Genomic DNA, 56,367 nt, shown 5'->3' with positions numbered 1-56,367 from the left:
CCGCCGATCCGCTGACCGTCAAGAAGGACGCCCCGGTCAACGCTATCCAGGACTTTGCCTACCAGGCCATGGAGAACCTGCGGTTCGAGACCCTGGAGGCCGGGGTCAACAGCACCGACCAGGGGCGGCTGGGCGTCCTCTTCCACATCAAGGGCGAACACGATCCCAAGGTGGCCGAAAAGGCCCGGATCGGCCTGATGGAGCTGCTGAACGGCAGCGCCTTCCAGCGCCGCATCCCCCTGCCCGCCAAGACGCCGGTCGACCTGACCCTGGATACGTCGCTAAACTTCGACGAGCTGATCGCGGCCTGGAAGCGCGGTTGGCAGGAGAGCGAGCCCGCTCCGACCCCTGCCCCCGCCGAAACGCCGCGTTCAGACGCGGTTCAGCCGTGACGTCCCACCTTTCCCCCGAACTGGAGACCCGCACATGAAGCGCGCCCTGATCCTTCCCCTCCTCGCGGTGGGCGCCCTGGCGGCGTGCACCCCGACGGTGCGGGTCAAGGTCGACCCGATCAACATCTACGCCAAGCTGGACGCCGACGTGCGCGTGCGACTGGACAAGGAAGTCCAGACGCTGATCCAGCAGAACCCCAACCTGTTCTAGAACCCTGGCCTGATTTCATCAGGCAAGAGTTCTAGGTCTTTGTTTTAACGCATTTTCTTCACGCGAACCGGTATCCACTTCGCTCGAAAATGCTTTGGAGAAGAACCGACATGATCCGCAAGACTATGACGGTCCTGGCCCTGGCCGCTTCGCTGGGCGCGGTGGCCATCGCCGTTCCCGCCTTCGCTCAATCGGCCGCCGCCAAGGCCGCCGTCGACGCCGGCAAGGCCGCCGGTACGGTGGGCGAGCAGGCCGACGGCTTCCTGGGCGTGGTTTCGGGCGGCGACGCGGCCACCCGCGCCGCCGTGGCCGAGATCAACACCGCGCGCGCCGCGCTCTACAAGGACACGGCCGCCAAGACCGGCGTCACCGTCGACGCGGCCGGCCAGGCCACCGCCAAGCAGCTCTATGCCCGCCTGGCGCCCGGCCAGTACTGGAAGCCGCTGGACGGCGGCTGGACGAAGAAATAGGGCCGAACCGGGGACACACGCATGCGTGTGTCCCCAACCCGCGCACCCTCTTGAACCCGCGTCCGTGCATCGCCACCTAGTTTGGAGTGGCGTAGGCCGGACGCCGATCCCGGGTCCGGTCCCGCGCACGAAGTCGCTTGAGCGAGGACTTCGCGATGACCCGGACGATCCTGTTCGACAGCCCCTTCCTGCTGGGCTTCGAGCACACCAGAGACCTGATCGAGCGCGCGGCCAAGGCCGCCGCCGAAAGCTATCCGCCCTACAATGTCGAGCAATCGGACAACGGCGGGGTGCGCATCACCCTGGCGGTCGCCGGCTTCGCGCCCGACCAGCTGCACGTGACCGTCGAAGGCGGCCAGCTGGTGGTGGCCGGACGGCGCGACAACGAAGGCAAGCCCGAGGCCGACAAGGCCTATCTGCATCGCGGCATCGCCGCCCGTGGGTTCCTGCGCACCTTCGTGCTGGCCGACGGGATGGAGGTCACGGCCGCCACCCTCGAGCATGGCCTGCTGCACGTGGATCTGGCCCGTCCCGAGCCCGAACGGCTGGTCAAGCGCATACCGATCCGCTCGGTCGGATAGCCGTTTCGCCCCATCCTGATCATTGCCCTGAACGATTTCCCTGGGCGCTCCTTATGGTCGCGGTCTGAACCGAGACGCGACACGGGGCGTTCCCTTCCCGAAGGAGGTGGTCTTATGACACCTAACCCCGCTACCCCGTTCTTCTCCGCCGAGGCCTTCGCGGCCCTGGGCGCTCCGGACCTGGTCTATGTGCGTCCGATCAAGGCGGCGGAAATCATGGCCGACGTGCCGGTGGGCGTGACCGACGAGGTCGACCTGTCGCCCGACCAGACCCTGTACGCGGTGTTCCGCGCCGACGGCGCGCGCCTGGCCGTGCTGACCGACAAGGACTCCGCCGTCGCCGCCGCCCTGGCGCACGAGCTGGCGCCGGTTTCGGTGCACTAGGGCTTTGATCGCCATCGGCCGTCTGCGCCGATGGCGACATTCCCCCACTCCCTCTCCACCGTCATTCCCGCCCTTGTGGCGGGAACCCCTCGTTCAGCTGACGGTGAGAAGCCTTGGCGCGCTGACGCGCCACACGTCTGCCCTTGCGACGGACAAAGGGGTTCCCGCCACAAGGGCGGGAATGACGGCGTGAAAATTATTGGAATGAAGGGCTGAAAGCCCTCAGGCCGCCGTCGACTTGTTGTCGTGGTCCTGCGTCAGCAGCACGTGCACGGCGTCGGCCGACCGCGCCTTGCGCAGCTGTTCGCGCAGTTCGGGCTGGCGCATCAGGCGCGAGACGCGGGCGAGAGCCCGCAGATGGCTGGTGTTGGCGTCGACAGGGGCGAACAGGGCCACCAGCAGATCGACGGGCTTGTCGTCCACCGATCCGAAGGCCACCGGCGTCTCCAGGCGCACGAAGACCGCGCGGACGCGGTCCAGGCCGGTCAGGCGCGCGTGCGGGATCGCCACGCCCTGGCCAACGCCGGTCGAGCCGGCGGCCTCGCGCTCGACCAGGCCTTCCAGCGCTTCATTGACGTCGACGCCGAAGGCGCGGCCGGCGACATCGGCGATCACGCCCAGCACCTGACGCTTGTTGGCGGCGCTGACCCGCAAGGTGACCGCGCCGGAATCCAGGAGATCGCCGATGGTCATGGTCGTGGAAGCTCGCTCGTTGTCGGTCGTCGCGTCTCGGATCTTCCGGAACGCGCCGACCGACAACGGGTTCGGTCAGCTCGCGGTCGATCCGTGCCCGTTGAGCACCGTGGTGCGCTCGGGGTCGATCCAGCCGATATTTCCGTCCGGCCGCCGGTAGACCACCGACAATCCGTCGTGGGCGGCGTTCCTAAACACGATTGCCTGGGACTCGGTCAAGTCCAGTTCCATGACCGCCATGGAAACGGTCATGATCTTCAGCGAGGCCTGGGTCTCGGCGACGATCATGGCGGCGGGGGCGCCGGCGGGGTGGGCGTCTTCCGTCGCCCAGTCGTCGTCGTCGATCTCGTCGCTGTCGGGGGCCCGCAGCACGTACATGGCCGCGTTCTCGGCCTGCTTGGCGGTGGCGGCGATGGAGTGGCTCTTAAGTCGTCGCTTGTAGCGGCGGATCCGCGTCTCGATCTTGGCCAGGGCGGCGTCGAAGGCCGCGTGCGCGTCTCCTCCCGACCCGTGGCTGAGCAGTTGCTGACCCGAAGCCAGCTTTACCGAACAATCGGCGCGGAAGGCGTAACCCTCCTTGCTGATCACGACGTCGGCGTTCCCGCCGCGGTCGAAATACTTGCCGATGCTCAGGGCGATTTCGTCGGAGACTCGCGCTCGCAGAGCCTCACCAACGTCGACATGCTTGCCGGAGACTTGGACTTGCATGACCTATCAACGCGCCTGTCCCGGCCCGGTGTCAAGCGTCGCCTAAACGACTTAAAACAGCCCCGGAATCATGTGCAGGAGCCGCTGGACCGCGGCCGCCACCACGCCGGCGCTGAGGGCCAGCAGGCCCACGCTGATCGCGGCCATCAGATAGCCCAGCAGGGCCAGCAGGCCGTCGCGCTGCAGCAGCGACAGGGCCAGCACCGCCACCGTCGCGCCGGGCGCCAGGTTGCCCAGAGGGATGGGTAGCACCAGCACCATGGCCAGCAGGGTGCAGACCACGCCGATGGCCCGCTCGCCGATGGGGCCGAACATCACCTCCAGGCGCGGGCGGGTGACCAGCTCCATGCGCCGCACCACCGGGGTCAGGCGGCGAAACAGCCCCCGCAGGTCGTCGCGCTTCAGGGGATGGTCGATCAGCTTGCGCGGCAGCCAGGGGATGTCGGCGCCCCAGGCGATCTGCGGGGCCAGGATCAGGATCGGCAGGGACAGGATCGTCGACGAGCCCGGGGGCAGGGGCAGGCAGTTGAGCAGGCCGAACACCAGCAGCATGGCCCCGAAGGCCCGGCTGTCGAACTGTTCCAGCATCTGGCCGACGGTCAGGACGGGGCGCGCGTCCTCGCCGAACCCCGCGATCACGTCGGACAGCTTCTCTATGGTCATGCTTCGCCTTCAGACACGCCGATCAGAACGCGGGCGCGGCCGTTTGGAAGCATGGGATCAAGCCGTTTCCTTGATCAAGCGGCGACGCTCGACGGAGGAGGGGATCCGCAGGGCTTCCCGATATTTCGCCACCGTGCGGCGGGCGATGTCGACGCCGGCTTCCTTGAGGATCTCCACGATCCGGTCGTCGGAATGGACGTCGGTCTCGGTCTTCTCGGCCTCGACCAGGCCCTTGATCTTGTGGCGCACGCTGGCGGCCGAGTGGGCCTCGCCGCCTTCCGACGACTGGATGGCCGAGGTGAAGAAGTACTTCAGCTCGAACACGCCGCGCGGGGTGGCGATGTACTTGTTGGAGGTCACGCGGCTGACGGTGGACTCGTGCATGCCGATGGCGTCGGCGACGGTCTTCAGGTTCAGCGGGCGCAGGTGCTCGACGCCATAGGCCAGGAAGCCGTCCTGCTGGCGGACGATCTCGCTGGAGACCTTGAGGATGGTCTTGGCCCGCTGGTCGAGGCTTTTGACCAGCCAGTTGGCGGTGGCGAAGCTGTCGGAGACGAAGGTCTTTTCCTGCTCGGTCCGCGCGCCCTTGCTGACGCGGGCGTGATAGCGCTGGTCGACCAGCACCTTGGGCAGGGTGTCGGTGTTCAGCTCCACGTGCCACAGGCCGCCGGGCGTCTCGCGCACGTGGACGTCGGGGGCCAGGGTCTGAGGCGGTTCGGCGTGGAAGGCCGCGCCGGGACGCGGGGTCAGGGCGCGGATCTCGGCGACCATCTCGCGCAGATCCTCGTCGTCGACGCCGCAGAGCTTGCGCAGGGCGTTCATGTCGCGACGGGCCAGCAGGTCCAGGTTGTCGAGCAGGGCGGCCATGCAGGGGTCGTAGCGGTTGACGTCCTTCAGCTGCAGCATCAGGCACTCGCGCACGTCGCGGGCGGCCACGCCGGCGGGCTCGAAGCCCTGGACGACGGTCAGGACCTCCTCGACGAAGGCCAGGGCGCAGCCCAGGCGCTGGGCGATCTCGGCGAGGTCGGCGCGCAGGTAGCCGCCCTCGTCGACCGCGTCGATCAGGATGCCGGCCACCACGTTCTGGGCCGGTGTCAGGCCGGCCACGGCCAGCTGGCCGGTCAGGTGCTCGACCAGGGTCGGGGCGCGGGTCAGGGCGCCTTCGTAATTGTCGTCGCTCTCGAAATTGCCGCCGCCGCCGGTGCGCGACCAGTCGATCTGGCCGCCGGCCTGTTCGGGGCCGTGCTCGGCGCCCTGATCGGCGCCGTCGCCGGTGGCGCGCTCGCCGGGCGAGACGTCGTCGTGCACGGCGTCCATCTGGCTGCTGGCGGCATGATCCGACACCGAGTCCAGGCCCAGGTTTTCGGTCGGGCGGTCGGCCTCGGCGGAAGACGCCTCGACCTCGGCCGGACCGTCGTCGCGCTGGAGCAGGGGATTGCGCTCGAGCTCGGCCTCGACGAAGGCGTCGAGTTCGAGGTTCGACAGCTGCAGGAGCTTGATCGCCTGCTGAAGCTGCGGCGTGATGACAAGGCCCTGGCCTTGCCGAAGCTCCAATCTGTGGCCGAGAGCCAATGCGCCCTCCTGGGCAAATCAACGCGGTTCGTTGATCCCCATTGAAAGGGCAGTCTGGTTAACGGGGCGCGAACGCCAGCAAAAAGCGGGCCAGTGCGACACTCCGTCCGGCAAGACCGGTGTTTTTCTCGCGGAGTCTCGTCAAGCCCTTGAAAAGACGCGGGATATTTCCAGGCGATGGAATCGAAAAGGCCGCGCGATCCGGAAGGCGGAGCGCGCGGCCTGTCAATTTCTGCCGCGACAAGCTGTCCGCGGATTAAAAAGTTCGCCTCAGCGCTCGTCGAAGCTGTCGCCCAGATAGACGCGGCGGACCTCGGGGTTGTCGATGATCTCCTGCGGGGCGCCTTCGAACAGCACCTCGCCGGCGTGGATGATCGAGGCCCGGTCCACCATCTGCAGCGTCTCGCGCACATTGTGGTCGGTGATCAGAATGCCGATGCCGCGACCCTTGAGGTAGCTGACCACCTCGCGGATGTCGGAAATGGCCAGGGGGTCGATGCCGGCGAACGGTTCGTCCAGCAGCATGAACGACGGCTCGCTGGCCAGGGCCCGGGCGATTTCCACCCGCCGTCGCTCGCCGCCCGACAGGGCCACGGCCGGCGACTTGCGGATGTGGGTGATGCGCAGCTCTTCCAGGATCTCGGTGACCGTCTCGCGGGCCTTGCGCTGGCTCTTCTGGCGCATCTCGACCACGGCCATGACGTTCTGCTCGACCGTCATGCCCCGGAAGATCGAGGCTTCCTGCGGCAGATAGCCCACGCCCATGCGGGCGCGCTGGAACATCGGCTGGCCGGTGATGTCCTCGCCGTCCAGATAGATCGAGCCGTAGTCGGCGGCGACCAGGCCGGTGATCATGTAGAAGCAGGTGGTCTTGCCGGCCCCGTTGGGGCCCAGCAGGCCCGCGACCTCGCCGCGCTTGAGGCGCAGGGAGACGCTCTTGACCACGGGACGGTCGCCGAACGACTTGCCGATCGCGTCGACGAACAGGCCCTCGGTGGTCGAGCCGTCGACGTGCAGGTGTTGCATAGTAAGCGCCATGAGATCCTACGGCTTAGCGGCGGCGGGCTTTTTGTCTTTGTCGGAGGGATAGAGCACCGCGCGCACCCGCGTCTTGCCGCGACCCGTGGCGTTGGATTCCATCTTCACGTCGTTGGTCTTGGTCTTGATGGTCATGCGGTCACCGCGCGCCACGTCCTGGCCCTGGACCGCCACCACGTCGCCGGTCACCACGATGGTGTCGGCGCCGTAGTCGTAGACGGCGTGGTTGCCGCGCACGGTCTGTTCGGGGGTGACGTAGAAGACGTTGCCGTCGGCCTCGACGCGGTCGACGTCGCCGCAGTCGTTGTTGCCGGTGGGCGAGGAGGTCTTACCCGGCGTCTTGCGGCGGTTGTAGACGGTCATGACGTTGGCGCGCATGCGGGCCTTGTCCTGCAACACCTCGACGGCGCCGCGGAAGATCGTCTTGCACTGGCTGTTGATGACTTCCTGCTCGTCGGCGGAGATGTCCACCGGCGCGCTGGAGTCGCTGCGGCCGCTGGACTGGGCCATAGCCGGGCCGCTCGTCAGAACCGCGCCGCTCAAGAGGCTGAGGGCGATCGCCGCCGGCGCCATCCATCGATTCATCAACCACGTCCTCATGTCTGTTCGCGATCGCCTCTATTGCACCGGGACCGACTGGCCGGTCTTGCGATCCAGCCGTGTCCTGACGCCGCCCCGGAAAATGATGCGGTCGCCCTTGTCATATACGGAGTAGGCGTTGGATTGCACCTGTCCAGTTGGACCTTCGCCTTGAAGCGAGGTTTCTCCGGTCGTGTTTCCGTTGCGAGTGTCGACCACGGCCTCGTTCGACGCGAAGCGGTAGCCGGCCCCGTCGTCCATCCGGACATTGCCGAACAGCTGCAGCATCATGGTGTCTTCGCGATAGACGCCGCGGTCGGCGGTCGAGCGCGTGGGGGCGGGGCTGCCGACGCCCAGGGTCAGGGTCGGGGCGTCCAGGAACACCCGCTTCATGTCGGCCTCGTCGCGCACCGCCGAGCGGGCGGTGATCATGAAGGGCCGGCCGTCGCTGGACTGGCCGTAGAAGCGCGGCGTGATCATGCGGATCTGGGCCTTGCTCTCCGACGCCCGGCGGTCGCCGCCGGTGACCGTGCGCCAGGCCACCTGGCCGCCGACCACCGCCAGCAGGGCGATCATGGCCGCGGGCAGCACGACGCGGGCCAGCTGGACGCGGCGCGAGCGCCTGCGCCAGCGGCGCAAGTCCCGCCGAAATCCGGCCCTATCCGCGTCGAGGGTGGTCAAGGATCGGGCCTCAGCTGTGGGCGAAGATGTCGACGTCTTCCCAGCCGGCCAGGTCGAGGGCGGCGCGGTGGGGCAGGTAGGCGAAGGCGGCGTCGGCCAGCTCCATGCGGCCCTCGCGCACCAGCATGGCGTTCAGCCGCTCGCGCAGGGCGTGGAGATGCAGCACGTCCGAGGCCGCATAGGCCACCTGGTCGGGCGACAGGGTGGCCTGGCCCCAGTCCGAGCTCTGCTGGACCTTGGACAGCTCGACCCCCACCAGTTCGCGCGTCACGTCCTTGAGGCCATGGCGGTCGGTATAGGTGCGGGCCAGCTTGCTGGCGATCTTGGTGCAGTACACCGGGGCGGTCATGACCCCCAGATGCAGCAGGAACATGGCGATATCGAAGCGGCCGAAGTGGAACAGCTTTACGATCGACGGATCGGTCAGCAGGCGCTTGAGGTTGGGGGCGTCGTAGGTCGAGCGGTCCAGGCGCACCACGTGGGCGTCGCCGTCGCCGGACGACAGCTGGACCACGCACAGCGGGTCGCGGCCCAGGCGCAGGCCCATGGTCTCGGAATCGATGGCGATGGCGGTCGCGCCGGCGAAGACGCCGTCGGGCAGATCGCCTTCATGCAGGAAGTTGGCCAAGTCTAACGTCTCCGCGCTTCAGGTCTCGTCGCGCGGACGCTGCGAATTCCCGATGCGCCTGAATGATGGGGCGCCGACCCTGTCGGCCGAATGAACAGGATATCTAACGCCTGGCCAACGTGACCGCCAGCCCATCCCGCGCGCGAGGCGTGACGCGCGACGGAAGCCGCGCCCCCGAAGGGACGAAACACCGTGTTGAATTTCGGGCTTCTTTTGGCTCCACCCCGACCTTCTTACGAAGGTTGGTAGGGGGTGGTGCCCAGGAGAGGACTCGAACCTCCACGACCTTTCGATCACTGGCACCTGAAGCCAGCGCGTCTACCAATTCCGCCACCTGGGCCTGCGAAGCGATCCGTGGACCGCCGCGAGGCCGGGACGTTTATGCAAAGGTTCTGGCCACGTCAATCGCTAATCGCGACCTTTTTTCCGGCTTCGATTGCGAAGGGGCTCGCGGTCGTCTAATCCCCGGCTCGAGACTTTAAGAGAGGTTTTCGCATGCAAGGTCTGGTCACGGTGTTCGGCGGCTCCGGCTTCGTCGGCGGCCAGGTCGTCCGGGCGCTCGCCAAGGCGGGCCATCGCGTGCGGGTGGCCGTGCGCAATCCCAACCTGGCCTACAGGATGCGGATGCTGGGCGACGTCGGCCAGATCGAGGTGGTGCAGGCCAATGTCCGCAACGCCCCGTCGGTGGCGCGCGCGGTCGAGGGCGCGGAAGCCGTGGTCAATCTGGTCGGCGTGCTCTGGGAGAGCGGCCGCCAGAAGTTCCAGACCCTGCACGTCATGGGCGCCAAGACCATCGCCGAACAGGCCAAGGCCGCCGGCGTGACCCGCTTCGTGCAGATCTCGGCCATCGGCGCCGACGCCAATTCCGCCTCCAAGTACCAGCGCACCAAGGCCGAGGGCGAAGCGGCCGTCCGCACCGTCTTCCCGGGCGCGGTGGTGATCCGTCCGTCGGTGGTGTTCGGCGCCGACGACAAGTTCTTCAACAAGTTCGGCCAGATGGCCGTGCTGGCGCCCGCCCTGCCGCTGATCGGCGGCGGCGAGACCAAGTTCCAGCCGGTGTTCGTGGGCGACGTGGCCGCGGTGGTGGCGAAAGCCGTCGCCAGCCCCGCCGCCGAGGGCCTGACCTATGAACTGGGCGGCCCGGCCGTCTACAGCTTCAAGGAAATCCTGGAGCTGATCCTGGTCGAGACCGGCCGCAATCGCTTCCTGGCCCCGCTGCCGTGGTTCGCCGCCGGCTTCCTGGGCAAGCTCTGCGACCTGTCGCCGATCGCCCCGCCGATCACCTCGGACCAGGTGGAGTCGCTGAAGACCGACAACGTGGCGGCCAACGGCCTGCCGGGCCTGGCCGAGGCCGGCGTCGTCCCGACCGCAGTCGAGGCGGTGGTCCCGTCCTACCTCTACCGCTACCGCAAGGGCGGCCAGTACGCCGAGGTCCCGGCGGGGGCGTTCTGATTATTTCCTTCTCCCCTTGCGGGAGAAGGTGTCGGCGAAGCCGACGGATGAGGGGTCGCACAGACGACAAAAGCCGCGACAGCTGAAAGGCTGGTCGCGGCTTTTTCGTTCTTCAACCCCTCACCCGACCCCACTCCGTGGGGCCACCCTCTCCCGCAAGGGGAGAGGGAAGCAGGATCACTTCGGCATGTAGATCAGGCCCAGGCCAACCACGCCCACCACGATCCGCCACCAGGCGAACGGGGCGAAGCCGCGCTTGCCGATGAAGGCGATCATGGTCTTGACCACCAGCAGGCCCGACAGGAACGACACGACAAAGCCGATGGCGATGGTGCCGGCGTGGCTGGGGTCGATGTCCTTGTAGCTCTTGAGCAGGTCCAGGGCGAAGGCGCCGACCATGATCGGGATGGCCATGAAGAAGCTGAACTCGGCGGCGGCCTTGCGGTCCACGCCGATCAGCATCGAGCCGACAATGGTGGAGCCCGAGCGCGACACGCCCGGCAGCAGCGACAGGCATTGGAAGAGGCCGATCAGGAGCGCCGTCTTCAGCGACAGGGTCATGCCGTCCATTTCCTTGGGGGCGGGGGCCTTCTTGTCGACGATCAGCAGCAGGATCCCGCCGATGATCAGCGACACGCAGATCACCTGCGGCAGGAACGGGTTCTCGAAGAAGTGCTTGATCACCCCGTGCAGGGCCAGGCCGGCGGCGAAGGCGGGAATGCAGCCGATGATAACACTGAGCGCGAAGCGGCGGGCTTCGGGCTTGGTGGGCAGGCCGACCACGACATTCCAGAGGCGCTGGAAATAGACGGCCACCACCGCCAGCACCGCGCCCAGCTGGATCAGCACGATGAAGGTGTCCCAGGTCGGATCGGTCAGGCCCAGGGCGATCTTGGTCAGCAGCAGGTGCCCCGTCGACGAGACGGGGATGAATTCGGTCAGGCCTTCCACCAGGCCCAGTACGATCGCGATCAGCCAATCCGGCATGGTCATTCCCTATCGGCGCGCACGCCCTCAAAAGCCCCGTCCGGGCGTGCGCCCGACACGGTAAACAAGTCGTTTATCCATAAAGTGGACTATCTTGGGCCATAACTGAGAGTCGCTCGCAATAACCCTGGCGTCATTACGGCTATATTTGTCCACCATTTTGACTGACGCATTCTTCTTGCCGCGAAGAGTCTGTAAGAGGCCCGCGCACGCAAATTTTTCCCCGGAAGCGGGGACGAGGGAAGTCGCATGGCCGAGCGCATGCTGAAATTCACGACCGTCGCCCGCACCACGCCCGAAAAGCGGGCGGCGGACGAGCGGAATGGCGACTTCCACGAGATCTACGCCGACTTCATCGATGCCAAGGCCACCGAGCAGGCCTCGCGTTGCTCGCAATGCGGCGTGCCGTTCTGCCAAACCCACTGCCCCCTGCACAACAACATCCCCGACTGGCTGCGGATGACCGCCGAAGGCCGTCTGGAAGAAGCCTACGCCCTATCGCAGGCGACCAATTCCATGCCGGAGGTCTGCGGTAGAATCTGCCCTCAGGACCGCCTCTGCGAAGGCAACTGCGTCATAGAGCAGTCGGGTCACGGCACCGTGACGATCGGCTCGGTCGAACGCTATCTGACCGACAAGGCCTGGGAGATGGGCTGGGTGAAGCCGCTCGTGGCCAAGGAAGGCCGCGGCCAGTCGATCGGCGTGATCGGCGCGGGCCCCGCGGGCCTGGCCGCCGCCGAGAAGCTGCGCGAGGAAGGCTACGCCGTCACCGTCTATGACCGCCACGACCGGGCCGGCGGCCTGCTGATCTACGGCATTCCCGGCTTCAAGCTGGAAAAGGACGTCGTCGAGCGCCGCACCCGGCGCCTGGCCGACGGCGGGGTCGAGTTCAAGCTCGGCTTCGAGGTCGGCAAGGACGCCACCCTGGAAGACCTGCGTGAAAAGCATGACGCGGTGCTGATCGCGGTGGGCGTCTATGCCGCGCGCGACCTGGTCGCTCCGGGTTCGGGCGCCGGCGGCGTGGTGCCCGCGCTGGACTATCTGATCGCCTCCAACAAGAAGACCCTGGGCGACGACGTCCCGGCCTATGACAGCGGCGAGCTGAACGCGGCCGGCAAGGACGTGGTGGTGGTCGGCGGCGGCGACACCGCCATGGACTGCGTGCGCACGGCCGTCCGCCAGGGCGCCACCTCGGTCACCTGCCTCTATCGCCGCGACAAGGCCAATATGCCCGGCTCCCTGCGCGAAGTGGCCAACGCCGAGGAAGAGGGCGTGACCTTCGAATGGCTGGCCGCGCCGCGCGCCCTGCAGGGCGACGCCGAGGCCGTCACGGGCGTGCGCGCCATCCGCATGCGCCTGGGGGCCCCGGACGCCTCGGGCCGCCAGACCCCCGAAGAGATCGACGGCGGCGACTTCGACCGTCCGGCCCAGCTGGTGGTCAAGGCCCTGGGCTTTGAGCCCGAGAACCTGCCCGAGCTGTGGTCGGCGCCGGACCTGAAGGTCACGCGCTGGGGCACGGTCAAGGCCGACGTCCGCCACCAGATGACCAATCTGGACGGCGTGTTCGCCGCCGGCGACATCGTGCGCGGCGCTTCCCTGGTGGTCTGGGCGATCAAGGACGGCCGCGACGCCGCCGACGCCATCCACAAGTACCTGCAGGCCAAGATCGGCGCGCCCGCGCTGATCGCGGCGGAATAAGAGAGAGGACCTGAGACCATGAACGAGATGGACCTCTATCTGAAGAACCGCCAGGCCCTGATCGACGGCCACGCCTATGATCCCTCCACCGAGCGCGACGCGTGCGGCGTGGGCCTGGTCTGCGCCATCGACGGCCAGCCGCGCCGCGAAGTCGTCGAGCTGGCGATCAAGGCCCTGAAGGCCCTGTGGCACCGGGGTGCGGTCGACGCCGACGGCAAGACCGGCGACGGCGCCGGCGTGCTGGTCAGCGTTCCGCAGGACTTCTTCATCGACCAGGTGCGGCGCACTGGCCACGCCCTGCGCCAGGGTCCCATCGCCGTGGGCCAGATCTTCCTGCCGCGCACGGATCTGGGCGCCCAGGAGGCCTGCCGCACGATCGTGGAAGCGGAAGCCCTGCGCTTCGGCTTCTACATTTACGGCTGGCGCCAGGTGCCGGTGAACACCGCCGTGATCGGCGAGAAGGCCAACGCCACCCGTCCGGAAATCGAGCAGATCATGCTGGCCGCCCCGGCCGGCCTGGAAGGCGAGGCCCTGGAGCGGGCCCTGTTCCTGTGCCGCAAGCGCATCGAAAAGCGCGTCCACGGCCAGAACATCTCTGACTTCTACATCTGCTCGTTCTCGGCCAAGTCCTTGATCTACAAGGGCATGTTCCTGGCCGAGCATATCGACGAGTTCTATCCGGACCTGAAGGACGAGCGCTTCGCCGCGGCCGTGGCGATCTTCCACCAGCGCTATTCGACCAACACCTTCCCGCAATGGCGCCTGGCCCAGCCGTTCCGGATGCTGGCCCACAATGGTGAGATCAACACCATCAAGGGCAACATCAACTGGATGAAGTCCCACGAAATCAAGATGGCGGCCGACGCCTTCGGCGAGTTCGGGGACGATGTGAAGCCGGTGATCCAGCCGGGCGGTTCGGATTCGGCCAACCTGGACAACACCTTCGAGGTGCTGGTCCGCGCCGGTCGCGACGCGCCCATGGCCAAGGCCCTGCTGGTGCCGGAAGCCTCCAACGACCACATGAAGGCCTCGCACAAGGCCCTCTACAGCTACTGCAACGCGGTGATGGAGCCGTGGGACGGCCCGGCCGCCCTGTGCGCCACCGACGGCCGCTGGGTCGTGGCCGGCAAGGACCGCTCGGGCCTGCGTCCGCTGCGCGTGGCCTATACCGACGACGGCCTGGTGATCATGGGCTCGGAGGCCGGCATGTGCGGCGTCGAGGAAAGCCGCATCACCCGCAAGCTGGCGATCTCGCCGGGCCGGATGATCGCCATCGACCTGGTGGGCGGCAAGCTCTACGGCGAAGACGACATCATCGACGAGCTGGCCGAGCGCCACCCCTATACCGACTGGCTGGGCAACATGGTCGATCTCGAAAAGGAGATCGGTCCCGGCCCCGAGCCGCGCAAGTACGGCCGCGAGGAGCTGACCCGCCGCCAGGCCGCCGCCGGCTTCAGCCTGGAAGACCTGGAAATGGTCCTGGCGCCCATGGTCGAGGACGGCAAGGAAGCCGTCGGCTCGATGGGCGACGACGCGCCCCTGGCCGTGCTGTCGGAAAAGTACCGGCCGCTCAGCCACTTCTTCCGCCAGAACTTCAGCCAGGTGACCAACCCGCCGATCGACCCCCTGCGGGAAACCGGCGTGATGAGCCTGAAGACCCGGTTCAAGAACCTGGGCAACATCCTGGCGCAAGACGCCGCGCAAGCCGACGTCTACGTGCTGGAAAGCCCGGTGCTGACCACCGGCATGTACGAACGCATCCACGGCCTGCTGGGCGAGAAGAGCGTGGTGGTCATCGACTGCACCATGCCGCTGCCGGCTCCGGAAGCTCGTCCGGGCGACGCCCTGCGCGCCAATCTCGACCGCATCCGGGCTGAAGCCGAGGACGCCGTCCTGCGCGGCTGCGGCGCCATCGTCCTGACCGACGAGGGCTCGGGCGAGGGCCGGGTGGCCCTGCCGATGATCTTGGCCACCGGCGGCGTCCACGCCCACCTGGTGGGCAAGGGCCTGCGGTCGTACGTCTCCATCATCGTCCGCTCGGCCGAGTGCCTGGACACCCACTATTTCGCGGTGTTGGTCGGGGTGGGCGCCACGGCGGTCAACGCCTATCTGGCCCAGGAAAGTTTCCAGGATCGCCTGGAGCGCGGCCTGATCGGCGACAAGTCGCTGCGCGACGTCTGCATCAACTTCAAGACGGCCATCGAGGGCGGCCTGCTGAAGATCATCTCCAAGATGGGCATCAGCGTCATCTCCTCGTACCGCGGCGGCTACAACTTCGAAGCCGTCGGCCTGTCGCGGGCGCTCGCCGCCGAGTTCTTCCCCGGCATGCCCTCGCGCATCTCGGGCATCGGCCTGGCGGGCCTGGAGTCCAAGGCGGTCGAGCTGCACCGCAAGGCCTGGGGCGAGTCGGCGGTGACCCTGCCAGTCGGCGGCTTGTATAAGTTGCGCCGGTCCGGCGAGGCCCACGCTTTCGAGGCGCGCCTGATCCACACCCTGCAGAGCGCCTGCGACACCGGCGACTTCGAGCTCTATCGCCGCTGGTCCAACGGCCTGCGCACGCAAAAGCCGATCCAGCTGCGCGACCTCCTGGACTGGCGTTCGGATCGCAACCCGATCTCCACCGACGACGTCGAGAGCGTCAACGAGATCCGCAAGCGCTTCGTCACGCCGGGCATGAGCCTGGGGGCGCTGGGCCCTGAAGCCCACGGCGCGCTGAACATCGCCATGAACCGCATCGGGGCCAAGTCGGTCTCGGGCGAGGGCGGCGAGGACAGCGCCCGCTACAAGCCGCTGCCCAACGGCGACAACCCCAACAGCGCCATCAAGCAGGTGGCCTCGGGCCGGTTCGGCGTCACGGCCGAATATCTGAACCAGTGCGTGGAGCTGGAGATCAAGGTCGCCCAGGGCGCCAAGCCCGGCGAGGGCGGCCAGCTGCCCGGCTTCAAGGTCACCGAGATGATCGCGCGCCTGCGTCACGCCACCCCCGGCGTGATGCTGATCAGCCCGCCGCCGCACCACGACATCTATTCGATCGAGGACCTGGCCCAGCTGATCTATGACCTCAAGCAGATCAACCCGGTCGCCCGGGTGACGGTCAAGCTGGTCGCGGCCACGGGCATCGGGGCCATCGCGGCGGGCGTGGCCAAGGCCAAGGCCGACGTGATCCTGGTCGCCGGCGGCGTCGGCGGCACGGGCGCCTCGCCCCAGACCTCGGTGAAATATGCCGGCGGTCCGTGGGAGATGGGCCTGTCGGAAGCCAACCAGGTGCTGACGCTCAACAACCTGCGCCACTCCGTGGTCCTGCGGGCCGACGGCGGCATGCGCACGGGCCGCGACATCGTCATCGCCGCCATGCTGGGCGCCGAGGAGTTCGGCATCGGCACCGCCTCGCTGGTGGCCATGGGCTGCATCATGGTGCGCCAGTGCCACTCCAACACCTGCCCCGTGGGCGTCTGCACCCAGGACGAGGCCCTGCGCGCCAAGTTCACCGGCACGCCGGACAAGGTCATCAACCTCTTCAGCTTCATCGCCGAGGAAGTGCGCGAGATCCTGGCGGGCCTCGGCTTCAAGAGCCTGCAGGAAATCGTCGGCCGCACCGACCTGCTGGCGCAGGTGTCGCGCGGCGGCGAGCACCTGGACGACCTCGACCTCAACCCGCTGCTGGTTCGCGCCGATCCCGGCCAGAACAAGCCCTACAACACCGTGGTTGGCCGCAACGCCGTTCCGGACACGCTCGACGCCCAGATCGTCCGCGACGCCGCCCCCCTCTTGGAGCGCGGTGAGAAGATGCAGCTGACCTATACGGTCCGCAGCACGGCCCGCTCGATCGGCTCGCGCACCTCCAGCCACATCGTGCGCAAGTTCGGCATGAAGGGCCTGCCCGCCGGCCACCTGACCGTCCAGCTCAAGGGCTCGGCCGGCCAGAGCCTGGGGGCCTTCGCGGTCCAGGGCCTGCGCATCGAACTGACCGGCGAGGCCAACGACTATGTCGGCAAGGGTCTGTCGGGCGCGACGATCGTGATCAAGCCGGCGCGCGGCCTGTCGGCGCCCGAGACCAACACCCTGCTGGGCAACACGGTCCTCTTCGGCGCCACCTCGGGCCGGCTGTTCGCGGCGGGCCAGGCGGGCGAGCGCTTCGCGGTCCGCAACTCGGGCGCCACGGCGGTGGTCGAGGGCTGCGGCGCCAACGGCTGCGAATACATGACCGGCGGCCAGGTGGTGATCCTGGGTCCGACGGGCGGCAACTTCGGGGCCGGCATGACCGGCGGCATGGCCTTCGTCCTCGACCAGCACGGCCGGTTCGAGAACCTGGTCAATCCGGAGAGCATCCTGGTCCAGCGCCTGGCCTCGCCCTATTGGGAAGGCGTGCTGCGCTCGCTGCTCGACGAGCACGCCCGCGAAACCGGCTCGGCCTTCGCCGAAAGCCTGCTGCGTGATTGGGACCGCGTGCGCGGCCTGTTCTGGCAGGTCTGTCCGAAGGAAATGGTCACGCGGTTGCCGCAGCCGCTGGCGGCGGAAGAGGCGGTTCACGAGCGGGCGTAGGCGGCTCACTCACTTGCCCCCACCTGACGGCTTCGCCGTCTGTCCGCCCCCGTAGGGGGCGGAGGACGAGAACGCGAATCCTCTTCCCCCTATGGGGGAAGGAGGGCCGCAGGCCCGAAGGAGGCAAGTGGTCGTCGGCTAGGTTGTGGGCCTCGTCCCCACATACCGCGCCCGCGGCCGGATCAGCTTGCCTGACTGCAACTGCTCGATCGCATGCGCATGCCACCCCGCCATCCGCCCCACGGCGAACAGGCTGAACGGCGCGTCGGCGGGCAGGGCCAGGGTCCTCGCCAGGGCCACGAGGGCGAAGTCGATATTGGGCGCCAGGCCCGTGGAGCCTTCCGTCTCGGCCCGCAGCTGGGCCAGCAGGGGCGGGACCTTGAAGGCGTCCAGCAGGGCCGCCGCGCGCGGGTCGCCGTCCGGATAGAGCGGGTGGCCGAAGCCCGGCATGGCTGCCCCCTGCGCCAGGCGCTCGGCCACGGCCCGCGCCGGTCCGCGCCGGTCGGCCTCGTCGACGAACATCTCCACCCGCGCGGCCATGCCGCCGTGCAGCGGCCCCGACAGCGCCGAGAGGCCGGCCAGGGACGCCGCCGCCAGCGAGGCGCCGGTCGAGGCCGCCACCCGCACCGCGAAGGTCGAGGCGTTCAGCTCGTGGTCGGCCAGCAGCACCAGGGTGCGGCGGACGAGGTCGCCGCCCTGGGCGTCCAGCTTCCAGGCGTCGGCCAGGCGCTGGTGGATCGGCCCGTCGCCGATGGAGCCCGCCACGGCGTCGGCGGCGGCTTCCAAGAGGCCCGCGGCCTCCATGGCCAGAGCCAGGGGCGCGCGGCCCCGGGCGGGCGGGTCGAGCCCGGCCCGCGCCGCCAGGGTCGAGAACAGACGCGCGCGCGGCGTGTCGCCCTTCTTGGGCTTCTTGGGCTCGGGACCGGTCAGGGGCGCGCCATGGCCGCCGCGCAGCAGCCGCGCCACCTGCTCCAGGCTGTGCATGCGCGCCAGGTCCACAGCGTCCTGGCCGCGATACCAGAGCCGGCCGCCCTCCACCGTGGTGATCGCCGAGGGCAGCACCGGCTCGCCCCAGGCGATGGCCTCGGCCGCCACGTCGGCGGCGCGGCGGCCCCGGGCCTTCTTGGCCGCCAGGGCCGCGACGTCGGAAGCGCGATAAAGGCTGCGGCGCGGATCGTCCGGATGGGGCGCGGCGCCCACCCGTCCCCGGCTGACATAGGCGTACAGCGTCTGAGCCCGCACCCCCAGGGCGGCCATCGCCTGTTCCGCGTCGATCCATTCGGCCATTTATATTGATTACATTGATCAAGATTGACGATCAAGCTTCCGAGGCGTGGATTGCCCGGCGAAAGGAGACCTCATCCATGTCCCAGGGTCTTTCCACCACCGCCTCCGCCGCCGGGCTGGAAGGCGTCGTCGCCGCCCACACCGTGCTGTCCGACGTCGACGGCCAGGCCGGCCGCCTGACCATCCGGGGCTACGCCGTCGAGGACCTGGCCCATCGCGCCGGGTTCGAGGACGTCGCCCACCTGCTGCTGGACGGCTTCTTCGACGCCATGCCGTCCGACCTCGCCCCGGCCCTGGGCGCCGCGCGGGTTCGCGCCTTCGCCGAGGTGGCCGCCCTGGACGAGGGCTTGGCCCGGCGCGACCCGGTCGAGGCCGTCCGCGCCCTGATGGCCCGCCTGCCCGACGGCGACGGACTGGACGTGGCCCTGACCCTGATCGCCGCCCCGGCCGTCTTCACCCCCGCCGTGCTGCGGGTCGCCGCCGGCCAGTCGCCGCTGGCCCCCGACGCGGCCCTGTCGCACGCCGCCGACATCCTGCGCATGACGCGCGGCGTTCCGGCCACGGACGGGGAGGCCCGGGCCTTGGACGCCTATCTGGTCACGGTCTGCGACCATGGCCTGAACGCCTCGACCTTCGCCGCCCGGGTGATCGCCTCGACGCGGGCGGGCCTGACCAGCGCGGTGCTGGGCGGGATCTCGGCCCTGAAAGGTCCGCTGCACGGCGGCGCGCCCGGACCGGTGATCGAAATGCTGGATCAGATCGGAACGTCTGATCAGGCCGAGACCTGGATCCTCCAGGCGCTGGCGCGGGGCGACCGGCTGATGGGCTTCGGCCATCGCATCTACCGGGTCCGCGACCCCCGCGCCGACGCCCTGAAGGCGGCGATCCGCCAGCTGGCCCAGACCTCCACGAGCGTCCCCGGCCGCCTGGCCTTCGCCGAGGGCGTCGAGCAGGCCGCCCTGCGCATCCTGCGCGACCACAAGCCCGACCGGCCGCTGGATACGAACGTCGAGTTCTACACCGCCGTCCTGCTGGAGGCCCTGGGCCTGCCGCCGGCCAGCTTCACCTGCGTCTTCGCCATGGGCCGCACCGCCGGCTGGATCGCACATGCCCGCGAACAGCTGGCCACCGGCAAGCTGGTGCGCCCGCAGTCGGTCTATGTGGGGCCGAGGACGAAGGCGGCGGCCTGAGGGAAATGCGGCCGGGGACACACGCATGCGTGTGTCCCCACACCGTGCGCCGTCTTCGCCCGAGAAGCGCGAGTCGTTCTCGCTGGGGTCGTGGCCGGGCTGTTGCTAAACAGTCCGCATGTCCGCCCCCGCGCTCACCGCCGCCGAATCCCAGAAGCTCACCCGCCGGGTGACGACCTTGTCGGTGGCCACGGCCGCGATCCTGATCGCGATCAAGGGCGTGGCCTGGGTCGCCGGCGGATCGGTGGCCATGCTGGCCTCGCTGGCCGACAGCGGCCTGGACCTGGTCGCCTCGCTGGTGACCTTCTTCGCCGTGCGCTACGCCGCCGCCCCGCCCGACGCCGAGCACCGCTTCGGCCACGGCAAGGCAGAGGCCTTTTCCAGCCTGGTCCAAGGCGGCCTGGTCTTCGCTTCCGGCGCCCTGATCGGCCAGGAGGCGATCAAGAGCCTGCTGCATCCGAGGCCCATCGCCGCCGAGGGCTTGGGCGTGGCCGTGATGATCGTCTCGATCCTGCTGACCCTGGCCCTGATCCGCGCCCAGGCCGAGGTCACCCGCCGCACCCGCTCGGTGGCGGTGTCGGGCGACAAGGCCCACTACGCGGCGGATCTCGCCGCCAATACCGTCAGCCTGCTGGGCATCGCCGCCGCCGGGTTCCTGGGCCTGACCTGGGTGGATGGCGCGGCGGGCCTCTTGATCGCCGCTTGGCTGGTCTGGGGCGCGGTTGGGGTGTTCCGCGAGGCGTCGCACCAGCTGATGGACCGCGAGCTGCCCGACGAGGACCGCGCCCGCATCGTGGCCCAGCTGACCGCCGATCCCCGGGTGATGGGCGTGCACCAGCTGCGCACCCGGGCTTCCGGTCCCAACATCCACGTCCAGGCCCACATGGACTTCGACGCCGACACGCCCCTGGCTCTCGCCCACACCCTGATGGTCGAGGCCGAGGGCCGGGTGCTGGAGGCCTTCCCGACCGCCGACATCCTGCTGCACCCCGACCCGCGCGGCGTGGCCGAGCCCCATGCGGGGGCCTTCAGCGAAGTGGAACCGCTCTGAAGGCTTGCCGATCCGCGCTCGCGGGGCCAAATGGCGCTTCTTCCGACGTGTTAGAGCGACCCATCTGATGGACGACACCCTGGCCAAGCTGCCGCGAGCCTTTTCGGGCGCCACCGTGCTGGTGCTGGGCGACGTGATGCTGGACCGCTTCGTCTACGGCGCGGTCGACCGCATCTCGCCCGAGGCGCCGGTGCCGGTGATCGCCATCGAGCGCGAGACGGCGATGCTGGGCGGGGCCGGCAACGTGGCCCGCAACGTCGCCGCGCTGGGCGGCCGGGCCGTGCTGGTGGGGGTGATCGGCGACGACGACGCCGGCCGCGCCCTGCTGGCGATGATCGACCGCGAGCCGAGCCTCGACTCCGCCCTGATCGTCGACCCCAAGCGCCGCACCACCGAGAAGACCCGCTACATCTCCGGCTCGCACCAGATGCTGCGCGCCGACCGCGAGGACCGGGGCGAGGCCGACGGCCGCGCGCTCTTGAAAGCGTTCGAGGCCCACCTGCGCGAGGTCGACGTGGTGGTGCTGTCCGACTACGCCAAGGGCGTTCTGAGCCCCGCCGTGCTGAAGGCCGCCATCGCCGCGGCCAACGCCGCCGGCAAGCCGGTGATCGTCGATCCCAAGAGCCGCGATTTCTCGCGCTATGACGGCGCGACCCTGATCAAGCCCAACCGCCGCGAGGCCGCCGAGGCCACGGGTGTGACCGGGGCGGGCGACGAAGCCGCCGCCGAGGCCGCCGACGCCATCCTGACGACCGCGCCCAACCTGTCGGCCGCCCTGATCACCCGGGGCGGGGCCGGCATGACCCTGGCCGTGCGCGGCGAGGCGCCGGTGCATCTTCCCGCGACGGCCCTGGAGGTGTTCGACGTCTCCGGCGCCGGCGACACCGTGGCCGCGACCCTGGCGCTCTCTTTGGCTAAGGGTGCGCGTCCGCTGGACGCGGCGCGCCTGGCCAATCTCGCCGCCGGCCTGGTGGTGGCCAAGCTGGGCACCGACGTGGTCACCGCCGACGAGCTGGTCGGCCTGGCCCACGGCGAGCACGGCGATCCGGTGGCCGACAAGATCGCCGACCTGGACGGCGCCCTGGCGGTGGTGGCCGGCTGGCGCGCGCGGGGCCTGAAGGTGGGCTTCACCAACGGCTGCTTCGACCTGCTGCACCCCGGCCACGTCTCGCTTCTGGCCCAGGCCAAGGCCGCCTGCGACCGGCTGATCGTGGGCCTCAACACCGACGCCTCGGTCTCGCGCCTGAAGGGCCCGACCCGGCCGGTGCAGAAGGAGCAGGCCCGCGCCACCGTGCTGGCCTCGCTGTCGGCGGTCGATCTGGTGGTGCTGTTCGACGAGCAGACCCCCCTGAACCTGATCAAGGCCTTCCGCCCCGACGTGCTGGTCAAGGGCGCCGACTACACGGTGGAGACCGTGGTCGGCTCGGACGTGGTGCTGGGCTATGGCGGCAAGGTGGTCCTGGCCGAACTGAAGGCCGGCCAGAGCACGACCAACCTGATCGGCCGGATGAACGCCAAGGCTTGAGCCGGTCGCCAGCCCGAGCCGGACCTGGGAAATCTTACGAATTCCCTTAATTCGGCCGTGAAAGGGGTCGATGACCCGCGTTCAGCAAGTTCTTGTTAAACAAAACGGCGCATCGATCGAACGATGCAGCCTGAATGCGCGTGGGCATGAGCGTCGAACGTACCCTTCACCATTTCCCCCTGGACCCGGCCTCGCGCCAGGTGCGTCTCGCCCTGGGCGAGAAGCGCCTGCCGTTCGTCGAGGTGCAGGTGCGCTATTGGGAAGGGCCGACCGAGTTCCTCAAGCTGAACCCCTCGGGCGTGCCGCCGGTGCTGGTGGAGACCAAGCACCAGCGCACCACGGTGGTGGCCGAGACCCGCGCCATCCTCGAGCACATCGAGGAACAGGAGCCGGAACCGGCCCTGCTGGGCCGCGAGCCGGGCGAGCGGGCCGAGGCGCGCCGCCTCTTGCAATGGTTCGACCGCAAGTTCGACAACGAGGTCAACGGCTTCCTGCTGCACGAGAAGATGGAGAAGCGCCTGCTTCGCCTGGGCGCGCCGGACCTGTCGTCGCTGCGCCGGGGCCGCGACGCCCTGCGCCAGCACCTGGACTATATCGAGGGCCTGCTGAACCAGCGCGACTGGCTGGCCGGCCGCCGCATGAGCCTGGCCGACTTCGCCGCCGCCGCCCACCTGTCGGTGATCGACTATTTCGGCGACGTGCCGTGGAAGGACTTCCCGACGACCAGGACCTGGTACATGAAGCTGAAGTCCAGGCCCGCCTTCCGACCCATCCTGGCCGATCGCTGGCCGGGCCTGGCGCCGGTCGCGCACTATGACGATCTCGACTTCTAGCCATCCGAACCAAGCGCTGAGAGACGAAATCCGCGCCGAGGCCCTGCGGCTGGGCTTCGACACGTGCGGTTTCGCGAGCGCCTCGGACGCCTGGCCCAACGGCGGCTGGCTGCGGCAGTTCGTGGCCGAGGGCTTCCACGGGGCCATGGGCTGGATGGAGGAGACGCTGGACCGGCGCTCTCACCCCACCGCCATGTGGCAGGATGCGACGAGCGCGGTGGTGCTGGGCGTCAACTACGGCCCCGACACCGATCCGCTGCTGGCCCTGGAAGACCCGTCGCGCGCGGCGATCAGCGTCTATGCCCAGGGCGACGACTATCACGAGGTGATCAAGAAGCGGCTCAAGACCCTGGCCCGCTGGATGCACGGCCGGTTCGGCGGCGAGGTGAAGGTGTTCGTCGACACCGCGCCCCTGATGGAAAAGCCCCTGGCCCAGCGTGCGGGCTTGGGCTGGCAGGGCAAGCACACCAACCTCGTCTCGCGCCAGTTCGGCTCGTGGCTGTTCCTGGGCAGCGTGCTGACCACCCTGGACCTGCCCGCCGATCCGCCCGAGCGCGACCACTGCGGCTCGTGCCGGGCGTGCCTGGACATCTGTCCGACGGGGGCCTTCCCCGAACCGCATCGCCTGGATGCGCGGCGGTGCATCTCGTACCTGACCATCGAGCTGTCAGGCCCGATCCCGGCGGAGTTCCGGCCCGCCCTGGGCAACCGCATCTACGGCTGCGACGACTGCCTGGCCGCGTGCCCGTGGAACAAGTTCGCCAGCCTGTCGGGCGAAATGGCCTTCCACGCCCGCGAGACGCTGAAGGGGCCGTCGCTGGCCGAGCTGGCGGGGCTGGACGATCCGGCGTTCCGGGCGCTGTTCAGCAAGAGCCCGGTCAAGCGCATCGGTCGCGACCGCTTCGTGCGCAACGTGCTCTACGCCCTCGGCAACAGCGGGGACGTAGGGATGATGGCGGTGGTCGAGCCGCTGCTGGCCGATGCGTCGCCGACGGTGCGCGGCGCGGCGGTGTGGGCGGCGGGAAGGCTGCTGAACACGGAGGCGTTCGCGCGGTTGGCGGAAACGGTGGTCGAGGAGGATGAGACGGTGCGGGCGGAGTGGGCCGCAGCATCCCCAAGGCCCGGGATGACGGCTGAAAAATAAGTGCGAAATGCAGAAGGTGAGGGCGTCACCCGCGCGCCAGCCGCTTCAAATACTGCCCATACTCCGTCTTCCCCATGGCCTCGCCCAGCGCCGCCACCTCGTCGGCGGTGATCCAGCCCTGGCCGAAGGCGATCTCCTCGGGGCAGCCCACCTTCTGGCCCTGGCGCTTTTCGATGGCGCGGATGAATTCGGTGGCTTCGACCAGGCTGTCGTGGGTGCCGGTGTCGAGCCAGGCATAGCCGCGCCCCAGCTTGGCCACCGACAGCCGGCCTTGCTCGAGATAAAGCCGGTTGATGTCGGTGATCTCCAGCTCGCCGCGCGCGGAGGGCTTGAGGCTCTTGGCCATCTCAACCACCTGGCGGTCGTAGAAATAGAGGCCGGTCACCGCCCAGTTCGAGCGCGGAGCCTTGGGCTTTTCCTCCAGGGCCACGGCGCGGCCGTCGGCGTCGAAATCGACCACGCCGTACCGTTCCGGATCGGTGACATGATAGGCGAAGACCGTCGCCCCGGCGTCGGAGGCGGCGGCCTGGACCAGGGCGTCGGAGAGGCCGTGGCCGAAATAGAGGTTGTCGCCCAGCACCAGGGCGCATTTGTCGTCACCGACGAAGCTCTCGCCCACGATGAAGGCGTCAGCCAGGCCGCGGGGGGTGTCCTGCACCGCGTACTCGAACCGCACGCCCCAGGCCGAGCCGTCGCCCAGCAGGTCCTTGAACAGCGGGATGTCCTTGGGGGTCGAGATGATCAGGATGTCGCGGATGCCGGCCAGCATCAGGGTGCTGATCGGATAATAGACCATCGGCTTGTCGTAGATCGGCAAGAGCTGCTTGCAGACGGCCAGGGTCAGGGGATGGAGGCGCGTGCCGGACCCGCCGGCCAGAACGATACCTTTCATGGAAGCTCCATCTCGTTGACGCAGTCCGCCAGACTCTCGCGCCAGGGGCGGCGGGGGAGGTTCAGGGCGGCGTCGATCTTGCCGCGATCCAGCCGCGAATTGGCGGGACGCCGGGCGGGGGTGGGATATTCGTCGCTGGTGATCGGGCGGACCGTCGCGGTGGGGCCGCCGCGCCGGGCCGACAGGGCGAAGGTCTCGGCGGCGAGGTCGGCCCAGCTGGCGTCGTCGGGGCCGCTGAAATGGTAGAGCCCGGCCAGGGCGGGATCGCGCTCCAGCCCCTCTAGCGCCGCCAGGGCGGCAAGCGCGGCGTCGCGGGCCCAGGTGGGGCGGCCGATCTGGTCGGCCACCACGCTGACCTCGTCGCGGTCGGCGGCCAGGCGCAGCATGGTCTTGATGAAGTTGGTCCCGTGGGCGCTGTAGACCCAGGCCGTGCGCAGGATGATGGCCGGGCCGCCCGCCGACGCCACGGCCTCTTCGCCGGCCAGCTTGCTGGCGCCGTAGACGCTGGTCGGGCCGGTGGGGTCGGTCTCGACATAGGGCCGGTCCAGCGTGCCGTCGAACACATAGTCGGTGGAGAAGTGGATCAGCGGCAGGCCACGCTCGGCGCAGGCCCGGGCCATGGCGGCCGGGGCGTCGCGGTTCAGCGCATAGGCGGCCTGCGCCTCGCGTTCGGCCCGGTCCACGGCGGTGTAGGCGGCGGCGTTGATCACCGCCCGGGGCGCGACCCGGGCGATCAGGGCGTCAACGCCGGCGGGATCGGTCAGGTCCAGGGTCTCGCGGCCGGCGAAGACCATCGCGCGATCGCCGGCCACGCCGGCCAGTTCGCGCGCCACCTGGCCGCCGCGGCCGAAGACGAGAATGGGAGGGGTCATCAAGCTCAGCCGGCCTTGGCGTCCAGCAGGCCCAGGCGCCGGCCGTCATAGGCCGCGCGCAGCGGCGTCCACCAGTCGCGGCGGGCCAGGTACCATTCGACGGTCTTGCGGATGCCGGTCTCGAAGGTCTCGCGCGCCCGCCAGCCCAGCTCGGCCTCGATCTTGCCGGCGTCGATGGCGTAGCGCTGGTCGTGGCCCGGGCGGTCGGCGACGAACGTGATCAGGTCGTGGTGCGAGCCTTGGGGACTGGGCGCCAGCTCGTCCAGCAGGTCGCAGATGGTCCGCACCACCTGCAGATTGGTGCGCTCGTTGCGGCCGCCCACATTGTACTTCTCGCCCGGACGGCCCGTTTCCAGGATCGTGCGCAGGGCGCGGGCGTGGTCCTCGACATACAGCCAGTCGCGGATATTGGCCCCGTCGCCGTAGACGGGCAGGGGGCGGCGATCCAGGCCGTTGAGGATCATCAGCGGGATCAGCTTCTCGGGGAAGTGATAGGGGCCGTAGTTGTTGGAGCAGTTGGAGACGATCACCGGCAGGCCATAGGTGTGGAACCAGGCCAGGGCCAGGTGGTCGGCCGCCGCCTTGGACGCCGAATAGGGCGAGGTCGGGGCGTAGGCGGTAGTCTCTTCGAACAGGCCCTCGGCGCCCAGGCTGCCATAGACCTCGTCGGTGGAGACGTGGACGAAGCGGAAGGCGTCCTTGGCCGGGCCTTCCAGCCCGCGCCAATAGTCCAGGGCGCAGTCCAGCATGGTGTAGGCGCCGACGATGTTGGTCTGGATGAACGGTCCGGCCCCGGTGATCGAGCGGTCGACGTGGGATTCGGCGGCCAGGTGCAGCACCGCGTCGGGCCGGTGGGTGTCGAACACCGCCTGGATCGCGGCCCGGTCGGCGACGTCGGCGCGGACGAAGGCGTAGTCGGGCGAGCCGGAGACCTCGGCCAGCGAGGTCAGGTCGCCGGCATAGGTGAGCTTGTCGACATTGACGACCTGGTCGCCGGTCTCGCCGAGCAGAAGGCGGCAGACCGCCGAGCCGATGAAGCCCGCGCCGCCGGTGACCAGTATCTTCACGCCCTGTCCCTTCCAGGCCGCCGACGCTTGGGTTCGCGTCCGCAACCCTTGCGGAATATCACCTGCCGTCGGGCTTCGAAAGCCGTGCGGGCGCCTGGGCCGGGAACGGGGTGTCCAGCTCGGCCAGCAGCGGGGCGGCGGCGTCGCGGGCGTTGGTGGTGATCTCGCCGGCCGGCACGATCCAGTCGATGGCCAGGGCCGGATCGTTCCAGCGCAGGGCGCCCTCGGCCTGGGGGGCGTAGTAGGCGGTGACCTTGTAGATCACCTCGCAGTCCTGGCTGAGCGTGCAGTAGCCGTGGGCGAAGCCCTTGGGGACCAGCATCTGCCGGCCGTTGTCGCCCGACAGCTCGGCGGCGACCCAGCGGCCGAAGGTCGGCGAGCCCTCGCGGATATCGACCGCCACGTCCAGGATCGCGCCCTGGATGCAGCGCACCAGCTTGTCCTGAGCGTGGGGCGGCTTCTGGAAATGCAGGCCGCGCAGCAGGCCGCGCCGGGTGGACCGGGCATGGTTGTCCTGCACGAAGGCCCCGCCCGCGAAGCCGGCCTCGTCGAGCGCCGAGGCGCGGAAAGTCTCGGAAAACCAACCCCGCTCGTCGCCATGGCGCGTCGGCGTGATAAGCAGCACGTCGGGAATCGCCATCGGCGTGATTTTCACGAGTCGAACCTTCTTGGAAACGAGTGCGCCACGCATGGCTCGCCCCATCGGCAATGGCAAGAGCGACGCGGCCCCCAATGGCGGGTTGATCAGCGGTGGGCCGATGTTCAGCGTGATCATCGTCTCCTACGAGAGCGGCCCCACCCTGGCGCTGTGCCTGGCGGCGCTGAAGGCCCAGACCTTCACCGATTTCGAGATCCTGCTGGTCGACAACGCCTCGACCGACGGGGCGCCGCAGGCGGCCGCGGCGGCCGACCCGGCGATCCGCTTCCTGCAGCCGGGCGCCAATCTGGGCTTCGCGGCCGGCAACAACCTGGCGGCGCGGCAGGCCAGAGGGCGGTGGCTGGCCCTGCTCAATCCCGACGCCTACGCCAAGCCCGACTGGCTGGAGGCCCTGGCCGCCGGCGCGGCCCGCCATCCGGACGTGCGCTGCTTCACCTCGCTGCAGATGAGCGCCGACGAGCCGGGCCTGATGGACGGGGCGGGCGACGTGATGACCTCGGCCGGCATCCCGTTCCGGGGCGGCTATCGCCGTCGTCGGCCCGCGACCCTGCCCGAAGGCGAGGTGTTTTCGGCCTGCGGGGCGGCCACCCTGATCGACCGCGAACTGTTCCTGGGACTGGGCGGCTTCGACGAGCGGTTCTTCTGCTACTGCGAGGACGTGGACCTGGGCTACCGCTTGCGGCTGGCGGGCGAGGCGACCCTGCTGTTGCCCGAAGCGGTGGTCGAGCATGTGGGCTCGGCCAGCACCGGGGTGGGCTCGGCCTTCTCGGTGTTCCACGGCACCCGCAACCGCATCTGGGTCTTCCTGAAGAACACCCCGCCGCTGCTCCTGTGGCTGACCACGCCGCTGCACGTGGCGGTGACGGCGGGCCTGTTCCTGCTGCACGTGCGCCGGGGCGACGCCCCGCCGGTGGTGCGGGGGATCAAGGCGGCCCTGAAGCGCGAGGCCCTGGCCCCGATCCTGGCCTCGCGGCGCGAGCTGCAGGCCGTCCGCAAGGCCGGCTCGTGGGACATCCTGCGGGCCATGGCCATCGATCCGGTGGCCTTCTTCGGCCGGCGGATCGTCATCCGGAAGTGGAAAGGTCCTCGATCAGCCGGCGCATGAAGGCCGCGCCGCGTTCCATCTGGCTGATCTCGACGAACTCGTCGGGCTGGTGGGCCTGGTCGATGGAGCCTGGGCCGCAGATCACGGTCGAGAAGCCCGCGCCTTGGAACTGGCCGGCCTCGGCGGCGTAGGGCACGACGCGCGGCGGGCCGTTGTCGCCGGCGATCTTGCGGGCGAAGGCCTCGGCCGCGCCGTTCTCCTCGGGAGCGAAGGCGGGAGTCATCGAGCGGGTCTCGACCACCACGCCGCCTTCGGGGGCCTTGGCCTTGATCTGGGCGTCCAGCGTCCGCGCCAAGGCGAAGAAGTCGGCTAGGATGACCTCGGCCTTCAGGCCGGCGGGCATGCGCAGGTCGAAGATGAACACGCATTCGCGGGCCAGGATGTTGACCGCCGTGCCGCCGTTGACCTGGCCGATGGTCAGGGTCGCGCCCTTCGGGGTGAATGGCGAAGCGGGGTCGGCTTCGCGCTCCAGCCGTTCGGACAGCTCCACCAGATGGTTCATCAGCTTGATGGCGACCATGTTGGCCGAGACGCCCAGGTGGGTCAGGCTGGAATGGGCCTCGCGGCCGGTGACCGTGACGCGGAAGCTGGCGATGCCCTTGTGGCCGCGCACGGCGACCATGTCGGTGGGTTCGCCCACCACCACCAGGGCCGGGCGGGGCAGCTCGCTGGCGATCACCGCGATCATGTCCGGCGCGCCCAGGCAGCCGATCTCCTCGTCATAGGAGAAGGCCAGGTGTACGGGGCGGGAAAGCTGGGCCTTGGCCAGGTCCGGCGCGGCGGCCAGGGCCAGGGCCAGGAACCCCTTCATGTCGCAGGTCCCGCGCCCGTAGAGGCGGCCGTCGCGCGGGGTCAGGACGAAGGGGTCGCTGCTCCAGGGCTGGCCGTCGACCGGCACCACGTCGGTATGGCCCGACAGCACCACCCCACCGGGCACGGCCGGGCCGATGCTGGCCATCAGGTTGCTCTTGGTCCCGTCGTGGTTGGGCACCCGCCGCGAGGCCACGCCCAGGTCCGACAGATAGGCCTCGACCCATTCGACCAGGGCCAGGTTCGACAGCCGCGAGGTGGTGTCGAAGGCCACCAGGGTGGAGAGGATGTCGATCGCCCGGCTGGCGAGGACCTCGGAGGACGTGATTTCGGAAACGGACATGGCCCGACCCTAGCCTGCGTCTCGGCGCGCGCCTACCCGGACGCCCATCGGGCATGGCCATGAGGGCGCGCCTGGCGTTCTATGCCTGCACGACAAGCGGAGACGCGCGATGATCGACCTCTACACCTGGACCACGCCCAACGGCCGCAAGGTTCCCATCGCCCTGGAGGAGCTGGGGCTGGACTATCGCGTCCACCCGGTCGACATCGGCCAGAACCAGCAGTTCGCGCCCGACTTCCTGTCGATCTCGCCCAACAACAAGATCCCGGCCATCGTCGATCACGGCGCGCCTGGCGGGCCGCAGTCGGTGTTCGAGAGCGGGGCGATCCTAGTCTATCTGGCCGAGAAGACCGGCAGGCTGCTGGCCCCGTCGGGCCCGGCGCGGGTGGCGGCGCTGGAATGGACCTTCTGGCAGGTCGGGGGCTTGGGTCCCATGGCCGGACAGCTAGGCTATTTCGCCCTGCGCGCGCCCGAGCCCATCGAACTGGCCATCGACCGCTTCGCCGACGAGGTGCGCCGGCTTCTGGGGGTGATGGAGGGGCGGCTGGAGAAGGTCGCCTATCTGGCCGGCGCCGACTATTCGATCGCCGACATCGCGGCCTATCCCTGGACGGTGGCGACGCTGGAGGTGCTGGAGAAGATCCAGCCCGACCGCCCCGGCCTGCCGGCGATCCGCGCCTGGCTCAAGACCCTGGGCGCGCGGCCCGCTGTGGCCAAGGGCATGGTCGTCCTGGAAGGCTAGGTGGCCCCGCCGGCCTTGGGCGCCGGCGCGCTGGCGGGCAGCACGCCCAGCAGCTCGATGCGGAACACCATCACGCTGTTGCCGGGGATCGGGCCGTTGTCGCGGGCGCCGTAGCCCAGCTCCGGCGGCACATAGAGCGTCCACTCGTCGCCCGGCCGCATCCGCACCAGGGCCTCCTTCCAGGCCGGGACCAGGCCCTGCAGCGGGAACGAGGCGGGGACGCCGCGCGCGTAGGAGCTGTCGAACACCGTGCCGTCCAGCAGCTTGCCCTCGTAGTTGACCTTCACCTCGTCATTGGGGTTGGGCTTGACGCCGTTGGCCGGGCCCGAGCGCACGATCTTGTATTGCAGGCCGTCGGGCAGGGTGACCACGCCGGGCTTCTTGCCGTTCTCGGCGAGGAAGGTCTGGGACGCCGCCAGGGTCTCCTGCTGCTTCTTGTTGGGACCGCAGCCGGACAGGGCCAGGGCCGCGCCGAGGGCGACGATGGAGAGGGCGAGGCGGAAGGGGCGGGCCATGGCGGCGAACTCCAGACGACGTTCCGGACCCTGCTAGACCATTTCGCGCCAGGCCGCGCGCCGATTTTCGGCAGTCAGGTCTTTGAGACGGACAGTCACAGAACAGTGGTGGCGCGCGGCGGCGGCGCGCCCTAGAAAACCTCCGCAAGCTGTGACCGCTCACGAGGCCTTCATGAAACCCGTCCGTAAAGCCGTTCTTCCCGTCGCCGGTTTCGGCACCCGGGTCCTGCCCGGCACCAAGACCACGCCGAAGGAACTGCTCAACGTCGTGGACCGGCCGATCCTGTCCTACATCGTCGAAGAGGGCCGCGCGGCGGGCATCGAGCACTTCGTGTTCGTGACCGGCCGCAACAAGGGCGCGATCGAAGACTATTTCGACCACCAGGTCGAGCTGGAGGCGGCCCTGGCCGCCAAGGGCAAGACGGCCATGCTCGAGGAACTGCTGGGCGAGCTGCCCAAGCCCGGCGAGATGAGCTTCGTGCGCCAGATGGCCCCGCTGGGCCTGGGCCACGCGGTGTGGTGCGCCCGCGACATCGTCGGCGACGAGCCCTTCGCGGTGATGCTGCCCGACATGGTGATGTCGGCGGCCAAGCCGGCCCTGGCCCAGGCCATCGAGGCCTACGACCAGAAGGGCGGCAACATCGTGGTGGTCGAGCCGGCCCCGGAAGGCATGGCCCACCAGTACGGCATCGTGGCGCTGGACGGCCAGGACGGCTGCCTGAACCGCATGACGGGCATGGTGGAAAAGCCGCCGAAGGGCACCGAGCCCTCGAACCTGTTCATTTCGGGCCGCTACATCCTGCAGCCGGAAATCTTCGACCTGCTGGAAAAGCAGGGCAAGGGCGCCGGCGGCGAGATCCAGCTGACCGACTCGATGCTGACCCTGCTGGAAAGCCAGGACTTCCACGCCCTGGAATACGAGGGCGACACCTATGACTGCGGCGACAAGATCGGCCTCTTGCGGGCCAATGTGGCCCTGGCGCTGAAGCGTCCGGACCTGGCCGACGCGGCGCGGGCGATGATCCAGGGCCTGCTCTAGGCCCCGGATCGAACGCGAAACAACAGGGCCGGCGAGGGCGACCTCGCCGGCCCTTTTTCGTTTACTGCAGCGGCGTCGTCGAGCTGAACGGCGTGCCGGGGTTGGTGTTATCCCGCACCTGGTTGTTGCCGTACGAGATGATCTGGCCGCCGTTCTCGGCGGTCATGGTGAAGTTGTTGCCGGCGATCACCGAGCTGCCGACGGTCACCACCGACAGGGCGCCGTTGGCGTTGATCCCGTTGGTGCCGTTGCCGGCGGTGGTCGAACGGTTCACCACGATCTTCACCGCCGTACCGGGATTGCTCAGGGCGATGATCCCGCCGTTGGTGTTCTGGGTGAATTCGCTGTCGATGATGTCGATCATCACGCCGGCGGCTGCGGCCGTGGCGCCTTCGCCGCGCACGCCCATCGCGTTGCCGGTCGCGCGGACATTGTTGAGCACGACCTTGGACGAGCCGGTGCCGCCCTGAGGCCGAATGACGATGCCGCCGCTGCCGTTCTTGCTCAGGGTCACGTTGTTGAGGAACAGGTTGCTGGCGGCGGACGGCGAGAAGTCGATGCCGAAACCGGTGTTGTTGCCGATATAGGCGTTCTCGATGGTCAGCGAGCCGCCGGCCAGGAAGCGGACGCCGTTCAGGCCGGTGCCGCCGCCTTGGAAGGCGAGACCGCGCAGCACGACGGCGTCGGTGGCCCCGGCGTTGATGACGACGCCGTTGGTCGAGGAGTTGAGGATGCCGCCGTATTCCGGAGGCATGACGATGGTCATGGCCTTGGTGATGGTCACCGTGCCGAAGCCGCCCGGATCCAGCACGTCGATCTCGCCGCCCGCGGCGGTCTTGGAGATCGCGCCCGCAAAGGTCTTGCACGGGGCGGTGCGGCTGCACGGGTTGACGTCGTCACCCACGCCCGAAACCCAGGTCCTGGTCGCCTGCGCGTGGGCGAGCGTTGAGGCCATCGACAAGGCGGCGAACGCGCCGATAGCGACGAGGGACTTTCTTCCGACGAACATCCTGCATCTCCTGAAAGGGGATTTTTTCGGGGCGCTGTTGGGATTAAATCGCGATGCGCCCTCGTTTTCGCGAGAACGCTGTTACGTGACCTTAATCGGAAGCGTTTGTCGACTGCGGCGCCGGCCAGAAGTTGAGGAAATCGCACGCCATATTGCGCGGATGGCGGACACCGCTATCGTGAAGCTTGGTCTACTCTTTGGTCGAGCTTGTTCTTATGTCGCGATTGTTCTCCTGGATGTTCGACGCCGGCGAACAGCGGATCAGCACCAGGATCGTGGAGCTGGACGCGGTGGTCCGGCGGCTGGAGAGCCGCTTCGAAGCCGAGGCGGCCGCTCGGCGCGACGACCTGGCCCGTCTGTCGGTCCTGGTCGAGCAGGTCGGCTCGGCCCAGAAGGACCAGGCCCAGGCCTTGCAGGAGCGGCTAACGGCGCTGGACGCCCTGGGCCAGGCCGCCAACCGCTGGCTGCAGGTCCAGGATTCCTGGCTGCTGGATCGCGGCAACGGCCGCCGGTTCCCCGTCGCCCGCACCCCCGACGGCCAGTTGCTGGCGCGGCTGGACCGCGACGAGCGTCCGCCGGTGGCGGTGATCTCGATCCCCAAGGCCGGCACCTATCTGGTCGGGCTCCTGCTGGAGCGGCTAGGCTATCGCGACACCGAGCTGCACGTCTCGCCGACCTTCCTGACCGACTACCGGGCGCTGTCGATCGCCGGCAAGCGCGGCGACTATCAGGACCACACCTTCTTCCTGCCGATCCACACCTCGGCCATGCTGGTGGCCGGCGGGCAGTTCGTGGTCGGCCATCTGCCCTATGTGCCTGACGTCCACCGGGCGCTGAACGGCTTCCGCAAGCTGTTCCTGCACCGCAACCTGGTGGACGCCACGGTCTCGCACATGCGGTTCATGGTCGAGACCGGCCGGGCCGGCGACGCCGACTGGACCCGCATGGACGCCTCGCCAGACCAGATGCTGGCCTTCCTGCGCGACAAGGGGGTGGAGCTGTTCGAAGGCAACTACCGGCCGCTGATGGGTTGGCTGGACGATCCGGAGGTGTTCGCTCTCGGGTTCGACATCCTGGCCGACGCCCAGGCCCCCGGCCGGGCCGAGCGCCTGGCCGCCCTGGCGGCCTATCTGGGGACCGACCAGGACCTGGCGGCGCTACTGGACCGCGAGGTGATCGGCCAGCCGACCAAGACCCTGTCCAGCGGCCGCACCCGGGTGGAGCCCTATCTCGACGAGCGGGTGCGCGAGGCGTTCAGGGCCCTGCAGGTCGACGCCTACAACGCGCGCCTGGGCTACGGCCCGATCTAGAGGGGCGGATCAGACCGCGCGGGGCGGGTAGCCCTTCTCGCGCAGGGCGTCCATGACCTCCTGGGTGTGCTGGGCGTCGCGGGTCTCGATGGTGATGTCGAATTCCGCGCCCTTGGCCGGCACGTCCAGGGCCAGGCGGTTGTGGTTGACCTCGATGATGTTGGCGCCCATCGCGCCGATCACGTGCGAGACGGTCGATAGCAGGCCCGGGCGGTCGTCGCCGACGATGCGCAGGGACACCAGTCGCTGGGCGCGCACCAGTTCGCGGGTCAGGACCGAGGCCAGCAGGCGCGTGTCGATATTGCCGCCGCACAGGATCAGGCCGCACTTCTTGCCGCGGAACCGCTCGGGATAGGCCAGCAGGGCGGCCAGCGAGGCCGCCCCGGCGCCCTCGGCGATGGTCTTCTCGACGTTGCAGTACAGCGAGACCGCCTGCTCCAGATGCGGCTCTTCCAGTAGCAGCACGTCGTCGATCAATGGCCGGGCCACGCCGTAGGTCAGGTCGCCCACCTGCTTGACCGCCACGCCCTCGGCAATCGTCTGGCCGCCGCAGTGGGCGGTGACGCCGCGCATCTTGGCGGTGAACGAGGGGTACATGGCCGGCTCGCAACCGACGACGCGGATATTGGGCGAGATGGCTTTGGCGGCCGTGGCCACGCCGCTGATCAGGCCGCCGCCGCCGATCGGCACCGGCAGGATCTCCAGATCCGGCACGTCCTCCAGCATTTCCAGGGCGATGGTGCCCTGGCCAGCCATGATGTCGTAGTCGTCGAACGGGTGGACGAAGGTCAGGTTCTGCTCGGCCTGCAGCTTGCGGGCGTGGGCCGAGGCGTCGTCATAGGTTTCGCCCTCGATGATCACCGTGGCCCCGAAGTCGCGGGTGTGCTGCACCTTCACGAAGGGGGTGGTCTTGGGCATGACGATGGTCACGGGCACGCCGAGGCGCGCGCCGTGATAGGCCAGGCCCTGGGCATGGTTGCCGGCGCTGGCAGCGATGACGCCCCGGGCCTTCTCGACGTCCGACAGCAGCATCAGCTTGTTGAGCGCCCCGCGCTCCTTGTAGGCGGCGGTGAACTGCAGGTTCTCGAACTTCACCCACACCTCCGCGCCGGTGATCTTCGACAGCGTCCTGGAATAGCGGCAGGGCGTGCGCTCGATCTGGCCGGCCAGGCGAGTGGCGGCGGCGCGGATGGCGGTGATGTCGAGAGTCATGGGCGGACCGAACCTTTGCGAGGCCGGGAACCTAGCGATCCGGAACCGTCGCCGCAATCGACTTGGTCCTGTGGGGTCCGAAGGGCGTCGGCGCGGATTTGGCCTTGCTAAACCCATCGGTCAGCGCCATTCGCAAACGAGTCAAAAATTCGCCTGGATGAAACCATGGTCCAAGTTCCGTACGCCGCCGTTCGTCGCTGGATGTTCGACGAGGCGTTGCCGTTCTGGGCCGAGGCGGGGGTCGACCGGGTCGACGGCGGCTATGTGGAGCAGCTGGACTTCGAGGGCCGCGACGCGGGCGTGGACTTCAAGCGCGTGCGGGTCACCTGCCGCCAGATCTACGTTTTCTCCCATGCCGCCACCTTGGGCTGGGCCCCGGGCCTGGAGTTGGCCCGCCACGGCTATGACTTCCTGACGCAAAAGGCGTGGCTGGGTCCCGAGGGCGGCTGGGCGCGGACCCTGACCCGCCAGGGCGCGGTGCGCGACACGACGCCCGACCTCTACGACATCGCCTTCGCCATGTTCGCCCTGGGCTGGTACGGCCGCGCCTCGGGCGAGACCGCGCCCAAGGCCCTGGCGCTGCAGACCCTGGACTTCCTTGAGGCTCAGATGCGCCCGGCCAACGGCCTGGGCTTCCTGCACGAAAAGCCCGCCCAGGGCTCGCGCCTGCAGAACCCGCACATGCACCTGCTGGAAGCCGCCCTGGTCTGCCAGGAGACCTGGCCCGATCCGCGCTTCGAGGCCCTGGCGCGCGAGCTGGTCGACCTCTTCTCGACCCGGCTGTTCAATCCCGAAACCGGCACGCTGTCGGAATATTTCACCGACGACTGGTCGCGCGAGCCGGGCGAGCGCGGGCGGATCACCGAGCCGGGCCACCAGCTGGAATGGGCCTGGATCCTGGCCAACGCCCAGCGTCTGCTGGGCGTGGACGCCAAGGCGATCATCCAGGCCCTGGTCGGCTCGGCCGAGCGCCACGGCGTCGATCCGGCCAGCCACGCCACCTATAACGAGGTGCGCGACGACGGCGCGCCGATCAACCGTGGCTCGCGCAGCTGGCCCAACACCGAGCGGATCAAGGCCCACGTGGCCCTGTTCGAGACCTTCGGGACCGATCCTTCGGCGGCCGTGGCGGACTCCGCCGACCTGCTGCTGGACCGCTACCTGGCCACCCCGGTGCGCGGGCTGTGGATCGACCAGTTCGACGCCGATGGTCGTCCGACCTCGACCACCGTGCCGGCCTCGACGCTCTATCACGTGTTCCTGGCCTTCGCCGAACTGCTGCGGCTTGAGGGGAAGGTCTAGGCGTTCCGCTTCGGCAACGCCGCCAGGGCCTGCGCGATCACCGTGTCCAGGTCGCCGCCCGCATAGCGCACGCCGCGGACGCCGGCCGCGGCGGCCGCCTGCACGTCGGTGGGCTGGTCGCCGATCATCAGGCTGGCGGACGGATCGACGTCCCAGGTCTTGATCAGGTCGTGCAGCATGCCCGGCTCGGGCTTGCGGTGGGTGCAGCCGCCCTCGGTGAAGTCTGGGTGGTGGGGACAGTAGGACCAGTCGTCGATATGGGCGCCGGCCGCCTTGAACCGGGCTTGCATCCAGGCGTGCAGCTCGCGAATCTGCTCCTCGCCGTAATAGCCGCGCGCCACCCCGGCCTGGTTGGTGACCACAAAGGCCAGCAGGCCCGCGTCGTTGACGCGCTTGATCGCCTTGATGGCCCCGGGGACCCATTCGATCTGGTCGGGGCGGTGGGCGTAGCCGACATCGACGTTCAGCGTGCCGTCGCGGTCGAAGAACACCGCGCCTCGGCGGGCCACCGACGGCACGAAGCTCTGCGCCTCGCTGAACGAGTCCGGCACGCCGATGTCGATGAACGGACGGTCGTAGACCCGGCCCTCCAACCGCCCCTCGGCGGCCAGCCCCGGAAAGACGTCCTGCTCCAGCGACATCGGCTTGCGGTCGATGCGGTCCAGGATCTCGCGGCGCATCCAGTAGACGCCGCCGTTGATCACGCCGGGCGTGGCGTCATTGGACTTCTCGCTGAAGCCGACCACCTTGTCGCCGTCCAGGGTGACGCGGCCGTAGCGGCCGGCGTCGTCCACCTGGCGCAGGGCGGCGCGGGCGACCACGCCGTCGGCCAGGGGCTGGCACAGGTCCAGCAGGTTGATGTCCAGCAGGGAGTCGCCGTTCATCAGCAGGAACGTCTCGTCCAGCAGGTCGGCGGCGTAGGTCAGGGCCCCGGCGGTGCCGGCCGGCTCGGGCTCGATCACGTGGCGGATCGTCAGGCCGAACGCGGAACCATCGCCCAGCACCGCCTCCAGCTGCTCGCCCTTGTAGCCGCCCAGCATCACCGCCTCGGTGAAGCCGTGGCGGGCCACTTCGCGCAGCAGCCAGGCCAGGAACGGCCGCCCGCCCACGGGCAGCAGCGGCTTGGGCGTGGCCTGGGTCAGGGCGCCCAGCCGCGTGCCGAGCCCCCCCACCAGGAAGACGCACTGGCGCGGGAACTGGGCGGAGGGTTCGGCGGAGGACATGAGGGTTCGAAACCTACAGGGCGTCGGCGTATTCGCGCTCGATCAGCCGGCGAAGGCCTTCCTCGAGCGACAGCTTGGGCTTCCAGCCGGTGGCGTCCAGGAAGCGCGACGAATCCAGCAGCTTGAAGGCCGCGCCGCTGAAGCTGTTGGCCTCGCTGACCGCCGGCACGTCCCAGTTCAGGGCGCGCAGGGCGGCGGCGGCCACCTCGCCCACCGTGGCCGGGGTGTTGGCGGCGGTGTTCAGGATCGTGTTATCGAAGGCCTCGTTGGCGGCCAGGATCGCGTCGATCTGGTCGTCGACATACAGCACCTCGCGCACGGTGTTGGGATCACCCCAAACCGGGAACTCGGTCTTGCCGGCCTTCTTGTCGTTGGCGGCGCGCTCGACCACGGCGCCCACGAAGTGGCTGCGGTCGGGGGCCTTGTGGTCCTCGGGGCCGTACATGGTGGCCAGGATGCAGTGCAGCTGGTGCAGGCCGTACTGGTCGGCATAGGTCGAGGCGCCCATGGCCAGCACCTGCTTGCCGACCGCGTACCCCTTGACCGAGGGGTGGGCGTGGCCGGTCATGAACAGGTCTTCCGACAGCGGCCGGTCCAGCTCCGGATAGGCGCAGGAGCTGCCGGTCGAGACCAGCTTGGCCCTCGGCTGGCGCAGACGCCAGGCCTCCAGCACGTTGAGGTGCGTGCGGCAATTGACGGCCAGCAGCTCGCCCTGGATGCCGTACTGTACCTGGCCGGTGCGCTGGCGGGTGACGACGTGGAAGATCACGTCGCTGTCGGGGGCGGCGGCGAAGGCGGCGTCCGCAATGCCGGGCTGCGACAGGTCGCCGGCCGCCTTGCCAATGCCGTGCACGCTCCAGCCGCCCAGTTCGTTCAGGCGGCGGGTGAGGTTCTTTCCGAGAAAGCCGTCCGAGCCGAGGATGATCGCCTTACGCATCGGCCAGGGCCTTCCGGTACCAGTCGGTGGTGACCTTCAGCCCCTGTTCCAGGGACGTGAAGGCCTCGATGCCGAACGCCTCGCGCACGCGGTCGGCGCTGGAGCGGCGGGCCCGCACGGCAGCCGGGGCGAACTCGGCGTCCAGCTTCAGGGCCTTGCCCGTGCCCGCCGTCTCGATGGCCAGCTGGGCCAGGTTGCGCAGGGTCGTGGTCTGGCCGCTGCACAGGTTGTAGGTCTCGGTCCGGCCGCGCCAGTCCAGCGACTTGAGGAACACGTCCACCACGTCGTCGACGAAGATGAAGTCGCGCTCGACGTCGGGATCGCCCTGCAGGGCGAAGCTGTCGCCGGGGGCCAGGGCGCGCATCACGAAGGCCGGGGCCACGTGGGCGGCCTTGGTGTCGATCGAGTCGAACGGGCCGTAGGGATTGCTCAGGCGGAAGGCCACCGTCGCGATGCCGTAGCGCTCGGAGAACAGGTCGGCGGCGATCTCGGCCCAGCGCTTGGACCAGGCGTAGAACGCCTCGTTGCGATGGGGCGGGGCGTTGAGGTCGACCGGGACGGCGTCGTCCATGATCGGCAGGCCGGCCTGGTAGACCGCCACGCTGCTGGCCATCCGCACTTCCTTGATCCCGCGCGCGGCGCAGAAGGCGAAGACGCGGTCGGTCAGCTCGACATTGGCCGAGAGGATGTCGCTCTGGGCCATTTCGAAGCGCGAGGCGTCGTAGCGCTGGGCGGCCACGTGGACGACGATGGCGTCGTCCAGCGGGATTTCGGCGGTGTCGAGGTCAGCCATGGCCACCCCGCGCGCCGCGCCGGGCGGGCAGGCGCCCGAGCGGCTGACGGCGGTGACGTCGTCGCCGCGCGCCGCCAGGGCCGCCAGGATGTTGCGGCCCACGAAGCCCGTGGCGCCGAACAGGACGATGTTGCGCGGCATCCTAAGCGTCCGCCGGCTCGGGCAGGTCCTGCTTGGTGTAGACGCGCAGCTCGGGCACCGGGACGATGAACTCGCCGCCGGCGGTCAGGTAGTCGCGCTCCTTCAGCAGGAACTCGTCCAGGAAGTTCCACGACAGCACCAGATAGGCGTCGGGACGCGGCACGGTGGCCTCGTCGACGATCGGGATGCGCACGCCCGGGATCATGTGGTTGAACTTCAGCGGGCTCTTCTCGACCGCCAGCTCGACCAGGTCCGAACCGATGCCGAACGAGTTGAGCAGGGTCGCCCCCTTGGCCGGCGCGCCGTAGCAATAGACGCTCTTGCCTTGCTCGGCATAGGTCTTCAGCAGGCCCACCAGGTCGTCGCGCAGGCGCCAGACATTGTCGGCGAAGCGCTTGTAGGTTTCCAGCTCGCCATAGCCCTTGGCCTCTTCGTCGCGGGCCATGGCCTTGACCGACTCGCCCACCGGGCGGTGGCCCTTGTGGCCGACATGGGCCTCCAGCGAGCCGCCGTGCACCGACACCACCGAGATGTCGAACACCTCCAGGCCGTGGCGGCCCAGCAGCTCCTGCAGGGACTTCAGCGTGTAGTAGCAGAGGTGCTCGTGATAGATCTGGTCGAAGGCGGTGTTCTCGATCATGCCGCCCAGATAGATGGCCTGGACGCAGAACACGCCGTCGTCCGACAGCAGGGCCTTGATGCCGTCGCAGACGCTGTGCAGCTCTTCCAGGTGGAAGAACACGCCGGCGGCGGTGACCAGGTCGGCCTTGCCTTCCTGGGCCAGGATGTCCTGGGCGGTTTCGAGGTTGAAGAACCGGTTCCAGGTGCGCACGCCGGCGGCGTTGGCCATTTCGGCCACGTTCGAGGCGGGCTCGACGCCCAGCACGCGCAGGCCGAACGGCGCGTATTGCTTCAGCCAGGTGCCGTCGTTGGAGCCGATGTCGACCACCAGGCTGTCGGACCCGAAGCCGTAGCCCTCGACCAGGCGCTTGGAGGTCGCGGCGAAGTGGCTGGGCAGGGTCTTGGTGGTGCCCGAGACGTACGGATAGTTGGAGAACATGCTCTCCTTGGGGATGGTGTAGTCGATCTGCACCATCGTGCACGCGCGGCAGAAGCCGGCGCGCAGGGGGAAGCGGGGTTCTTGCTTGTCGGCCAGCTCGGGCGGGATCAGGCGGTTGCAGTGGGGCTGATCGCTGAGGTCGAGAAAGAGTTCGACGTCGCGCGCGCCGCAGCAGCGGCAGTTCATGTCAAGGGTGTCGCCAGGACGCATCAGAATATCCGACTCCTCGTTTCGCCCCGAAAATCGGCCAGAGCACGGGTCCCTGTCTGTCTGAGGTTGTTCGGATATTCAAGCCCATAGCCCCTTCTCGGCTATCGGCTGAACGCCGCCGGGTTGTTATGAGGGAAACTCGAGGCGAATATGACGAATTGGCGAAGCTGAACCGTATGGCGGTTGCCACACGCTGAAGTGAGTGGGTACCTTGGGTTGGGTAGGGGCGAAGCGGCTGGGGGGTCGCAAGTCACGCGAAGTGATGGGAATGAGTGCATGCTTAACGACATCGGCGATGTCCTGACCGGCAAGGGCAATTCGAGGCAAAAGCGGGAGTCGGATCGCCTTTTCGAAACGCTGCAATCAGTAGTCGAGCAACTCAATTCTTCTACCTTCATGCAGCAGGTGGGCGTCGACGAGCTGAAGGGCCTGCTCATTGCGCAACAGACCGTGGTCGTCGACGAGCTGGAAAAACTGTCGACGCGCCTGGACGCGCTCCAGGCCACGGTCGGCGGCCTGGACGAGCTCCAGCAGCGGGGCTGGGAGGGTCTGGGCCAGCTGGACCACCACCTGCGCTGGGCGCGCGACTACGATCGCGAGCTCCTGGACAACATCGGCAGCATCCTGACCAAGCTGGACGGCCACGTGCGCTGGGCGCGCGACTACGACCGCGAACAGCTGGACGCCATCGCCAACGGCGTCTCCATCCAGGCCGTGCTGCAGGATCAGCGCGCCATCGACGTGCAGGCCCGCTTCGACGCCTTGCGCGAAGACGTGCTGTCGGCCGCGCCGGCGCTGGAGAGCCACTTCGAGGCGCTGCACCAGGACGCGGTGTCGGCGGTCGCGCTGGTGGAGACCCGGTTCGAGGCCCTGCACCACGACGTGGTGCAGGCGGCGGCCGGGATCGAAGCCGGCGGCGAACGCCGCCTGGCCGACCTGGGCCGCGACGTGATCGGCCGGCTGCAGGGCGCGTTCAGCGACTCCGACGGCGGAAATTCCGAACGCATCGACCTGGTCAAGCAGGACCTGAATCTGCTGTACGGCCGGCTGATCCAGCTGGACAAGGACCAGGCCGACCGCGCCCGCTCGATCGAGGACGGCCTGCTGACCCTGGGTACGCAGATGCGCGAACTGTTCGGGCAGCTGAAGGCCCAGGACGTCGTCGAGGCGCCCGCCGCGCCCGTCGCGCCGGAGGCGAACGCCGCCGAGATCCCCGGCGTGTTCATCGTCGGCCACGCCCGTTCGGGCACCTCGGTGCTGGCCGGCGCGCTCAACAGCTCGCCCGACCTCTACATCTTCGGCGAGCCCTATCTCTATCTCGAAGCCCAGCGCCCCGATTTCCGCGACTGGTACAACGACATGCACCTGGGCCTGGGCAATCCGCCCCAGAAGGGCACCTACTGCCCGGCCCTGCTGGACGGTCCGGCCACCGGCTTCGACTACATGCGGGCGCTGTCGAAGATCTATCGCCGGGTCGGCGAGAAGGTCGCCTTCCGCGACGTCTCCCTGGGCTATGACCTGGACCGCTATCTGAAGTTCCAGGAGCGCTACTTCTTCCAGGGCAAGTACGTCTGCATCACCCGCAATCCGGGCGGGGTGATCGGGTCGTGCCTGCGGATGTTCGGCGACAGCCAGCCGCTGCTCTACGCGCGCTCGTACCTGGCGGTGACCAAGTGCATCCTGCACATCTGCGCCTGCTTCCCCGACGCGCGTCTGGTGCTGCACGAGACGCTGGACGCCCGCGCCATCGGCAAGCTGGCCGAGTTCCTGGACGTCGACCTGAGCATGGCGTCGCAACACTACGACTCCAAGCACCAGAAGACGAACGGCTTCGACCTGCACGCCTACTATTCCGAAGAGCTGGCCGAGACCCTGCACTGGGCCTACGAGCAGGCGGTGTTCTACCAGAACCCCGAGGACCTGATCCTGGCCGACCGGCTGGGCGGTCTGGCCGACGCCCAGATGCGTCTGGCCGTCCGCATCGCCGAACTGGACGACATGATCGCCAACGGCGTGGACGCCAAGGTCCCGCCGTCGCAGGCCAAGCAGCCCACGACCCCCGCCGCGCCGCCCACGCGGTCGCGCAAGTCGTCCAAGAAGGCCTGAGGCGGCTGGACGCCGGCCCGGTCAGTCGACCCTACTAGTCGACTGGGGCCGGTTCCAGCGGAACGGGGATCAGGCCGGGCATGGCCGGCAGGTCGCCGACCTTCTCGAAGATGCGGCTCTTGGGGCAGGCGGCCTGCAGCTCCGGCGGCAGGTTGATCGCCGGTTCGCCCAGCCAGCCGGCGGCCATCACCTGGAAGATCGGCTTGTCGGTCTCGGGCTTGCCCCACGACCCCAGCTGCACCACGCAATCGCAATCGTCCGGCACGGCCATGTCGGGCCGGTAGGTCACGCGCGCCCCGACGGCGTCGGCGGCGATCCGCAGATAGGGCACGCTGCCGGGACGGCCCAGCACCACGATGTCGCGATAGTGGGCGACGATGAAGTCGATCAGTTCCTTGCGGATCAGCCAGGAGCACCAGTGCGGCTGGTCGTTGTAGTCGACATAGCCGGCGCGGGCGGCGGGCTGGGGCGCGGCCTCGGGCTCGCTCCGGCGACCGAAGGCCGACAGCAGCGAGGCGACCAGGCCCTTGCGCGGGGCGGGCTCGGTTTCGGGCTCCGGCGTCCGGTGCGGGTCGGTCTCCGGGCGGGCCGCCCGCAGGGCCGCGTTCAGCTGGCGCTTGATGCCGATGGTGTCGAGCGGGACGTCCCTCAGGGTCCAGGTGTCCGACGCCGCCACCTTGGTCGAGACGGTGCCGCACTGGACTTCCCAGTCCGCGGTCTGGGCGGCGAACTCGTCGCTGTAGGCCACGCGGACCACGGCCGCGCCCACATAGTCGCCCAGGTCGGCCAGGCTCTGGTTGACGCTGTCCAGAGGGATGTCGTCGCCCTGGACCATGTCCATGGCGATCTCGTGATTGGCCTCCGAATAGCCCGCCCAGCGCACGCCCAGCAGGGGGCTGTAGGGGTGGGGGCGATAGTCGTGGCTGATGCGCGGATAGACCATCCACTGGGTCAACCAGAACAGCTGGCTGGCGTCGTCGGTCAGGATGATGTCGGCCGAGCGGATCTCGTCGTGGATGCGCCGCAGCGACTGGTAGACCTCCAGCCGGCCTTCGTCGCGGGCCATGAAGTAGTCGGTGAACACCAGGTCCGACAGCAGGATCGAGGCCGGCGGGGCGCAGACGTGCTTGACGTGGACCTCGACCGGCGACTGGGCGACGAACTCCTCCAGCGCCCGCTTGAAGATCAGGCGGAAGGGGTTGGTGTCGATCAGCGAGACGATCTTGACCGCCTTGCCGCCGGTCGCCGCGCCGCCGTCGGCGCGCAGGATGGAATCGACGCTCTGGGCCGGGTCCAGACCCGCGCCCAGGCCGTGCTTGGACAGGGTCAGGGCCAGGTTCACGAAGCCCAGGGAGTCGATCTGCTCCTTGATCGGGCGGGCGGTGTCCAGCCACGGGAACAGCTCGGCCAGGTCGGCGCGGGCGCGCTCGACCGGCGAGGCGCCGTCGCGGGCGGTCTCGGCCAGCAGGGCGCGCTTGCGCCAGTGCTCGCCGGTCTTCTTGCGATTGATCTTGCCCGACGAGGTCTTGGTGACGAAGCGCGGCGGCACGAAATAGGCCTGGGCCGACTCCAGGCCCGTGCGACGGATCACCTTGGCGACGGTGTCCTGGTCGCGGTTGCGCCGCCAGAACCCAGGGTCCTCGATCAGGATCACCGGCCGCTCGGTGCCGAGGTCGGCGTCGACCTGGGCGAAGGCGGCGATGCGGCCCGCGGCTTCCGGAACCTCCTGGGCCACGACGTCGTCGATGTCGCTGAGGATGGTCTTGCGGCCGGCGTTGTTGATCATGTCCTGCCGGCGGCCCTGCAGATAGACCTCGCCGTCGATCACCGCGCCCAGGTCGCCGGTGCGGTAGAAGCCCTCGGGATCCAGCCGGATGTCCTGGCCGATATAGGCCTGGACGGAATAGGCGCTGCGGACCAGCACCTCGCCGTCGTCGATCTTGACCTCGACGCCGGGAATGGGCTTGCCGCAGCTGACCACCTCGACGCCGTCGATCGTGGCGGTCTTCAGGCTCTCGGTCTGGGCGACGGCGAAGATGTTCTCGGCCATGCCCCAGCAGTTGAACAGCTTCTCGCGCGGCGTGCCGGTGGCCTCGCTGAAGCGCTGCATGGTGCGCGCCCGCGTCGGCTCCGAGCACGAGATCCACTTGCGCATGCTGGGCGTGGGGGCGGGCTTGGAGGCCATCACCTCGAAGCCGAAATTGGGCATGTAGCAGACCGCGCCCTGGTGGGCGTCGATGGCCTCCCACAGCATCTCGGGGCGGCGGATCCAGGCGATCGGATCCATCAGCACCAGCTTGCAGCCGATGATGCGCGGCAGCAGGAACGCGGCCACGAAGCCCATGTCGTGATAGAGCGGCAGCCAGGACACCACGCAGTCGCCGGGCTTCAGCCCCAGGACCTTGTTGTACTCCTCGGCATGGGCGTGGACCGCCGCCATGTCGAAGCGGATGCCCTTGCGGAAGCCCGTGGTGCCCGAGCTCATCTGGATGATCGAGCCGTCGCGCGGCAGGTCGCAGCGGCCCACCGCTCCGGGGATGGCCGGGACGCCGTCCAGCAGGATGCGGGGGATTTCCAGGTCCGGCACGCAGGCGCTGTCGGCGCAGAGCAGCAGGTCGATCCCGACCGTGCGCACCGCGCTGGCCATCTCCGATTCCCAATAGACCCGCGACAGCTTGGCGGTGGGATAGTGCAGGATGATCGGCTGGTGGCCCAGGTTCAGGGCCGCCTGCCAGGCCTCGACCAGCACGCGGCCGGTGGGCGCGATCAGCCCCACCACGCCCTTGTTCGGCAACGCCTTGGCGATCGCCGCCTCGAAGCCGGGCGTCAGTCTCCAGTCGTCGGTTCCAAGGTGATCGTCACCGGAATCGCTACTGAACAGGATCATTTCCAACCTCGGATAGGCGCCGCCGGCGACGTCATCAACGTCCGATCATCCTTGTGGGCGGGGTCAGTTTTGGCAATCCCCTGCCCTTGGCGATTTCAAGTTGATCGAGGAACCGCTCGACTTCGGAATAGTTGCGCTCGGGCAGGATGGAAAGGTCGTACGACCACCATTCCGAGGCCAGAATCCGCTCGATCAGCTCCGGTTCGAAGCGATATTTGATGATCTTGGCCGGAACGCCGCCGACGATGGCGAATGGCGGGACGTCGTGGGTGACCACCGAATTCGCCGCCACGATGGCGCCGATCCCGACCTTGACGCCCGGCATGATGATCGCCCGGGCCCCGATCCAGACGTCGTGGTCGATCTCGGCGCGGTCGGACTTGTTGCGGGCGACCCGCGACAGGCTGGTCATGGCCGTGGCCTTGTAGCGGCGGGACTCGATCATGCCGGCCGAGATGCCGGACGGGTCCGAGACGACCGGGCTGGTCGACAGGAAGTCGGTGGGGTGCATCCCAGGATTGACGATGACGTGCTGCCCGATCGAGCAGTAACGGCCCACATCGGTGGCGTTCAGCTCGCACGAGCTGTTGAAGAAGGTATAGGCGCCGACCGAGCATTCACCCGAGATCGTGGCGTTGAAGACGTTGACGGGGGCTTCGAGGGTCACGCGACCGAAAATATGATCAAGGAAAACATAGAACTCTTCCGACTTGAGTCCTTCGTTCGTGAATTTTCGGATGTCTTGGTACACAACTTGCCTCGTCACCACTTCGCGCAGCGCTCGATAGCGCGCGCCGCGGCGGTCCGCCGCGACCCATCAAGGTAGGCAAAAGCCTGGATACTTCACCCTCCCGCTTCGACGAAAGTGATTTCGTCGGTGGTCGGCAAGCTTGAGTTGTCCCGGAGGGTTGGCCTTGGGCGACCGATCGACTATCAACCTGCCCTAGGGTAGGTCGATCACTTCTGATTTCGATCGACGTTCACGCGGGGGAGCGGATGGGCCGCAAGGTTCTGATCATCGACTTCAACCTTTTCCGAGAAGTCGGCGGCGGTCAAACAGTCTACAAAAATATTATTCGGCGACGCCCAGACGACGAATTCTATTATTTCTCGACCGATATCGACGCTGAACGCGACCGGCCCGCAAACGCCATCCCGATCCCTTTCAACGGAAGCGGGTACTTCAACGTCAGGCATCTGCCGATTGAAGGGCACTTCGCCCACGTCTTCAACGACTCCCTGCACCTGGCCCGCTCGGTGGCCGACGCCATGCCCGGGGCCTATTTCGACGTCGTCGACACGCCCGACTACCGCCAGAACGGCCTGTTCATCCGCAAGGCCCTGGAGATCCACGGCGTTAAGGTGGGCGTGGTGGCCCTGGCCCTGCACGGCACCCTGACCGCCTCGCTGCGCACGGCCTGGCCCTGGCAGGGCGACGCCGACCGCTTCTACGCCGAGCTCTATCTGCGCGAGCGCCTGCAGTTCAACGCGGTCGACGCCCGCTACGCGATCAGCGACTTCTACGCCGACGAGATGCGCCGGCACGCCGACCTGCCGGTCAATCCGCTCGACCCCACCCTGACGATCCGCGACACCGCCGCCGCCGCTCCGCCGGCGGACGCCGCCCGGCCCGACCTGGTGTTCATCGGCCGCCACGAGCGCCGCAAGGGTCCGGACCTGTTCATCGACCTGGCCTGGTGGGTCACCGACCAGGCCTACAGCCGCCTGCTGCTGATCGGCCCGGACGGCAAGAACCACCAGGGCGGCGGCGCCGAGCAGATCCTCCAGGGCGTCGGCGGCCGTCGCGCCCTGCGCTACGAGCGGGTCGACAAGCTGAGCCAGCAGGAGCTGCGCGAGCTGTGCGCCCGCCGCACCGTGGTGGTCGCGCCCTCGCGCTACGACCAGTTCAACCTGGTGGCCCTGGAGGCGCTGCTGGACGGCTGCCCGGTGCTGGTCAGCCGGAACACCGGCGTGGCGCGCTGGATCGAGACCCACCTGCCCGAGCTGAGCGACCTGGTGGTCGACATCACCTGCGACCGCCTGGCCGGCGAGCGGCTCTCGCGCCTGCTGGCCAATTACGACGCCGAGCGGGCCCGGATCGTCGCGGCCCTGGCCGCTGCGAACCTGCGTCCGGACGAGACCACGCTGGACCGCATGTACGACGCCACGCCGGTGGCGCCCCGGGTGCGCCGCCAGCTCGACGACATGGCGGCCCGGTTCCACCTGTTCTCCGCGATCCATTCGAACGAGCCGTCACCCGCCATCCAGGATCCGACCGTGCTCGCCGCGGGCGGCGCGGCCGTGGCCCTGCGCAAGGCCGGCAGCTTCGGCCGGCGCGCCAAGGGAGCGATCGACCGTCGCCTGGAGCCGGTGCGCGCGCGGCTGGCCAATTCGCGCTCGGTGCTGCACGCGGTGGCCTCGCGCCGCATCGCCGACACCTTCCAGCTCAGCGAGCGGGCGCGCCGCGAGTTCAACTTCATCTCCTCGCTGCCGGGCGTCTACGATCGCCTGCACAACACGCCCGAGCGGACCGACAAGGACATCGCCGGCAAGATCGATTTCCTGAATCTGCTGGTCAACGAGCGCAAGAGCGACCGTGTCCGCTGGTTCCGCGAGCTGGCTCGCCTGGAGCGCAAGCGCGGCAACGACCTGATCGGCGCCACCTACGACATGCGGGTCATGCGCTGGCTGAACCGCGACCACTTCGGCATGATCGGCCCGGTTAGGGAGTCGCTGGAGGCCCACGGCTTCGTGCGCGAGAGCCAGGCGGTCGACGCCCTGTTCGGCGATCCGACCAAGGCGCGCACGGCGTCCCGCGACTATCTGAAGGACCAGTACGGCCGCCACCTGAGCAAGCCGGACCTGCCGCTGGAGATCTCCGACGACCGTCGCGGCGACATCCGCCCCAAGGTCTCGGTGATCGTGTCGCTGTACAACGCCGCGTCCAAGATGCCCGACTTCATCGGCATGCTGCGCCAGCAGACCATGGCCGCCCAGGGCCAGATGGAAGTCATCTTCGTCGACAGCGGCTCGCCCGGCGACGAGCGCGGCATGTTCCTGAAGTACTGGGGCGACGGCGCGGGTCCGTTCCCGGCGCTCTACGCCCGCTCGGCCAACCGCGAGACCATCCAGGCGGCCTGGAACCGGGGCATCAAGCTGTCGCGCGGCGAATATCTGGCGTTCTACGGCGTCGACGAGGGCATGCGTCCCGACTGCCTGGAGCGGCTGTCCCAGGCCCTGGACCAGCAGCCCGAGGTCGACTGGGTGATGGCCGACTCGATCGTCACCGACGTGGACCGCAAGGGCGTCTACGCCAACGACATCATGATCTACGATCGCGCCGAGTACACCCAGCACCGGCACTATCTGGACACCTGCTATCTGAGCTGGGTGGGCGGTCTCTATCGCCGCTCGATGCACGACCGGTTCGGCTATTACGACGAGAACTTCCGCGCCGCCGGCGACACCGAGTTCAAGAACCGCATCTTGCCCCACATCAAGAGCGCCCGCGTCAACGCGGTGCTGGGGGTGTTCAACAACTATCCCGAGGAGCGCACGACCCAGCATCCGCGCGCCGAGATCGAGGATTTCCGCGCCTGGTACCTGCACCGCTCGTACGGCGGCATGGCCTACGCCTTCGACGACCGCGCCGCGGGCGAGGCGGTGCCGCTGCTGTGGGACACGCTGAACTACCGCAAGAGCTTCTGCTATCACCGCAGCACCGACGTGGAGCTGATGCTGTCGCTGGGCGACTACGTGGCCGATCGCTTCGGCGAGCCGCACTGGTACGACGCCCAGGTGAAGATGCGCCGCCTGGCCGATCTGTTCACCCACTACGAGCTGTGGCGCGGCGGCCTGTCGGGCCTGGGCGCCCAGTACCGCTTCGCCGACATGACCAAGGCCCTGGGCGTGGCGGCCGAGGAGGCCCGTCAGTCCCTGCGGATGGAAAGCCCGCAGGCCTTCGACGTGTTCAACGACAACCGCTACGAACAGCACTGGTGGTCGTGGAGCGAAGGCTCCTGATCCTCAGGCCCTGAGGTTCAGGCGAAATCGGCGGCCAGGCGCTCGACCAGCGCCTGGCCGCTGTGCGTTTCAGCCCAGGACGAGGCGGCCGCCGTGGCCCGGTAGTGGTCGCGGAACGCCATGACCTCGGCCACGCCCCGGGCGATGTCTCCGGCGTCGTAGTCGACGATCACTCCCACCGCGCCCGCAGGCACGTCCGCCGGCGCCTGCCAGGCGCGCAGGAGGCCGGAGACGGTCAGGCGGGTCTCGCCCAGCTCGGGGCGGACCAGGACCAGGTCGACACCGTCGGCGGCCTGGGAAGAGGTTTCGACCAGCACGCGCTCGCCGGCCGCCAGCCCGGACAAGTCCGCCGTCCCGGCCTCGACCGACAGGGGGGCGAGGCGCTCGCGCAGGGCCGCCAGATGGGCCTGCTGCGGCGGCCGGATCTGGGCGGCCATCCACGAGCCGGCGGTGACCAGCACGGGCGCGCCGGCCGCCAGGGCCTCGCTCATCACCCCCGACGAGCGGGCGCGGTAGGCGACGGGGTCGTAGGGGGTCAGGACCAAGTCGGCCCGGCCCAGCAGGTCGGCATAGGCGGCGCTGTCCAAGGCCGCGTCCAGCAGGCGCACGCCGGGGCCGGCGTCGCGCAGCGCGGCGTGGGCGCGGGCCGTGGCCGGATCGCCCGTCCCGTCGTTGAAATGGCCCTGCAGGGTGAAGGCCACGGCGCCCGCCCGCCGCTCGGGCGCCATGTCCAGGATCGCCTGGGCCAGCAACGGAAAGCCCTTCTCGTCGCGCGCGTCGCCCAGATAGACGGCCTGGAAGACGGGATCGGGCGCCTGCCGGGGCGAGGGGACGACCGGGATCGGCAGCTGGCCGACCGCCTGGCCCGACAGGGCGGCGTAGCGGCGGGCCAGGGGCTCGGTGTCGGCATAGAGGCGCACGCGGCCGCCGCCGGCCGCGGCCAGCTCGGCCAAGGCCGAGGCCCAGTCCTGGGCGGTCCAGCGTCCGCCGCCGTCGGCGAACACGTCGCGCCGCAGCATCACGGCCCAGCGGCCCTCGGGCGCGGGGAGGCGGCGCAGGAAGCGGGCCAGGCCCAGCACCTCGGTCACCCCGGCGTCTGTCAGCAGGGACAGGTCGGCGGGGCCAGCGCCAGTCGCGCCGTGGAACCCGGCCAGGTCGGCCTCGAAGTCGCGCGCGGCCAGGGCGTCGGACAGGCGGTCGGCCCGGTTCCGCCAGGCCTGGAAGATCCCGCGAAGCCGGCCGCGTCCGGGCGGCGTCGGCGCGGCGGCGGTGTCGGCCGGGCCGGGCGCGGCGGCGGGACCGGAGGGGGCGCGGCCCAGCAGGCGGGCCAGGGCCTTCTGATAGCGGTCGGGACCGAAGACGCGCCGCGCGGACCCTTCCTCGGCCTCGCCGCAGGCGCGGCGGAAGGCGGGGACGGCGTCGAGGTCGCCGTCATGGGCGCGGTGGGCGGCCAGGCGCGTGCGATAGCCCAGGGCGCTGGCCGCCTGGAGCACGCGGTGGGCGTAGTCGCGATAGTGGCCGACCCGGCCCTTCAGCGAAGGGCTGAGCAGCAGCAGCCGTCGGTCTTCAGACGGCGGTGAAGTCCACAACGCGACCGCCCTTCATGTGCAGCACCTTGTTGCAGAAGCTCTGGATGATGCTGGTGTCGTGCGAGGCCAGCACCAGGATGCTGGCGCGATCGACCAGCTCGACCAGGCGGGCGTGGGCGGCGACCCGGAACTCGGCGTCGCCGGCCGCCATCCATTCGTCCATCAGCAGGATGTCGGCGTCGAAGGCGGTGGCCGCGGCGAAGGCCAGGCGCGCCTGCATGCCGGCCGAATAGGCCTTCAGCGGCATGGCCAGGAAGGCGCCCAGGCCGGTGAAGGCGGCGATCTCGGGCATGCGCGCCTGGATGTCCTTGCGGGTGTAGCCCGCCAGCATCCCGCGCATGTAGATGTTCTCGTAGCCCGAGGCGAACGGGTCCATGCCCACGCCGACGTCGAGCAGGGCGGTGACCTTGCCGTGCGTCTCCACGCGGCCGGCGTCGGGCGCGAAGGCCCCGGCCAGCACGCGCAGCAGGGTGGTCTTGCCCGCGCCGTTGGGGCCCACCAGGCCCAGGCGGTCGCCCGCCTCGAGCTTGAAATTGACCCCGTGCAGGGCCTGGACGACGGGCGAGCCGCTGCGTCCGCGCCCGATGGCGCCGCCAATGGTCTTGGCCGCGACGGTTCTCTTCAGAGAGTGGGAATCAGCTCCGTAGATCGGAAACTGCAGGCCCAGGCCGGAAACGTTTATGGATGCCATTGTTCACAGATAGTGGACGATGCGACGACGCTGGGCGGCGTAGAACAGGAAGGCCACGAGCCAACCGACGGCGAGGAAGCCGAAGGAAAACGACCAAGTTAGGGCGCTGACGCCCTCGCCCATGATCGGTCCCCGGACAAGCTCGAGCATATGATAAAGCGGGTTGAAGTCGAGCACGAACCGATTGTGGCTGACCCCGGACGGGTGCCAGAAGATCGGCGTCATGAAGAAGGCCAGCTGCAGCAGGGCCGAAACGATCTGCGGCACGTCCTTGAAGCGGGCGCCGACGAAGGCGAGGATCGTGGAGATCCAGGCCAGGTTCAGCAGCAGCACCAGGGCGCCGGGAACCAGCAGCAGCGGCTTGACGTGCGTCCAGGAGCCCGAAACGCCCAAGACGATGGCGATGATGATCAGGTTGTGCGCAAGGATGATGATATTGCGCTGGATCGTCCGCCACACGAAGATGAACAGCGATATGCCGGACTGGCGAATAATCGGCGCGCCTTGACTGAAGGCGGTGGTCGATTCCTGGATCGACCCAGAGATGAATCCCCACAGGACGATGCCGCTGGCAAGGTAGGGGATGTAAACTCGCGCGTCGATGTGCAGCAGTTGAGTATAGAGCAGGCTCATGCCGCCGATCAGCGCCGCCATGCTCAGCGTGATCCACAGCGGACCAATCACCGAACCTCTATATCGGGCTACAGTATCCTGCCAAGCGAGCGCTGCCCAAATACGCCAGTGCGCAATGGACTCGGCAAGATCATGAAAGGCGTCCCCGATTTTCTTGCCGAAACTCTGCGAAGCACTGACGGTTACACTATGTCGATCCATTTTGTACCGCTTGCAGGCGTGGGTAGCGGCCACCCCGTACCAGTCCCCCGGAGGGCGCACAAGCTGTATTCCGAGCAATTTCACTCTCGACCCTGGCGACTCACCTGACTAAGGTCGGTAGGTCTTTACCTGCCTTGTCTGGGGAATTCGCCACATGATGGTCACGACCAGAACCCCGCTTCGCGTGAGTTTGTTCGGTGGTGGCACCGACTATCCGGCGTATTTCGAACAGCATCCCGGCGCCGTGATCGGTGTCGCCATCGACAAGTATATCTATATCTCGGCGCTCGAGCTTACGGCCTGGCAGGACTACAATTATCGTCTTGCCTATTCCAAGCTGGAGATGACCAAGACTATCGACGAGATCGAACATCCGTTGGTCCGCGCCGTCCTGGCCGACCGCAAGATCCGTGCTCGCCTCGACATCAACGTCATTTCCGACCTGCCCGCGAGTTCGGGCCTGGGCTCGTCCTCCGCGTTCAGCGTCGGCTTCGTCAATCTGATCACCCAGATGTTCAGCCGACCGATGACCAAGATGGAGCTGGCCCGCGCCGCCATGGACGTCGAGCAGCGCCTGCTGCAGGAGAACGTCGGCGTCCAGGACCAGCTGCACACCGCCTTCGGCGGCATCAACCGCTTCGACTTCCACGGCAAGCGCATGTCGGTCAGCCCGGTGGACATGGGGCTGAGCGCCATGGAGGCGCTCGACCGCTGCATGGTGCTGGTCCACACCGGCCGTCAGCGCCGCGCCACCCACGTGGCCGCCGACAAGATCGCCAGCATCAAGTCGGGCAAGACCACCGGCGAGCTGTCGACCCTCTACCAGATGGTCGGCGAGTGCATGGACATGCTGGAATCGGCCCAGGGCGAGGGCTTCGTGTCCGAGCTGGGCCGGATGCTGGATGAGAGCTGGAAGATCAAGCGCCGGCTGTCCAACAGCGTCTCCGACGAATCGATCGACGAGCTCTATGCGCGCGGCATGGCGGCGGGCGCCTTCGGCGGCAAGCTGTGCGGCGCCGGCGGCGGCGGCTTCATCCTGATGCTGGTCGATCCCGACGCCATCGACGACTTCACCGCCCGGATGTCGCCCAACCCGGTCATCCGGATCGGCGTCGACACTCAGGGCTCCACCCTGCTCAGCAGCGGCGAGCGTCCCAAGCGCATTCCCGCCGAGCGCCGCTCGTTCGTGGCCGCCTGATCGCCAGACCGGCCCACGAACGTCCCATGATCCGTAAGAGCCCAGGCCGCGACGCGGGCGCTTCGGCATGAGCCGGGGCGTGGCCGTCGTCGTGGGCGCGGGGGTGGTGGGCCTGGCCGTGGCCCGGGAGCTGGCCACGCGCGGACTGGAGACTTTCGTCCTGGAGGCCGACCGGCTGATCGGCGGCGGTGTCTCCTCGCGCAACAGCGAGGTCATCCACGCGGGCATGTACTATCCCACCGGCTCGCTGCGCGCGAAGCACTGCGTGGAAGGCCGTCGCTGGCTCTACGACTACTGCGCCGAGCGCGGCGTGGGTCACCGCCGCTGCGGCAAGCTGATGGTCGCCACCAGCGAGGCCGAGCTGGTCAAGCTGCAGGCCATCCACCGCCAGGGCCAGGTCAATGACGTCGAGGACCTGTCGTGGCTGGACGGCGACCAGGCGCGGGCCATGGAGCCGGCCCTGAACACCGTCGGAGCCCTGTGGTCGCCGCAGACCGGGATCATCGACTCCCACGGCCTGATGCTGGCGCTGCAGGGCGATCTCGAGGACCAGGGCGGCTGGATCGCCTTCGACGCGCCCCTGCTGTCGGCCGAGCGGGTTGACGGTCGCTGGAGCCTGCGCACCGGCGGGGCCGAGCCGTTCGCCTTCGAGGCCGACCTGCTGGTCAACGCCGCGGGCCTGGGCGCCCACGCCGTCGCCGCCTCGGTGGCCGACTATCCGGCCGACCGCATCCCGCCGCGCTGGCTGGCCAAGGGCAACTATTTCCGCTTCTCGGGCCGCGCGCCCTTCACCCGGCTGATCTATCCCGCGCCGGTGGACGGCGGGCTGGGCGTGCACGTCACCCTGGACCTGGGCGGCCAGGTCCGGCTGGGGCCGGACGTGGAGTGGATCGAGGCCGAGGACTACGCCGTCGACCCCGCCCGGGGCGAGGCCTTCTACGCCGCCGCCCGCCGCTACTGGCCCGGCCTGGCCGACGGCGCCCTGACCCCGGACTATTGCGGCGTGCGGCCCAAGATCTGCGGTCCGGGCCAGACCGCAGATTTCGTCATCGACGGTCCCGCCGACCACGGCGTGACGGGGCTCGTCCAGATGTTCGGCATCGAATCGCCGGGCCTGACCTCCTCGCCCTCCCTGGCCCGCGCGGTCGCCGACGCCCTGGACGCATGAGCCACCCAGGGATGCATCAGCGCGGTTGTCCATTTCGCCCAGGCTCGGCTATAGACCCACCCATTCATGAGCGTAGCTGACGCGTCTTTAACTCGGGATTCCTTGATGAAAATTCTGGTCACCGGCGGCGCCGGCTACATCGGCTCCACCCTGGTCCCCCAACTGCTGGAACTGGGTCACGAGGTCACGGTCCTGGACACGTTCAAGGCCGGCGGCACCGAACTGTCGGCCGCCTGCCGCTATGACGGCTTCAAGCCGATCAAGGGCGACGCCCGCGACGAGCGCATCCTCGACGACCTGGTGCCCAAGCACGACGTGCTGA

Annotated in this window: 51 protein-coding genes and 1 tRNA gene (2 of these 52 only partly in view); 23 read left to right on the top strand and 29 right to left on the bottom strand. The window is 68.8% G+C overall.

The genetic code is table 11. From position 1 onward, the window contains the following. The 5 genes from AC07OA_RS05520 to AC07OA_RS05500 form a co-directional block, all read left to right on the top strand. Positions 1-392, top strand: partial view of an intermembrane phospholipid transport protein YdbH family protein gene (locus tag AC07OA_RS05520; RefSeq protein WP_494662753.1) — the end only. Its footprint begins 2,866 nt before the window's first position; 392 of the gene's 3,258 nt are visible here — the last part of the coding sequence; its start codon lies off the left edge, out of view; its stop codon occupies positions 390-392. A 34-nt stretch (positions 393-426) separates the two neighbouring features. Next, positions 427-603: a YnbE family lipoprotein gene (locus AC07OA_RS05515; RefSeq protein ID WP_012288956.1), complete on the top strand. Its 177-nt coding sequence runs from the start codon at positions 427-429 to the stop codon at positions 601-603. A 110-nt stretch (positions 604-713) separates the two neighbouring features. Then, a complete protein-coding gene (locus tag AC07OA_RS05510) occupies positions 714-1,073 on the top strand; it encodes a YdbL family probable chaperone protein (protein ID WP_494662752.1) in 360 nt (119 codons plus the stop codon). A 155-nt stretch (positions 1,074-1,228) separates the two neighbouring features. Continuing rightward, a complete protein-coding gene (locus tag AC07OA_RS05505) occupies positions 1,229-1,654 on the top strand; it encodes an Hsp20 family protein (RefSeq protein ID WP_494662751.1) in 426 nt (141 codons plus the stop codon). Between the two features lie 114 nt (positions 1,655-1,768). Continuing rightward, the gene (locus AC07OA_RS05500) at positions 1,769-2,038 is read left to right on the top strand and encodes a DUF1150 family protein (protein ID WP_494662750.1); all 270 of its coding nucleotides are present in this window, start codon (positions 1,769-1,771) and stop codon (positions 2,036-2,038) included. 222 nt (positions 2,039-2,260) lie between these two features. On the opposite strand, the gene AC07OA_RS05495 is transcribed toward AC07OA_RS05500, so the two are convergent. The 9 genes from AC07OA_RS05495 to AC07OA_RS05455 form a co-directional block, all read right to left on the bottom strand. Beyond that, on the bottom strand, positions 2,261-2,731 hold the full coding sequence (locus tag AC07OA_RS05495) for a PTS sugar transporter subunit IIA (RefSeq protein ID WP_494662749.1): 471 nt from the start codon (positions 2,729-2,731) through the stop codon (positions 2,261-2,263). A 75-nt stretch (positions 2,732-2,806) separates the two neighbouring features. After that, positions 2,807-3,439, bottom strand: a complete 633-nt coding sequence (gene hpf / locus AC07OA_RS05490; RefSeq protein ID WP_494662748.1) for a ribosome hibernation-promoting factor, HPF/YfiA family — start codon at positions 3,437-3,439, stop codon at positions 2,807-2,809. A gap of 51 nt (positions 3,440-3,490) precedes the next feature. Further along, positions 3,491-4,102, bottom strand: coding sequence for an exopolysaccharide biosynthesis protein (locus AC07OA_RS05485; protein WP_494662747.1), 612 nt, complete (start codon positions 4,100-4,102; stop codon positions 3,491-3,493). 57 nt (positions 4,103-4,159) lie between these two features. After that, the gene (gene rpoN, locus AC07OA_RS05480) at positions 4,160-5,674 is read right to left on the bottom strand and encodes an RNA polymerase factor sigma-54 (RefSeq protein WP_494662746.1); all 1,515 of its coding nucleotides are present in this window, start codon (positions 5,672-5,674) and stop codon (positions 4,160-4,162) included. 270 nt (positions 5,675-5,944) lie between these two features. Then, the gene (lptB, locus tag AC07OA_RS05475; RefSeq protein WP_494662745.1) at positions 5,945-6,700 is read right to left on the bottom strand and encodes an LPS export ABC transporter ATP-binding protein; all 756 of its coding nucleotides are present in this window, start codon (positions 6,698-6,700) and stop codon (positions 5,945-5,947) included. 18 nt (positions 6,701-6,718) lie between these two features. Beyond that, a complete protein-coding gene (locus tag AC07OA_RS05470) occupies positions 6,719-7,297 on the bottom strand; it encodes an LptA/OstA family protein (RefSeq protein WP_494662744.1) in 579 nt (192 codons plus the stop codon). A 33-nt stretch (positions 7,298-7,330) separates the two neighbouring features. Beyond that, positions 7,331-7,930, bottom strand: a complete 600-nt coding sequence (gene lptC, locus AC07OA_RS05465) for an LPS export ABC transporter periplasmic protein LptC (RefSeq protein ID WP_494662743.1) — start codon at positions 7,928-7,930, stop codon at positions 7,331-7,333. Between the two features lie 52 nt (positions 7,931-7,982). After that, on the bottom strand, positions 7,983-8,600 hold the full coding sequence (locus tag AC07OA_RS05460) for a ribonuclease D (protein ID WP_494662742.1): 618 nt from the start codon (positions 8,598-8,600) through the stop codon (positions 7,983-7,985). Between the two features lie 253 nt (positions 8,601-8,853). Then, a tRNA-Leu gene (locus AC07OA_RS05455) sits at positions 8,854-8,940 on the bottom strand. A 155-nt stretch (positions 8,941-9,095) separates the two neighbouring features. On the opposite strand from AC07OA_RS05455, the gene AC07OA_RS05450 reads away from it, so the two are divergent. Beyond that, positions 9,096-10,052: a complex I NDUFA9 subunit family protein gene (locus AC07OA_RS05450; protein ID WP_494662741.1), complete on the top strand. Its 957-nt coding sequence runs from the start codon at positions 9,096-9,098 to the stop codon at positions 10,050-10,052. Positions 10,053-10,229: 177 nt separating this feature from the next. On the opposite strand, the gene AC07OA_RS05445 is transcribed toward AC07OA_RS05450, so the two are convergent. Continuing rightward, on the bottom strand, positions 10,230-11,039 hold the full coding sequence (locus AC07OA_RS05445) for an undecaprenyl-diphosphate phosphatase (protein WP_494662926.1): 810 nt from the start codon (positions 11,037-11,039) through the stop codon (positions 10,230-10,232). Between the two features lie 249 nt (positions 11,040-11,288). Here AC07OA_RS05445 and AC07OA_RS05440 point away from each other — a divergent pair, with 249 nt between their 5' ends. Both AC07OA_RS05440 and gltB read left to right on the top strand, forming a co-directional pair. Continuing rightward, positions 11,289-12,737: an NAD(P)-dependent oxidoreductase gene (locus tag AC07OA_RS05440; RefSeq protein ID WP_494662740.1), complete on the top strand. Its 1,449-nt coding sequence runs from the start codon at positions 11,289-11,291 to the stop codon at positions 12,735-12,737. A gap of 18 nt (positions 12,738-12,755) precedes the next feature. Further along, entirely contained in the window at positions 12,756-17,279 is a 4,524-nt protein-coding gene (gene gltB, locus AC07OA_RS05435) for a glutamate synthase large subunit (protein ID WP_494662739.1), read from the top strand. Positions 17,280-17,417: 138 nt separating this feature from the next. On the opposite strand, the gene AC07OA_RS05430 is transcribed toward gltB, so the two are convergent. Beyond that, positions 17,418-18,566: a citrate/2-methylcitrate synthase gene (locus AC07OA_RS05430; protein ID WP_494662738.1), complete on the bottom strand. Its 1,149-nt coding sequence runs from the start codon at positions 18,564-18,566 to the stop codon at positions 17,418-17,420. 77 nt (positions 18,567-18,643) lie between these two features. Between AC07OA_RS05430 and AC07OA_RS05425 the strand changes: the two genes are divergently transcribed. From AC07OA_RS05425 to queG, 5 genes are all read left to right on the top strand, one after another. Next, positions 18,644-19,756 carry a citrate synthase/methylcitrate synthase gene (locus AC07OA_RS05425; RefSeq protein ID WP_494662737.1) on the top strand — a complete coding sequence of 371 codons (1,113 nt, stop codon included), beginning with the start codon at positions 18,644-18,646 and terminating at the stop codon, positions 19,754-19,756. Between the two features lie 118 nt (positions 19,757-19,874). After that, a complete protein-coding gene (locus AC07OA_RS05420; RefSeq protein WP_494662736.1) occupies positions 19,875-20,807 on the top strand; it encodes a cation diffusion facilitator family transporter in 933 nt (310 codons plus the stop codon). A 67-nt stretch (positions 20,808-20,874) separates the two neighbouring features. After that, positions 20,875-22,332, top strand: a complete 1,458-nt coding sequence (gene rfaE1, locus AC07OA_RS05415; protein WP_494662735.1) for a D-glycero-beta-D-manno-heptose-7-phosphate kinase — start codon at positions 20,875-20,877, stop codon at positions 22,330-22,332. Between the two features lie 146 nt (positions 22,333-22,478). After that, complete coding sequence (fzlA, locus tag AC07OA_RS05410) at positions 22,479-23,165, top strand: FtsZ-binding protein FzlA (protein WP_494662734.1); 687 nt, start codon at positions 22,479-22,481, stop codon at positions 23,163-23,165. Next, entirely contained in the window at positions 23,146-24,309 is a 1,164-nt protein-coding gene (gene queG, locus AC07OA_RS05405; RefSeq protein ID WP_494662733.1) for a tRNA epoxyqueuosine(34) reductase QueG, read from the top strand. The genes fzlA and queG overlap by 20 nt, the downstream gene beginning before the upstream one ends. 25 nt (positions 24,310-24,334) lie before the next feature. Here the strand turns inward: queG and rfbA are convergent, their stop codons facing one another. From rfbA to rfbC, 4 genes are read right to left on the bottom strand one after another with little or no spacing between them, the layout of a single operon-like run. Further along, positions 24,335-25,201 carry a glucose-1-phosphate thymidylyltransferase RfbA gene (rfbA, locus tag AC07OA_RS05400; protein WP_494662732.1) on the bottom strand — a complete coding sequence of 289 codons (867 nt, stop codon included), beginning with the start codon at positions 25,199-25,201 and terminating at the stop codon, positions 24,335-24,337. Then, positions 25,198-26,073: a dTDP-4-dehydrorhamnose reductase gene (gene rfbD, locus AC07OA_RS05395; RefSeq protein WP_494662731.1), complete on the bottom strand. Its 876-nt coding sequence runs from the start codon at positions 26,071-26,073 to the stop codon at positions 25,198-25,200. Before rfbD ends, rfbA begins: the two co-directional genes overlap by 4 nt. Before the next feature lie 5 nt (positions 26,074-26,078). After that, the gene (gene rfbB, locus AC07OA_RS05390; RefSeq protein WP_494662730.1) at positions 26,079-27,140 is read right to left on the bottom strand and encodes a dTDP-glucose 4,6-dehydratase; all 1,062 of its coding nucleotides are present in this window, start codon (positions 27,138-27,140) and stop codon (positions 26,079-26,081) included. Between the two features lie 58 nt (positions 27,141-27,198). Next, positions 27,199-27,795, bottom strand: a complete 597-nt coding sequence (gene rfbC / locus AC07OA_RS05385) for a dTDP-4-dehydrorhamnose 3,5-epimerase (protein ID WP_494662729.1) — start codon at positions 27,793-27,795, stop codon at positions 27,199-27,201. Positions 27,796-27,898: 103 nt separating this feature from the next. Between rfbC and AC07OA_RS05380 the strand changes: the two genes are divergently transcribed. Then, complete coding sequence (locus AC07OA_RS05380; protein ID WP_494662925.1) at positions 27,899-28,903, top strand: glycosyltransferase family 2 protein; 1,005 nt, start codon at positions 27,899-27,901, stop codon at positions 28,901-28,903. Here the strand turns inward: AC07OA_RS05380 and argE are convergent. Next, entirely contained in the window at positions 28,863-30,056 is a 1,194-nt protein-coding gene (argE, locus tag AC07OA_RS05375; protein WP_494662728.1) for an acetylornithine deacetylase, read from the bottom strand. The genes AC07OA_RS05380 and argE overlap by 41 nt on opposite strands. A 109-nt stretch (positions 30,057-30,165) precedes the next feature. On the opposite strand from argE, the gene AC07OA_RS05370 reads away from it, so the two are divergent. Then, complete coding sequence (locus tag AC07OA_RS05370; RefSeq protein ID WP_494662727.1) at positions 30,166-30,798, top strand: glutathione S-transferase N-terminal domain-containing protein; 633 nt, start codon at positions 30,166-30,168, stop codon at positions 30,796-30,798. On the opposite strand, the gene AC07OA_RS05365 is transcribed toward AC07OA_RS05370, so the two are convergent. Then, positions 30,795-31,313 carry an FKBP-type peptidyl-prolyl cis-trans isomerase gene (locus AC07OA_RS05365; RefSeq protein ID WP_494662726.1) on the bottom strand — a complete coding sequence of 173 codons (519 nt, stop codon included), beginning with the start codon at positions 31,311-31,313 and terminating at the stop codon, positions 30,795-30,797. The genes AC07OA_RS05370 and AC07OA_RS05365 overlap by 4 nt on opposite strands. A 172-nt stretch (positions 31,314-31,485) precedes the next feature. Between AC07OA_RS05365 and AC07OA_RS05360 the strand changes: the two genes are divergently transcribed. Beyond that, entirely contained in the window at positions 31,486-32,352 is an 867-nt protein-coding gene (locus AC07OA_RS05360) for a UTP--glucose-1-phosphate uridylyltransferase (RefSeq protein ID WP_494662725.1), read from the top strand. Between the two features lie 61 nt (positions 32,353-32,413). Here the strand turns inward: AC07OA_RS05360 and AC07OA_RS05355 are convergent, their stop codons facing one another. Beyond that, positions 32,414-33,361 carry a right-handed parallel beta-helix repeat-containing protein gene (locus AC07OA_RS05355; protein ID WP_494662724.1) on the bottom strand — a complete coding sequence of 316 codons (948 nt, stop codon included), beginning with the start codon at positions 33,359-33,361 and terminating at the stop codon, positions 32,414-32,416. A gap of 215 nt (positions 33,362-33,576) precedes the next feature. Between AC07OA_RS05355 and AC07OA_RS05350 the strand changes: the two genes are divergently transcribed. Further along, on the top strand, positions 33,577-34,671 hold the full coding sequence (locus tag AC07OA_RS05350) for a hypothetical protein (RefSeq protein WP_494662723.1): 1,095 nt from the start codon (positions 33,577-33,579) through the stop codon (positions 34,669-34,671). A 9-nt stretch (positions 34,672-34,680) separates the two neighbouring features. Here AC07OA_RS05350 and AC07OA_RS05345 read toward each other — a convergent pair whose 3' ends face one another. Further along, positions 34,681-35,883, bottom strand: coding sequence for a threonine ammonia-lyase (locus tag AC07OA_RS05345; RefSeq protein ID WP_494662722.1), 1,203 nt, complete (start codon positions 35,881-35,883; stop codon positions 34,681-34,683). Between the two features lie 165 nt (positions 35,884-36,048). Between AC07OA_RS05345 and AC07OA_RS05340 the strand changes: the two genes are divergently transcribed. Further along, the gene (locus AC07OA_RS05340; RefSeq protein WP_494662721.1) at positions 36,049-37,185 is read left to right on the top strand and encodes an AGE family epimerase/isomerase; all 1,137 of its coding nucleotides are present in this window, start codon (positions 36,049-36,051) and stop codon (positions 37,183-37,185) included. On the opposite strand, the gene AC07OA_RS05335 is transcribed toward AC07OA_RS05340, so the two are convergent. From AC07OA_RS05335 to AC07OA_RS05320, 4 genes are read right to left on the bottom strand one after another with little or no spacing between them, the layout of a single operon-like run. Next, complete coding sequence (locus tag AC07OA_RS05335) at positions 37,182-38,408, bottom strand: HAD-IIIA family hydrolase (protein ID WP_494662720.1); 1,227 nt, start codon at positions 38,406-38,408, stop codon at positions 37,182-37,184. The genes AC07OA_RS05340 and AC07OA_RS05335 overlap by 4 nt on opposite strands. A gap of 13 nt (positions 38,409-38,421) precedes the next feature. Further along, entirely contained in the window at positions 38,422-39,345 is a 924-nt protein-coding gene (locus AC07OA_RS05330) for an NAD-dependent epimerase/dehydratase family protein (RefSeq protein ID WP_494662719.1), read from the bottom strand. Continuing rightward, positions 39,338-40,279, bottom strand: a complete 942-nt coding sequence (locus AC07OA_RS05325; RefSeq protein ID WP_494662718.1) for an NAD-dependent epimerase/dehydratase family protein — start codon at positions 40,277-40,279, stop codon at positions 39,338-39,340. Before AC07OA_RS05325 ends, AC07OA_RS05330 begins: the two co-directional genes overlap by 8 nt. Position 40,280: 1 nt before the next feature. Further along, positions 40,281-41,549, bottom strand: a complete 1,269-nt coding sequence (locus tag AC07OA_RS05320; protein WP_494662717.1) for a class I SAM-dependent methyltransferase — start codon at positions 41,547-41,549, stop codon at positions 40,281-40,283. Positions 41,550-41,825: 276 nt separating this feature from the next. Here AC07OA_RS05320 and AC07OA_RS05315 point away from each other — a divergent pair, with 276 nt between their 5' ends. Beyond that, positions 41,826-43,655 carry a sulfotransferase family protein gene (locus tag AC07OA_RS05315; RefSeq protein ID WP_494662716.1) on the top strand — a complete coding sequence of 610 codons (1,830 nt, stop codon included), beginning with the start codon at positions 41,826-41,828 and terminating at the stop codon, positions 43,653-43,655. A 34-nt stretch (positions 43,656-43,689) separates the two neighbouring features. Here the strand turns inward: AC07OA_RS05315 and AC07OA_RS05310 are convergent, their stop codons facing one another. The 3 genes from AC07OA_RS05310 to AC07OA_RS05300 form a co-directional block, all read right to left on the bottom strand. Further along, positions 43,690-46,542, bottom strand: coding sequence for an AMP-binding protein (locus AC07OA_RS05310; RefSeq protein ID WP_494662715.1), 2,853 nt, complete (start codon positions 46,540-46,542; stop codon positions 43,690-43,692). A gap of 34 nt (positions 46,543-46,576) precedes the next feature. Continuing rightward, positions 46,577-47,209 carry a CatB-related O-acetyltransferase gene (locus AC07OA_RS05305; protein ID WP_494662714.1) on the bottom strand — a complete coding sequence of 211 codons (633 nt, stop codon included), beginning with the start codon at positions 47,207-47,209 and terminating at the stop codon, positions 46,577-46,579. A gap of 290 nt (positions 47,210-47,499) precedes the next feature. Beyond that, the gene (locus tag AC07OA_RS05300; protein WP_494662713.1) at positions 47,500-47,766 is read right to left on the bottom strand and encodes a hypothetical protein; all 267 of its coding nucleotides are present in this window, start codon (positions 47,764-47,766) and stop codon (positions 47,500-47,502) included. 33 nt (positions 47,767-47,799) lie between these two features. Between AC07OA_RS05300 and AC07OA_RS05295 the strand changes: the two genes are divergently transcribed. Then, positions 47,800-50,565, top strand: a complete 2,766-nt coding sequence (locus AC07OA_RS05295; protein ID WP_494662712.1) for a glycosyltransferase — start codon at positions 47,800-47,802, stop codon at positions 50,563-50,565. Positions 50,566-50,582: 17 nt separating this feature from the next. Here the strand turns inward: AC07OA_RS05295 and AC07OA_RS05290 are convergent, their stop codons facing one another. The 3 genes from AC07OA_RS05290 to AC07OA_RS05280 are packed head-to-tail and all read right to left on the bottom strand — an operon-like array spanning position 50,583 to position 53,712. Next, on the bottom strand, positions 50,583-52,154 hold the full coding sequence (locus AC07OA_RS05290) for a glycosyltransferase (protein ID WP_494662711.1): 1,572 nt from the start codon (positions 52,152-52,154) through the stop codon (positions 50,583-50,585). Then, positions 52,132-52,845: an ABC transporter ATP-binding protein gene (locus tag AC07OA_RS05285; RefSeq protein ID WP_494662710.1), complete on the bottom strand. Its 714-nt coding sequence runs from the start codon at positions 52,843-52,845 to the stop codon at positions 52,132-52,134. The genes AC07OA_RS05290 and AC07OA_RS05285 overlap by 23 nt, the downstream gene beginning before the upstream one ends. Before the next feature lie 3 nt (positions 52,846-52,848). After that, positions 52,849-53,712, bottom strand: coding sequence for an ABC transporter permease (locus AC07OA_RS05280; RefSeq protein ID WP_494662709.1), 864 nt, complete (start codon positions 53,710-53,712; stop codon positions 52,849-52,851). Between the two features lie 151 nt (positions 53,713-53,863). Here AC07OA_RS05280 and AC07OA_RS05275 point away from each other — a divergent pair, with 151 nt between their 5' ends. The 3 genes from AC07OA_RS05275 to AC07OA_RS05265 all read left to right on the top strand — a co-directional run. Further along, entirely contained in the window at positions 53,864-54,877 is a 1,014-nt protein-coding gene (locus AC07OA_RS05275) for a GHMP family kinase ATP-binding protein (protein ID WP_494662708.1), read from the top strand. 67 nt (positions 54,878-54,944) lie between these two features. After that, positions 54,945-56,045, top strand: coding sequence for an NAD(P)/FAD-dependent oxidoreductase (locus AC07OA_RS05270; RefSeq protein WP_494662707.1), 1,101 nt, complete (start codon positions 54,945-54,947; stop codon positions 56,043-56,045). Positions 56,046-56,150: 105 nt separating this feature from the next. Further along, positions 56,151-56,367, top strand: the beginning of a protein-coding gene (locus AC07OA_RS05265; protein WP_494662706.1) for an NAD-dependent epimerase/dehydratase family protein. The gene runs 716 nt beyond the window's last position; only the first 217 of its 933 coding nucleotides appear in the window; it begins with the start codon at positions 56,151-56,153; its stop codon lies beyond the right edge, outside the window.

It is taken from the genome of Caulobacter sp. GW821-FHT09B08, assembly GCF_059418225.1.
Note: the sequence above shows the minus strand (reverse complement) of the source record. Positions and strands in the feature narration are given on the sequence as shown.

What these genes read in the sequence shown, in the direction of transcription:
- AC07OA_RS05310 (WP_494662715.1), bottom strand. Translation starts at nt 46,542, where the DNA reads ATGATCCTGTTCAGTAGCGATTCCGGTGACGATCACCTTGGAACCGAC.
- AC07OA_RS05345 (WP_494662722.1), bottom strand. Translation starts at nt 35,883, where the DNA reads ATGACTCTCGACATCACCGCCATCCGCGCCGCCGCCACTCGCCTGGCC.
- AC07OA_RS05510 (WP_494662752.1), top strand. Translation starts at nt 714, where the DNA reads ATGATCCGCAAGACTATGACGGTCCTGGCCCTGGCCGCTTCGCTGGGC.
- AC07OA_RS05500 (WP_494662750.1), top strand. Translation starts at nt 1,769, where the DNA reads ATGACACCTAACCCCGCTACCCCGTTCTTCTCCGCCGAGGCCTTCGCG.
- queG (WP_494662733.1), top strand. Translation starts at nt 23,146, where the DNA reads ATGACGATCTCGACTTCTAGCCATCCGAACCAAGCGCTGAGAGACGAA.
- AC07OA_RS05270 (WP_494662707.1), top strand. Translation starts at nt 54,945, where the DNA reads ATGAGCCGGGGCGTGGCCGTCGTCGTGGGCGCGGGGGTGGTGGGCCTG.
- AC07OA_RS05325 (WP_494662718.1), bottom strand. Translation starts at nt 40,279, where the DNA reads ATGCCGCGCAACATCGTCCTGTTCGGCGCCACGGGCTTCGTGGGCCGC.
- AC07OA_RS05360 (WP_494662725.1), top strand. Translation starts at nt 31,486, where the DNA reads ATGAAACCCGTCCGTAAAGCCGTTCTTCCCGTCGCCGGTTTCGGCACC.
- AC07OA_RS05285 (WP_494662710.1), bottom strand. Translation starts at nt 52,845, where the DNA reads ATGGCATCCATAAACGTTTCCGGCCTGGGCCTGCAGTTTCCGATCTAC.
- AC07OA_RS05350 (WP_494662723.1), top strand. Translation starts at nt 33,577, where the DNA reads ATGTCGCGATTGTTCTCCTGGATGTTCGACGCCGGCGAACAGCGGATC.
- argE (WP_494662728.1), bottom strand. Translation starts at nt 30,056, where the DNA reads ATGTCCGTTTCCGAAATCACGTCCTCCGAGGTCCTCGCCAGCCGGGCG.
- AC07OA_RS05515 (WP_012288956.1), top strand. Translation starts at nt 427, where the DNA reads ATGAAGCGCGCCCTGATCCTTCCCCTCCTCGCGGTGGGCGCCCTGGCG.
- AC07OA_RS05320 (WP_494662717.1), bottom strand. Translation starts at nt 41,549, where the DNA reads ATGCGTCCTGGCGACACCCTTGACATGAACTGCCGCTGCTGCGGCGCG.
- AC07OA_RS05355 (WP_494662724.1), bottom strand. Translation starts at nt 33,361, where the DNA reads ATGTTCGTCGGAAGAAAGTCCCTCGTCGCTATCGGCGCGTTCGCCGCC.
- lptB (WP_494662745.1), bottom strand. Translation starts at nt 6,700, where the DNA reads ATGCAACACCTGCACGTCGACGGCTCGACCACCGAGGGCCTGTTCGTC.
- AC07OA_RS05440 (WP_494662740.1), top strand. Translation starts at nt 11,289, where the DNA reads ATGGCCGAGCGCATGCTGAAATTCACGACCGTCGCCCGCACCACGCCC.
- gltB (WP_494662739.1), top strand. Translation starts at nt 12,756, where the DNA reads ATGAACGAGATGGACCTCTATCTGAAGAACCGCCAGGCCCTGATCGAC.
- rfbA (WP_494662732.1), bottom strand. Translation starts at nt 25,201, where the DNA reads ATGAAAGGTATCGTTCTGGCCGGCGGGTCCGGCACGCGCCTCCATCCC.
- AC07OA_RS05315 (WP_494662716.1), top strand. Translation starts at nt 41,826, where the DNA reads ATGCTTAACGACATCGGCGATGTCCTGACCGGCAAGGGCAATTCGAGG.
- hpf (WP_494662748.1), bottom strand. Translation starts at nt 3,439, where the DNA reads ATGCAAGTCCAAGTCTCCGGCAAGCATGTCGACGTTGGTGAGGCTCTG.
- AC07OA_RS05340 (WP_494662721.1), top strand. Translation starts at nt 36,049, where the DNA reads ATGGTCCAAGTTCCGTACGCCGCCGTTCGTCGCTGGATGTTCGACGAG.
- AC07OA_RS05485 (WP_494662747.1), bottom strand. Translation starts at nt 4,102, where the DNA reads ATGACCATAGAGAAGCTGTCCGACGTGATCGCGGGGTTCGGCGAGGAC.
- AC07OA_RS05365 (WP_494662726.1), bottom strand. Translation starts at nt 31,313, where the DNA reads ATGGCCCGCCCCTTCCGCCTCGCCCTCTCCATCGTCGCCCTCGGCGCG.
- AC07OA_RS05370 (WP_494662727.1), top strand. Translation starts at nt 30,166, where the DNA reads ATGATCGACCTCTACACCTGGACCACGCCCAACGGCCGCAAGGTTCCC.
- AC07OA_RS05505 (WP_494662751.1), top strand. Translation starts at nt 1,229, where the DNA reads ATGACCCGGACGATCCTGTTCGACAGCCCCTTCCTGCTGGGCTTCGAG.
- rfaE1 (WP_494662735.1), top strand. Translation starts at nt 20,875, where the DNA reads ATGGACGACACCCTGGCCAAGCTGCCGCGAGCCTTTTCGGGCGCCACC.
- AC07OA_RS05495 (WP_494662749.1), bottom strand. Translation starts at nt 2,731, where the DNA reads ATGACCATCGGCGATCTCCTGGATTCCGGCGCGGTCACCTTGCGGGTC.
- AC07OA_RS05420 (WP_494662736.1), top strand. Translation starts at nt 19,875, where the DNA reads ATGTCCGCCCCCGCGCTCACCGCCGCCGAATCCCAGAAGCTCACCCGC.
- AC07OA_RS05335 (WP_494662720.1), bottom strand. Translation starts at nt 38,408, where the DNA reads ATGTCCTCCGCCGAACCCTCCGCCCAGTTCCCGCGCCAGTGCGTCTTC.
- AC07OA_RS05445 (WP_494662926.1), bottom strand. Translation starts at nt 11,039, where the DNA reads ATGCCGGATTGGCTGATCGCGATCGTACTGGGCCTGGTGGAAGGCCTG.
- AC07OA_RS05430 (WP_494662738.1), bottom strand. Translation starts at nt 18,566, where the DNA reads ATGGCCGAATGGATCGACGCGGAACAGGCGATGGCCGCCCTGGGGGTG.
- rfbD (WP_494662731.1), bottom strand. Translation starts at nt 26,073, where the DNA reads ATGACCCCTCCCATTCTCGTCTTCGGCCGCGGCGGCCAGGTGGCGCGC.
- AC07OA_RS05470 (WP_494662744.1), bottom strand. Translation starts at nt 7,297, where the DNA reads ATGAATCGATGGATGGCGCCGGCGGCGATCGCCCTCAGCCTCTTGAGC.
- AC07OA_RS05450 (WP_494662741.1), top strand. Translation starts at nt 9,096, where the DNA reads ATGCAAGGTCTGGTCACGGTGTTCGGCGGCTCCGGCTTCGTCGGCGGC.
- AC07OA_RS05330 (WP_494662719.1), bottom strand. Translation starts at nt 39,345, where the DNA reads ATGCGTAAGGCGATCATCCTCGGCTCGGACGGCTTTCTCGGAAAGAAC.
- AC07OA_RS05380 (WP_494662925.1), top strand. Translation starts at nt 27,899, where the DNA reads ATGTTCAGCGTGATCATCGTCTCCTACGAGAGCGGCCCCACCCTGGCG.
- AC07OA_RS05425 (WP_494662737.1), top strand. Translation starts at nt 18,644, where the DNA reads ATGTCCCAGGGTCTTTCCACCACCGCCTCCGCCGCCGGGCTGGAAGGC.
- fzlA (WP_494662734.1), top strand. Translation starts at nt 22,479, where the DNA reads ATGAGCGTCGAACGTACCCTTCACCATTTCCCCCTGGACCCGGCCTCG.